Source organism: Streptomyces sp. NPDC002896, assembly GCF_040295225.1.
Lineage (GTDB): Bacteria > Actinomycetota > Actinomycetes > Streptomycetales > Streptomycetaceae > Streptomyces.
The window spans coordinates 400,529-453,371 of sequence record NZ_JBEOVA010000007.1; the positions used below are offsets into that span (position 1 = coordinate 400,529).

Sequence of the window (52,843 nt, forward strand, 5' to 3'; positions counted from 1 at the left end):
CGAGCCGGCGCCGTTCGGCAGCGTCATGGTCTCGCCGGGCAGCAGCCGCTTCTTCAGCAGGTTGCCGTCGGAGTCCTTGAACTCCTTCATCTTGGAGGTGTCCAGCTGGTACACGTTCTGCGGGATGCCCGAGTCGACGCCGAGGCTGCCGTGGTACGCGGACAGCGCGAGCACCGGGAAGTCGAGCCCCGGGAACTGCGAGAACATCTGGCCCTTGCCGGCGCCCGCGAAGGTCGGCACGAAGAAGGCGTTGAAGCCGAGCTGCTCCTTCTTGCCGTTCTTGTCGGCGTAGCCGTCGAGGACCTTGATGGCGCCGGTCGAGGTGATGTTGGAGTCGATCGGCAGGAGCGGCACGGCTTGCTGGAAGACGACCTTGCCGCGGCCGTCGCGGACGGTGACGACGGGCGCGTAGCCGTGGCCGATGAGGTAGACCTTCGAACCATCGATCTCGAGGGGCTTGTTCACCTCGATCGAGGACTTCTTCCCCTTGCCGTCGGCGCCCTCGCTGTAGGTGATGTCCGCGCGGAACGTGCGGGCGGTGCCCTTGTTCGGCCCGGTGCGCTCGTACGTCCCGACGAACTTGTCCAGCTGGAAGCTGAACGGCGCGAGGCCGTCGGTGTCGAAGAGGCTGCCGGACTTGAAGTCGTCGTACTGGGTGAGCGTGTTGGAGAAGCCGTCGCCCTCGAGGATCAGCTTGCCGCCCTCGGACTTGAACAGCTGCCCGGAGGCGAAGGCGATCAGCATCACGATCAGCGCGATGTGGAAGATCAGGTTGCCGGCCTCGCGCAGATAGCCCTTCTCGGCGGCGACCGCGTCGCCCGCGGTGTGGGCGCGGAAGCGGCGCTGCTTGAGCAGGGCGAGCGCGTTCGCACGGACCTGCTCGGGTTCGGCCTGCGTACGCCAGGTCGTGTAGGCGGGCAGCCGGGTCAGGCGCCGGGGCGCGCCCGGCGGGCGGCTGCGCAGCTGGCCGACGAACTGCCAGGTGCGGGGCACGATGCAGCCGATGAGCGAGACGAACAGCAGGATGTAGATCGCGGAGAACCACACCGAGCTGTAGACGTGGAAGAGCCCGAGCTTGTCGTAGATCGGCGCGAGCGTGGTGTGCGCGGTCTTGAAGTCCTGGACCTTGAGCTCGTCGCTGCTGGTCTGCGGGATCAGCGAGCCCGGGATCGCGCCGAGCGACAGCAGGAAGAGCAGGATCAGCGCGACCCGCATGGAGGTCAGCTGCCGCCAGAACCAGCGGGCCCAGCCGACGACCTCGCGGCCGGTCCAGGCGAGCCATCCGGCGGCACCCGGGGCCCGCGCCCCGCCGAACGAGCCGGGCATCGCGGTCTCCACCGGCGCGGTGGACAACTGCGATCCGGCTGCGCCGAGATCGCCGTCGTTCTGCCCCGCGCCTTCTGCGGTGTCCGTTTCCTCGTGGGTCTGCACGTCAGCGCTCAGTGTCTCGCTAGTCTCGCTCATGGACTCAGATCCCCACCGTGAAGCCGTCGGACCAGACCTGCATCTCCTGCACGAGGCTGTCCCACGCACCCGTCAGCAGGAGCAGGCCGGTCGCAATCATCATGCCGCCGCCGATCCGCATCACCCACGCGTAGTGCCGCTTGACCCAGCCGAACGCCCCGAGCGCCTTGCGGAAGGCGACGGCGGCGAGCACGAAGGGCACGCCGAGGCCGAGGCAGTACGCGACCGTCAGGACGGCACCGCGGCCCGCGTTCGCCTGGTCGAGGGCGAGGGCGTTCACCGAAGCGAGGGTCGGGCCGATGCAGGGCGTCCAGCCGATCCCGAAGAGCGCGCCGAGGAACGGCGCGCCGACGAGCCCGGTGCTCGGCCTCGTGTGGAAGCGGAACTCGCGCTGGGTGAGCCAGGGCATCAGCCCCATGAAGAAGATCCCCATGAGGATCATGAGCACACCGAGCACCTTGGACAGGACGTCCTTGTGCTCCTGGAGCGTCGAGCCGAAGAACCCGAAGAGGGCACCGCTGGAGACGAACACCGCGGTGAACCCGAGGACGAAGAGGCTCGCCCCCGCGACCATCCGACCTCGCCGGGCCTCCGCCAGATCCGTACCGCTCACCCCGGTGACGTACGACAGATAGCCGGGCACCAGCGGCAGCACGCACGGGGAGAAGAAGGAGACGAGTCCGCCGAGGACGGCGACCGGCAGGGCCACCAGCAAGGCGCCGTTGAGGACCGTCTGGTTCGGTTCGGTTACCGCCGCGAGAGTCGTGACGCCCATCACTTCTCCGCGATCAGCGGCTTGAGCATCTTGCGGAGTTTCTCCTCGCTGAGCGGCGACAGCGAGCGGGCCGCGATGTTCCCCTCCCGGTCGATGACGACCGTGGAGGGAATGGCCTGCGGGTTGAGCGCGCCCTTCGGGAAGCGCAGCATCAGCTTGCCGGTCGGGTCGTACAGGCTCGGGTACGTGACGCCGTAGCTCTTCTCGAACTCCTTCGCAGGACTCGTGCTGGTGTCACGCGTATTGATGCCGACGAACTGCACGCCCTGCGCCGCGGTGTCCTTGGCGACCTTGACGAAGCCGGGCGCCTCGGCACGGCACGGCGGGCACCAGGAGCCCCAGACGTTGAGGACGACGATCTTGCCCTTGTAGTCGGCGACGTCGAGCTCGGCGCCTTCGAGGGTCTTGCCGTCGAGCTTGGGCGCGGGGGTGCGCTCGCCCTTCTTGACGGTGGCGATGCCGTCCGTGCCGGTGACGAAGTTGGTGTTGCCGGAGCCGCCCTGGGTGCCGCCCGACCCGCCGCACGCAGACAGGGTCAGCGCAGCGACCGCCGCCACGGCGGTCAGCAGGACGGCGCGGCTGCGGCTACGGGTGCGGTTCGAGCGCTGTGGGGCTCGGCTGGCGGCACTCATGTGAAAAGTTTCGCATGCCCGATTCGAGGATCTTCCGCACCCCCCTCGAGGGCGAAGAACCCCATTTCAGGCAGCGCTTCCGGTGCCCCGGCCCAGCTTTTTCCAGCCACCGGCGGGCACTTCCCCCACGTTCAGGCTCTGCAGCTCGGCGAGGATCGCCGGATCCTGGACGTCGAGCCAGTCCACGAACTGCCGGAAAGAGACGCAGCGCACATCCTTCTGCCCCGCGATGTGCTTGAGCGCCTCCTCGACGGCGTCCATGTAGATGCCGCCGTTCCACTCCTCGAAGTGGTTGCCGATGAAGAATGGTGCCCGATTTGTCTCGTATGCCCGCTTGAAGCCCGCGAGATAGGACTCGGTCGCCTGAGTCCGCCAGCCCGGGTAGTTGTAGGCGGGCGCCCTGGTCGAGTTCAGCGACTGGTTGGCGAGCATGTTGTAGTCCATCGACAGCACCTCGAAGGAGTGCCCCGGGAACGGCACGCCCTGCAGGGGCAGATCCCACACCCCCTGCCGCTTGCGCGGCCACTGCTGGAGGCCGCCGGGCGAGGACGCGTCGTAGCGCCAGCCGAGCTCGCGGGCTGCGGGCAGCAGGTTGCCCTGGCCGAGCAGGCAGGGCGTACGGCCGCCGATGAGCTCCTTGTCGTAGTCGAAGGGCAGCGGGGGCAGATCGGCCCAGCCCGTGTTCGTACGCCACTTCTTGACGAAGGACTTGGCCTGGTCGATCTCGCTGCGCCACTGTGCGGGCGTCCAGTTGGCGACGCTGCCCCATCCGTCGCAGAAGTGCCCGTTGAAGTGCGTGCCGATCTCGTGGCCGTCCAGCCAGGCCCGGCGGACGTTCTTCAGCGTCTCCTTGACGTGCTCGTCGGTGAGGTAGCCGATGGCGGAGGCGCCGACCGGGTTGTTCGGTGGGCGGTAGAGGCGCTTCTTGGACTCGGGCAGCAGATACAGCCCGGACAGGAAGAAGGTCATGTGCACGCCGTGGTCCTCGGCGGCCTTCAGGAAGCGCGGGAACAGGCCGTTGCCGACCTCGCCCGCGCCGTCCCAGGAGAAGATCACGAACTGCGGCGGCTTCTGCCCGGGTTCGAGCGGCACCGGCTCGGCGGGCTGGTTCGGCTGCTTTCCGGTGTACGCGGTGGAGCCGTCGCCGATGGGGGGCACCGGGTTCTTCGGGCGCCCCGGCCTGCCGTCACCGCCCCGGCCGCCTGGCGCTCCCGGTGCGCCTGCGCCGTGGTCGCCCCCGGTGCCGTCGTGGGCGCCTTCGGCCCCGCAGGCCGCCAGTCCGAGCGAGGCAGCCGTACCGACTCCCAGTCCGATCAATCCCCTTCGGGTGATATGGCGCATTCCATCCCCGTCCGTCGCACTGGCTGTCCATAAAAGATGGACAGCCCGTTAGAGGTCGCAACGAACACGGTGGTTCCGGTCAATCACCTGCTTTCCGGGGCTTTTTACGGCCGAGTGGCTCAAGACGGCCGTGCGAAGGCGTCGATATGGCCGTACAGCGGCGACTACCCCGCCGCCGTACGGCCATGCCGGACACCCGGTCCGCAGTGCGCTACACCCGAGGGACCGCGCCCCGTAAGGGGCGCGGGGAACTGCGCGACCAGCCCCCACCGGCCCGCGGGTTCATCACCGCGCTACCAGCGGAGCGCTTAGGCCCCGAAGGCCTTGCCCTTGCCCTTCACCGGCTTGGCACCGGCGAGCAGATGGGCCGGCACGAGGTCGCGGGCCGGCTCCGTGTAACCGACGGAAACGATCTTGTCGCCCTTGAACGTGAAGCTCGTCAGCGACGCGAGCGTGCACTGCCGCCTGCGCGGGTCGTGCCACAGCCGACGCCGCTCCACGAAGCTGCGCACGATCCAGATCGGCAACTGGTGGCTGACGCACACCGCTTCATGGCCGCGGGCCGCGTCGCGCGCCGCCTCCAGCGCGCTCATCATCCGCACGACCTGCTCGATGTACGGCTCGCCCCAGGAGGGCTTGAAGGGGTTGACCAGGTGCTTCCAGTTCTCCGGCCGGCGCAGCGCACCGTCGCCGACGCCGAATGCCTTGCCCTGGAAGACGTTGTCCGCCTCGATCAGCCGGCCGTCCGTGGCCAGGTCCAGGCCGTGCGCCTTGGCGATCGGCGTCGCCGTCTCCTGCGCCCGCTCCAGCGGCGAGGAGACGACGTACGTGATGTCGCGCGCCGACAGGTGCTCGGCGACCCGCTCGGCCATCTGCCGCCCCAGTTCGGAGAGGTGGTACCCGGGCAGCCGCCCGTAGAGCAGCCCGTCCGGGTTGTGCACCTCGCCGTGGCGCATCAGGTGGACGACGGTGATGTCGTCGCGCCCCGCGGGAGACTTCGGCGTCTCGGCGGTCCCGGCGGTCTCGGCGGTCTCGCGGTCGTCAGGGAAGGCGCTCATGCGGTGGCCTCCGCGGCGGCACGGGCGGCGGCGGGCAGGGCGGCGGCGATGCGCTCGATCGCCCGCTCGTCGTGGGCGGTCGACACGAACCAGGCCTCGAAGGCCGACGGCGGCAGATAGACGCCCTGCGCCAGCATCGAGTGGAAGAAGGCGTTGAAGCGGAACGCCTCCTGCGCCTTCGCGTCGTCGTAAGTGCGTACGTCTCCATCGGTGAAGAAGACGGAGAACATGCTGGAAGCGTTCTGCACCCGGTGGGAAACGCCTTCCTTGCTGAGCGCGTCGGTCACCAGACCGCGGATCTCGCGCGACACCGCATCGAGCTTCTCGTACGCGGCGTCGTCGAGGAGCCGCAGCTGGGCGAGGCCGGCGGCGGTCGCGATCGGGTTCCCGGAGAGCGTGCCCGCCTGGTAGACCGGGCCGGCCGGGGCGAGATGGGCCATCACGTCCGCGCGGCCGCCGAACGCCGCCGCCGGGAAGCCACCGCCCATGACCTTGCCGAAGGTCATGAGGTCGGGCCGCACGCCGTCGACGCCGTACCAGCCGGCCTTCGACGTACGGAAGCCCGTCATGACTTCGTCGGAGATGTAGAGGGCGCCGTTCGCAGCGCAAGCCTCCTTGAGGCCGGCGTTGAAACCGGGCAGCGGCGGCACGACGCCCATGTTGCCGGGGGACGCCTCGGTGATCACACAGGCGATCTCGCCGGGGTGCGCGGCGAAGGCCGCGTGCACCGCGTCCAGGTCGTTGTACGGCAGGACGATCGTGTCGCCGGCCTGCGCGCCGGTGACGCCCGGGGTATCGGGCAGCGCGAAGGTCGCGACCCCGGAGCCGGCGGCGGCCAGCAGGGCGTCGACGTGACCGTGGTAACACCCGGCGAACTTGATCACCTTGGCGCGCCCGGTGAATCCGCGCGCGAGACGGATCGCGGACATCGTGGCCTCGGTGCCGGAGGAGACGAGCCGCACCTGCTCGACGGGCTCGATCCGCGCGACGATCTCCTCGGCCAGCGCGACCTCGCCCTCACCCGGCGTACCGAAGGACGTGCCGCGGGCGACGGCCTCCTGCACCGCGGCGATGACCTCGGGGTGCGAGTGGCCCAGGATCATCGGCCCCCACGAGCACACGAGATCGACGTATTCGCGGCCGTCGGCATCCGTCAGATACGGGCCCGTGCCGGACACCATGAACCGGGGCGTACCGCCCACGGCGCGGAACGCGCGCACGGGAGAGTTCACGCCGCCGGGCGTCACACGGCCCGCACGGTCGAAGAGCCCCTGCGAGACAGGCGCCTCGTAGGGGTACGGCGTGGTCGCCGCCGGGGACGACGCGCTGCCGGGGATGTTGTTCGCCTCTGCCATACCCCTCAGCGTACGGCCCGGTTCCAGGCGGGTACGGCCCGGTTCCAGGCGGACCGTGCCCCTCTCCCGCCTCCCTACCGCGCCCGTCCCCCTCTCTCCGCACCGTGCCGCAAGGGGCGCGCGACCAGCCTGCGCATCGCCCCGCAGGTGGCGCGCGACCAGCCTCCGCACCGCTCATCACGGCGCTGGATGCTGCCGGTCACGACTGATCCCCTACTGATCCCTTACTGATCCCCTTTTGCAGTGGTCATGGCGGGAAGGCGCTGCCTAGACTCCCGGCAGGATCCGCACTCAGGGAGAGTCACCGCCCTAGCGGCCGGCCGTCGGCATCTCCCGGGTGCCCGAAGCCGGCCCGCGGCACAGGACAGGTGTTTCACCGCACGTTTCGGCGAGCGGCCGTGGGGGAGGTCACTGTCACGATGATCGGGTTGCGCCGCGGGGGATGTGCGGCCTAGAAAAGCAGTCGGGTGGAGATATGCATCGCGGTGGCGGTCTGGGCGAGGGCACCGGTGACCTCGGTCCTCGGCGTGCTGAGATCCCCCCTGCCGCAGGTCAGGGGAGGGGACGACACCGCCGGGACGCACAGCGCCGCCCGGAGGCCGGGCCGACGGAGACGGCCGGGGCTGCCGGGACACCCGGAACACAGGCATCCCGGGCAGGGGCCCGGGGCAAGACGGAGCGAGCGCTGGGGGGAAGCAGGAGTGGCCGGGTGGGGGTGACCTACAAGTACTTCGGCGCGCCGGACGGCGCGACGGCCGCCCGCGTGCCGATCTCGATGCGCCCCGAGGAACTCGGCGGCGACGAGCTCGGCATGGGCGGCATGTTCACCAAGATCAAGCCGGAGACGATGGCCGCGATGGTCCTCACCGGCATCGAGGGCATACCCCTGCACAAGGTCCCCCCGCTCGAACTGGTCGTCCTCCACCCCGACTACGCGGTCGTGAAACTCCCCATGACGGTCGTCGACCCGATCCGCGGCATCGGCGAGGAAGCGGTCGGCGCGGCCGCGTTCATCTGGTCGACGGTCCCGGACCGCGGCGGCCCGCGCGACGCGTTCAACGTGTACCAACTGCTGCACGAGTGGCAGGACTTCAGCCATCGGTTGCATGAGGCGGGGCATCAGCCGTACTGCCTTGTGTGGCCCTGAGCTGGGGTTTCTTGGGGATCGGGCGGGGCCTTCGGTAGTCGGCCCCGCAACTGGCCATGATATGTGGGGTTCGTCCGATCCAGTCAGGGCGCGGTGGCTCAGGCCCTCTACGGCTATTCGGGGGCGAAGAGGTCTGACGCTTCGTTGGCATGCACTGCCCGCTCCGACCAGACCTTGAGCTGCTCCCAGTCGGAGCAGGAGCTCACCCGCTTGCGGACAGAATCCGGCACGGGGATGCCGCGCCACTCGAGGATTTGCAGGACCACCTCCGCGCGGTCCTGGACCCGTCCTTCATCCCGCACCCTCTCGGCAACGGGGTGCCGGAAGAAGTAGTTCACTGGCGCCATCAGGTCCCTCCAGATCTTCCTGGCCTGGGGATCCACCAGGCCTGACAGGGTGAGCTGTGCGAACACCGCCGCGCTCTCGGAGTCGATGGTGTCCAAGGCGGCCGCCAACGACTTCAGTATGCCGGTGACACCCGGCCCCCTACCATGCGTAATCGCTGAAAACAGCGCGAGGGAGACATCCCGCACGGCCTCCTTTTCGTCGGCGATCACCGGCACGTTGTCCGGGCCCAGGACGATCGGCCGCACCGTGAGCGAGGGCCAGCCCGGCAGGCCGAACCGGATGGGTTGTGCTGCCCAGCGGGCGGTGGCACTGCTCTGGGAGAGGACGATCAGGATCGGCTCGCAGCGGTACTTCTCGTACAGATACGAGAGGTAGTAGGCCCAACTTCCGCGTTTCGTCTCGGCCTTCTTGCCCTGCGACTCGATCACAAGCAGATAGTTGCCGTCGTCGGTGTCCACTCGCAGCAGAGTGTCCACGCGGCGCTCGACCGGCTCGATCTCGGTGAGGTCCGCGTTGAGGATCGCGATCTCGCGCGGCTTAGGGAACGGGATGTGCAGCAGGCGCTGTAAAGCGCGGATCAGTAGCGTCGTGTCCTTCTGGAAGATCCGGTGCAGGGCCTCGTGTGACGAGCTGACCATCGACTCTCCTTACTGTCCGACGCGATCAACGGGCCGCGCCACACTGAGGTCACACCACACGTACTTGCCGCAGTCGCCTCCCTGAGCCAGCGGATGCCAACCCCAGTCGTCGGCGCAGGCCCGGACGAGGTCAAGGCCACGGCCCGCCTCGGCGTCAGCGCCGGGCGCCGACTCCGGTGCGGGCGGTGGGGGTTTGGGGTCGGCATCCCAGGCACCGACGCGCAGGACTCCGCCCTGCCAGCACAGGCGCAGAGCCGCGGGGCCCTTCGTATGCCGTACGGCGTTGGAGACCAGCTCCGTCGCGAGCAGCTCCGCGACGTCGCCGAGGCAGATCAGCCCGTGGGCGGTGAGGATCAGCCGCAGGGTGCGCCGGCAGACGGGGACGGCTCGAAGGTCGTGGGGAATGTGGAGCGTGCACTCCCAGGGTTCGTCTTTGGGCATGCGTGCCCTCCAGGTGGTGTCGGGAAGTTGGAGAAGCGCGGCGGGTGGCGGGCGGTGGCAATGCCGCAGCCGTCATGGCATGACGGTGTGGTGCGCTTCCGGGGTCCCGGCGTTCCGCAGCGTGTGCGACGCGTCACCGACGGTATTTCCTAACTTTAGGAAGATGCAACCCGCTGGCGTATTCTGCCCCTCGAACGGGGCACGCCCGATGGGCAGCTGAAGCAAGGAGGGGCTCATGCCGCCGAAGAGGCACCTCACGGCCCGCAGAGTGCGGCTGGGTGCTGAACTGCGGAAACTACGCGAGGCAACGGGCATGAAGGCCCGGGAAGCGGCTTCGCTGCTCGGGGCCGACTCGGTCCAGATCAGCCAGATCGAGTCCGGGGTCGCAGGCGTGAGCGCTGAACGCGTACGCCGTCTCGCAGCCCATTACGCCTGCGTCGACGAGGCGTTGGTCGAAGCCCTGGCGGCGATGGCAACCGATCGGACTCGGGGCTGGTGGGAGGAGTACCGGGGAGTGCTTCCACCGGTGTTCCTAGACGTCGCCGAACTGGAGTACCACGCGACGTTCCTGCGGGAAGTGGTCATCACGCATGTCCCCGGGCTTCTACAGACCGCCGACTACGCCCGGGCGGTCTACTCGTACATGGTTCCCGGGCTGCCCGAGAGCGAGCTGCAGCCCCGGGTGGAACACCGGATGAGGCGACGAGCCGTCATCGAAGGCGACAATCCCACGCCGTACGAGACGATCATCCATGAGCTCGCCTTGAGGATCCGCGTGTCGGATCGAGGCGTCGCCCGTGCTCAACTCCGGCAAATTCTGGAAAAGATCGAGCACGGCCACGCCACTGTGCGCGTCATCCCCACCGACCAGGACGGCTTCGCCGGTGCCGGAGCTTCGATGATGTGCACGGGCGGTCTGGTGCCCCAGCTGGACACCGGCCTCCGCGACGCTCCCACGGGCACAGCGTTCATCGACGCCGAACCCCAACTGAAGAGGCTTCGAACACTGTTCCATAAAGTGGAGAAGGCGTCGCTGGACCCCATGGCGTCGCGGGACTTCATCCACCAGTTGTCGAAGGAACTGTGAGGCGCCCCATGGATCAGGCATTGCACTGGCAGAAGTCGACCTTCTCCGATGGCGGCGACGGGAATACCTGCGTGGAACTGGCTGCCACCGAAAGCTGGTTGATCTGCATCCGCGAAAGCGACACCCCCACCACCCGCCTCACCACCACCCTCACACCCCTCGCCAACCTCATCCTCGGCATAAAATCCGGCAGGCTCACCACATCTCCGGTGTAATCAACGCGGAGAAACGGTGCTCGGCGACGGCACGTCGTGTGACTGGGGCATTGCCGCGACGGTCTGAGGCTTGGGGTCACTGCGGTGAGTCCACAGGAGAGCTCCTCCGAGCAGCACGGTAGCTCCCACCAGCCAGGGCACCGGGCCCGGCGACAGGGCGCCGGCGACCACTCCGGTGACTGCGCCCGTCAGTTGGAGGGCGAGGGACTGAACAGACAGCGCGGTGGCCCGGCCTGAACGTGCGACCCGGCGGTGCAGGAGATCATTCTCGCTCGGCCCCGCCGCACCGAGCCCGAGATAGACCAGGCCGTAGCCGCTCGCCGCGACGGCCATGGAGACTCCGCCCGCGAACGCTACGGTGATGCCGAGCAGAAGCAGGCCGCCCGCGCTGACGCCAAGGCTCAACAGGACAGCACGCTCGCCGCTGCCTGCGAGCGGCGGGCCACACCTCAGTGGCTCGCGAGGGCGTCCGTTTCGCGCGGCGGAACCGGCCCACTACCGGGCGGATGCTCAGGACATCATCGACGAGGCTCGACGCCCGCCGTAACGCGATCTACCGGGCCGTGGAGAAGGGCGGCCCCGCCGCCTACGCGGTACGTCATGACCGTATCGAGCGCACCTGGCCCTGACAGTCAGCCGGGGTCAACGCGAACCGTCTCCCAGAACCTCCGCCAACGCCCGCGACGCCTGGTGGATCATCCCCGGGTTCGTGTCCCAGTAGTACGGCAGTGCCACCACTGCCTGGAAGAGGGCCCAGCCGCGGCCGCGTAGCCAAGAGGCGTCGTCGACAGCGAGTTCGGCTTGGTAGCGGGTGCGACTGTCGTCTGTGAAGACGTTCCAGGCAGGCAGCAGGTCGCACGCGGGGTCGCCCACGTTGAGGGTTCCGAAGTCGATCACCGCGGACAGGCGGCCGTCGACGACGATGAGGTTGCCAGGCAGCAGGTCGCCGTGTAGCCAGACCTCTTCGCCGTCCCATGTCGGGGCGGCCAGCGACTCCTCCCAGGAGCGGAGGGCGGCCGCGCCGTCGATTCGGTTGCCGAGCTGTTCGATCGCCTGGCGGACCCCATCGTCGTGTTCCGCGAGTGGTCCGCCTCGGCCGCGGGGAGGGCGCGGAGGGGCTCCTGTCGTGTCGATCTCGCGCAGCGCCTTCACGAAGGCCGCCAGATCGACCGCCGCCCGGTCCAGGTCGTCGATGGTGCCGTTGGCGTTCTCGCCGGGCAGCCACTCGTACACCGACCAGTCGAAGGGATAGCCCTCCGCCGGGTGTCCCATCGCCAGCTGCACCGGCAGGGCGAGCGGCAGGTGCGGCGCCAGCCTGGGCAGCCACTCCGCCTCCCTCGCCGCCTGCTCGGTGGCCCACCCGATGCGGGGCAGCCGAACCGCCAGGTCGTCGCCGAGCCGGTAGATGTCGTGGTCCGTCCCGTACGACGCGACCGGCTTGATCGGCAGATCGGCCCACTGGGGGAACTGCCCTGCGAGCAGGCCGCGTACGAGCTCGACGTCGGTCTCGATTTCGTCGGCGTGCATTTTGTTAGCGCCCATCGCGGGCAGCATCGGCCAACTGCCCTGCCATCGCAAGCGAGTTTTGCGTCCGCCGCCCCTGGACCTGCGTGTGATGATGGACGAAGCGGCAGCCGTACAGCGTGGGGGTGGGCGCGTGACCAGTCGCTTGCTTATGCCATGTCGGCGCGCGCATGTGCGTACGGAAGAAGCGGACCTACGGGATTCCGTGCGCGTGGGCGGTTCCGTGCAGCCCACCGCGATCCTTGACTGGGAACATCCGGTCGTCGCAGCGCTTGCGGCCCGCGTGCGGCGGGAGGCGGACGCGCGTGGCTCGGCCGGTCCGCGCGAGTTGTTGCAGGTCGCGCACGGGATCATCGCGCGCGGCGTGCGTCCCGTGTACTCGGTCGAGGAACGGCGTCGGACCTCGCGAACGCTCCGGATCGGACGCGGCTCGTGCAGCCAGCGGATGGCGGTGCTGGAGTCGGTCGCGCGGGCGCAGGGTGTGCCGACGCGCGTACGAGGACTGCTCGTTGACGGTGCGTTCTGGTATCCGCGCTTTCCTCGGTTCAAGCCGCTTGTGCCGGAGCAGGTGCTGCTGGCCTGGCCCGAGTTCCTGCTGGAGGGGGAATGGGAGCCGATCGGCGAGCTGTTCGGGAGCCTGGCGGAGCTCAGCTGCTCCGGGGGCGGTGAGTTCACGAACCGGGGCGGTGAGACCCTCTTCGACGCCGTGGCCCGTACTGCGGTGGACTGGGGCGGGGCGGAGGGCTGCGGTATGTCGGGCGGCGGCGGGTGCGACCTGTCGGCGCAAGTAGTGGTGGATCTCGGGTACTTCGACTCCCGCGACGAACTCTTCGCGCGCCACGGCCAGACGCTGTGCTTGCCGGCGCGCAGGCTCAGCGAACCGGTGCTCGGCCGCTGGGGCGCGGGCGCGAGCAGCACCACGGCCTGAGCGCACCCTGATCAGGGGCGGGCGCGACCAGTCCCACGCATCGCGAGCAGGTCCAGCACCCGCTCCCAGCCGAACCCGTCCGTGCCGCCCTCGTGACGGTCACCGAACAGAACACCCATCCCGCTCAGCCTTGCCACGCTCTCCTCATACGCGGGATGCGCGGCCAGCCCGTCGCTCACGCGCGGCAGAACCGCGATCGGGACGCCGAGGCCGGACGCCTCGCAGAGGGTGCCCAGCGCGAGCGTGTCGGCTATCCCGGCAGCCCACTTGTTGATCGTGTTGAAGGTGGCCGGCGCGACCGCGATGGCGTCCGGGTCGGGGAACGGCCGCGGATCACCCGGCGAGCGCCAGGCCGACCGGATCGGGTAGCCGGTCTGCGCCTCGATGGCCACCGCGTCGATGAAGCCCAGTCCGAGCGGCGTGGCGATGACACCGACAGCCCAGTTCCGTTCCTGGGCCGCGGTGATCAGTTTGCTGACGTCCTCGGCGATACCGGCGGCGCAGACGACGACGTAGAGGAAGGGCTTGTCGGGCTGCTGGGCCGACTGCTGATCCGGCTGCTGGGTCACGTGCGGGCTCCCGGTCGAACGGACGAGACGGTTCACACCACCCTGCCGCACCGAGACGTCGCACGGATGCCCTGTTCACACAGCGGCCTGACCATCACTACTCACACAGCGGCCTGACCCCGTTTCCCCACCGTGAACCCGATCACCGCCCCGCCCCCCGCCCGTCGACGCGCGAACGGGATGCCGCCGTGGGACGCGGCCACCTCACGGACGATCGACAGGCCGAGGCCGGAGCCGGGGAGGCCCCGGGCGTCGGGGGCGCGGTAGAAGCGGTCGAAGACGCGCGGCAGGTGCTCCTCGGCGATTCCGGGGCCGCGGTCGCGTACCTCGACGCGAGCGGTGCCCCCCGCGTCCGCCGCTCCGGTGACGACGATCTCGATGGGAGCCGAGCCTCCGGGGTCGAACTTGGCGGCGTTCTCCACGAGGTTGGAGACCGCGCGCTGGAGGGCGGCAGGCCGGCCCTCGACGACCGTGCCCGCCATGTCGCCGGCGGCCACCTGCACGGTGACGACCCGGCCCGTACGGCGTCGGGCCGCCCCCGCGACGTCTTCCGCGACCTCGCCGAGCGCCACCTCCACCACCGGTTCGTCGTCCTGCTGGCCGGCGGCGAGGTCCACCAGCTCGTTGACCAGGTCCGTCAGTTCGCGGGACTCCTCCGCCAGGTCCGCGACGAGTTCCTCGCGCGCCGCGGGCGGCAGCTCGTCGATACGGCGCAGCAGCGAGATGTTCGTACGCAGGGATGTGAGCGGCGTACGGAGTTCGTGGCCCGCGTCCTGGACGAGGCGCCGCTGGTCGTCGACGGACTGGGCGAGCCGCCCCAGCATGCGGTCGAAGGCGCGGCCGAGCCGGCCCACCTCGTCCCGTCCGGCGACCGGCACCTGGGTGTCGAGGCGCCCGGTGCGCGCCACGCCCTCGGCGACGTCGGTCAGCCGTACGAGGCGGCCGGTGATCCGCCGGGCCAGCCACCAGCCGAACAGCCCGGCGGCCACGACGATCGCGGCGACCAGGACGACCGTGCGTTTCTGCAGCTCCGTGAGCAGGTCTTCCGTGTCGCTGAACTCCTGGGCGACCTGCACGGCGCCCCGGCCGCCGCCGAGCGCCACGGTCGCGACCCGGTACTGGTCCTCGCCGACCTCCACCTCGTCGTGCACCGCCTTCGTACCGGCCTTCCGGGCGTCGGCGGTGCTCCGGTCGTCCGCGCCGACGGGCAGGGGCGGGCTGCCCTTGTCCACGACGTGCCCGCCCGGCCCGAGCACCTGGACGTCGGTGCGCGTGGACCTGATCAGGTCGTCGCGCGGGCCGTCGTGGTCCGGGTCCGCCGACGTGAAGTCCTCGGGTGTGAGGGCGCGGTGCCTCACCTCCTCCTGCAGACCGCGGACGACCTCGTCGAACACCGCCCGCTGGTCGACGCGGACCAGCCGGGCCGCCGCGTCGTAGCTGAGGAAGCCGATGAGCACGGTGACGGCCGCGGCCACGGCCGCGAACGACACCGCGAAGGTGGTGCGCAGGGAGGACGGCGGCCGGCTCCCGGGGAGCATCTCAGTCCTCTCTGAGGACGTAGCCGACTCCCCGCACCGTATGGATCAGCAGGGGCCGCCCCGGTTCGTCCATCTTGCGCCGCAGGTATCCGACGTACACGGCGAGGTTCTTGGAACCGGGGCCGAAGTCGTAGCCCCAGATGCGGTCGTAGATCGTCGAGTGGTCGAGGACGATGCCCGTGTTGCGGGCGAGCAGTTCCAGCAGGTCGAACTCGGTCCTCGTCAGTTCGAGCTCACGCGCGCCGCGCCAGGCGCGCCTGGCCAGCGGGTCGATGCGCAGGTCTGCCACCGTCACGACCTGGCCGTCCTGGGCGGCGCGGGCGAGAACCTCGGGTACCGGCCGGCCGTCGGGTGCGAGGGGCTGGGACCGCTCCCCGGGCGGAACCGTGCCGCCTCCCCCGGCCGCGAGCGTGCCGGTCCCGGTGCGTCGCAGCAGGGCCCGCAGCCGGGCGAAGACCTCGTCCACGTCGAAGGGCTTGACCACGTAGTCGTCGGCGCCCGCGTCCAGGCCCGCGATACGGTCCGCCGTCTCCACGCGCGCGGTGAGCATCAGGATCGGCGTACGGTCGCCCTCCGCGCGCAGCACGCGGCACACCTGCAGGCCGTCGATGCCCGGCATCATCACGTCGAGTACGAGGACGTCCGGCTTGCCGCGATGCGCCTGGGCGAGCGCCTCGACGCCGTCGGCGACCGCTGTGACCTCGTATCCCTCCAGCGTGAGCGCCCGCTCGAGGGCATGCCGGATGGCGCGGTCGTCCTCGGCCAGCAACACGGTGTGGCGCGCGGACTCGCGAGCCGGCTCGGTAGCGGGTTCGGGCGCCGACTCGGATGCGGGTTCGGTCGCGGTGTGGGGCACGGGCCCAGTGTGCCAAGACCACCGGCCGATACGTCCTGACGAGCGCCCCTGCGTTCCCCTTCTTACCGGGCTCTCACCCCGGACGGTGGGCCGGCTTACCTCCGGCGGCCAGGGTGTGCCGTGGCGAAGAGCGGCCGACGCTTGCGGGGAGGGGCGGTATGAAAACGCGGCACGTCAGGACGAGGTACAGGGCGGGAGTCAGGACGGGGTTCGCGGCCGGGACCGGCGGCGACGCGAGCGCAGGCCCGACCACGAGCGTGCGCGTCGACCACGTACACCTCACCCCCCTCACCGGTCGGACCGCAACCGTCACGGCACCCGCAGGCCAGGACAGGACAGCCGCCGACCCGACCGGCCGGGCGGGCGGGAGGCGCCGTCTACGGTTCCCCTTCGCGCTCCGGCGTCGGCCCGCACCCTGGCTCGCTCTCGTCGCCCTCACATACGCCACCGTCCAGCTCACCGCCGTCGTCCCGCACATCGGGCACGTTCTCGGCTGGGACGAGACCGTCTACGTCTCGCAGGTGGACCCGCGCAACCCCGCCGCGTACTTCAGCGCCCCGCGCTCCCGCGGTATGAGCATGCTGGTGGCGCCCGTGCTCGCCGTGACGTCGGACCCCTTCGTCCTGCGGATCGTGCTCGCGCTGCTGTCGGCGGCCGCGCTGTACGGCGCGTTCCGGATCTGGCGGCCCCTGGTCGGGCGGGGCACGACGGCGCTCGCCGCGCTGCTGTTCGCGGGCCTGTGGACCACCGAGCTGTACGGTCCGGAGGCCATGCCCAACCTGTGGGTGGCCCTGGGCGCGGTGGCCACGACGGGCTGGTTCCTGCGGACAGCGCCGCGGGTGCGGACACGGACGCCCGGGCAGCGGTATGCGCCCCGGTGGATGGCCCTCTGCCTGGCCGCCACCGCCCTCGTACGCCTGCCGGACGCGGGCTGGCTCGCGCTACCCCTCCTCGGCACGGCGCTCCTCGTACGCGAACGGCGCCGCGCGCTGCCCTGGCTGCTCGGCGGGCTCGCCGCGGGCGGGGTGCAGTGGGTGGTCGAGGCGTACCTCCGGTTCGGCGGTATCCCGCAGCGGCTGCGCGTCTCCGGCGCCACCGAGGGCGGGATGAGCCCGCACCTCAACCTCGGCAACGCATGGCGCGCCCTCAACGGACCCGAGTTGTGCCGACCCTGCACGGTCCCGCTGCGCCACCCGGAACTGACCGTCTGGTGGCTGGCGTTGCCCCTGCTCACGGCGGCGGCCCTCGTACTCGCGTTCGCGGACCGCCGCCGCGGCAGGAGCGACACCGACGCGCGAAATCCGTGGCCCGCCAGGGGCGCCCGTCCGTTCGCGGTCACCGCCGTCCCCGTGGCCTGCGCTGCGTCGCTCGCCGTGCCCTATCTCTTGCTGCTGGGCTACTTCGCCCCGCGCTTCCTGCTGCCGACGTACGCGCTGCTCGCCCTGCCCGTCGCGGCACTGCTCATCCGGGGTGCGCGCACCGGGACCCTTCTCACGGCCGTCGTCGCGCTGGCCGTCGCGGGGCAACTCGGCTCCCAGTACGCGGTGCTCGAGCGGCTGGCAGCGGAGACGGCCGCCGTCGACCACCGCTACCAGGCGGCCGCCGACGACCTGCACACCCTCGGGTTGCACGCCCCGTGCCTGGTCACAGGCCCGCGAGCGCTCCCGGTGGCGTACGACGCGGGCTGCGCCTCCGCCGAGACGAGCGGCAACAACCGGTCCGTCACCACCCGGGAGCTACTGCACATGGCAGATCGGCAGCCGACCGTCGTACTCACCGCGGGCGGCCACCGTCCGGCGCGATACGCGCTCGGCTGGACCGCCCACGTGTTGCCGGGCACCGGTGGCCGGACGGCTTGGCTGGCCCCGTCGGCATCGAGTCGTTGACGGACACACGCGGGCGGGACGCCCTCCACACCCTCTTACATCGCCCGCAGGGCCGCCAACTGCTGCTCGAAGGGGATCACTTCGAGCGGCCCGTCGGCCGCCGATCCGCCGACCGGCCCACGGGCGGACGTACTCGTCCCTGCGGCGCTCTCCCCCTCCGCCCGCCTTCGGGCGGACGGCACAGAGGCGGTGGCGGCAGGCGCGGTGGCGGCAGACACGGGCCCGACCGCCGACGCCGTCGCCCCGGCCAGCGCCGCCAGCTCCGCACCCGCCCGTTCGATACGGGCCGCGAGACCGTCCGCGCCCCAGTCCTCGGACGCGGCGTACACCGCCGTCGGCACGACGACCGCCCGCAGATACGCGAACAGCGGACGCAGCGCGTGCTCCAGGACGAGCGAGTGGCGGGGCGTGCCGCCGGTCGCCGCGATCAGGACCGGCTTCCCGGCGAGTGCGTCCTTGTCGATCACGTCGAAGAACGACTTGAACAGGCCGCTGTAGGAAGCGGTGAAAACGGGCGTGACGACGATCAGGCCGTCCGCCTGCGTCACCGCGTCGATGGCGCGGCTCAGCGCCGGGCCGGGGAAGCCGGTGACGAAGTTGTTCGCGATCTCCACGGCCAGGTCGCGCAGTTCGACGACCTGGGTTTCGGTGTCCGCCGGGAGCCGTTCCGCGGTCGCGGCCGCGAGCCGGTCGGCCAGCAGCCGGGTGGATGACGGGACGCTCAGTCCGGCCGATACGACGACGAGCTTCATGCCTTCGTCACCTCCTCCTCGTTCTTCCGGTTCTCCTGGGCGGTGGCAAGCAGGGACTGGTGCGTCGGCGCGTCCGGCACATCGGCCGGGCGGCCCTTGGCGAACTCCTTCCGCAGCACCGGCACGACCTCCTCGCCGAGCATGTCGAGCTGCTCGAGGACGGTCTTGAGCGGCAGACCCGCGTGGTCCATCAGGAACAGCTGGCGCTGGTAGTCGCCGACGTAGTCGCGGAAGGACAGGGTCCGCTCGATGACCTGCTGCGGGGAGCCGACGGTCAACGGGGTCTGCTCGCTGAAGTCCTCGAGCGAGGGCCCGTGCCCGTACACGGGCGCGTTGTCGAAGTACGGCCGGAACTCGCGCACCGCGTCCTGCGAGTTCTTACGCATGAACACCTGGCCGCCGAGGCCGACGATGGCCTGCTCGGGGGTGCCGTGGCCGTAGTGCGCGTACCGCGTGCGGTAGAGCTCGATCATCTTCTGGGTGTGCTCCTTCGGCCAGAAGATGTTGTTGTGGAAGAAGCCGTCGCCGTAGTACGCGGCCTGCTCCGCGATCTCCGGGGAGCGGATGGAGCCGTGCCAGACGAACGGCGGGACCCCGTCGAGCGGCCGAGGCGTCGAGGTGAACGACTGCAGCGGCGTACGGAACCGGCCTTCCCACGTCACGACGTCCTCGCGCCACAGGCGGTGCAGCAGCGCGTAGTTCTCGATGGCGAGCGGTATGCCCTGGCGGATGTCCTGTCCGAACCACGGGTAGACCGGGCCGGTGTTGCCGCGGCCCATCATCACGTCGACCCGGCCCTCCGCCAGATGCTGGAGCATCGCGAAGTCCTCGGCGATCTTCACCGGGTCGTTGGTGGTGATCAGGGTCGTGGAGGTGGAGAGGATCAGCCTTTCCGTCCGGGCGGCGATGTAGCCGAGCATGGTCGTCGGGGACGACGGGACGAACGGCGGGTTGTGGTGCTCGCCGGTCGCGAAGACGTCGAGTCCGACCTCTTCCGCCTTGAGCGCGATCGCGACCATCGCCTTGATGCGCTCGTGCTCGGTCGGTGTCCGGCCGGTGGTCGGGTCGGGGGTGACGTCGCCGACGCTGAAGATGCCGAACTGCATGACTGATCATCCTTCGCAGGTTGTTGACGATTCAACTACACCTGCGAAACGGTACGCGGCCCGGGGGTATTCCCGGGCCGGTGCCCGGACCTCGGCGCGCGGCCTACGGACGGTTCCAGCCCGGATCGCGCCCCGTCTCCGCCAGCAGCCGTTCGAAGTCGGAGGCGCCGTCCGGCACCGGGACCGGATCGGCGAAGAAACCCATCTTCCGGGCCGTGGGGGCCATGTCGGCGACGGCCTGGCCGAGCGTGTGCAGGACGCCGGTGGCCGCCGGGTCCGGGCGGTACTCCTGGCCGGTGGCGCGCGCCAGGTCCCAGACGTGCACCGTCAGGTCCAGCAGCACCATGCAGCCGACGGTGCGTGCCGGAAGGCCCATCGCTCCCGTGGTGCCCTCCTCGGCGCCGGGCGCGGACCACGCGGCCACCAGCTGCTTCGTCTCCTCGGCGAACCGCTCGCGCCAGTCGGCACCGGCGCCCACGTGGTCGGGGGTGTGGCTGAAGTCCGCGGACTTCTTGGCCGCCAGCGCCTGGAACTGCACGACCACATGGAAGAGGTGGTCGACCAGCTCCCGGACGTCGTAGTCGGCGCAGGGGGTACGGGCCGTGAGCTGGTCGTCGGTGATGGCCCGGACGACCGGGACGGCTCGTTCGGCGGCGACGCCGAGGAGCTCGCCGACGGGGTCGCTGTCTGCAGGCTTCGTGTCCATGTCGCTCTTGTCCATGTCGCTCATGAAGGGACCGTACGAGCGGGCGGACGGGCGTGGCTTGAAGAAACGCGACAGCAGCCCGCCGGGGCCGGGGCGCCACGTACGATCCGGCCATGGCCGCCACGCCACGCCGCGACACCCGGGGCATCGTCGACGCCTCGGGGCTGATGTCCCGCGTACGTTTCCGACGCCACCTGCCCGCCGAGCCGCTGCGCCCCTTCCTGGAGCACTACTGGCTGATCGACTGGGACCTGCCCGAGCCGTACGCCACGCACGTGGTGCCGCACCCGTCCGTGAACGTCGTCTTCCAGCGGTACGCGGGCCGCCCGCCGTTCGGCGAGGTCGCGGGCATCGGGCTCGACTTGTTCAGCCAGAAGCTCGAGGGGCGGGGGCGGGTCTGCGGGGTGCAGTTCCGGCCCGGCGGCTTCCGGCCCTTCGCACCGCAGCGGGCGGTGGCGGACTTGACCGGGCTGCGGCTGCCCCTCGAAGACGTGTTCGCGGACGACGGCGACCCCGGGGCTTTGAACGGGGCCCTGGAGGCCGTCCTCGGGCCGGACGACGAGCACGCGCGCGTGGCCGCTCTCGACGCGTTTCTCCTGCGGCTCGGTCCGCGGCCCGACCCGCAGGCGGACCTCGCCATGGCCCTGGTCGACCGCATCCGCAGCGACCGCACGATCCGGCGCGTCTCCGCCTTCGCCCGGGCGGAGGGCCTGTCGGTACGGGCGCTGCAGCGGCTCTTCGCGGCGTACGTCGGTGTGGGACCGAAGTGGATCATCCTTCGGTACCGGATCCACGAGGCCCTGGAACGGGCCGAGTCGGAGCAGGCCGGGCGGGCCGGGCAGGCCGTGGACTGGGCCGCCCTCGCTTCGGACCTCGGCTACGCCGACCAGGCCCACCTCGTCCGCGACTTCACGGCGACGGTGGGGGTGCCGCCCACGGCGTACGGGCGGGGCTGACGGCTGCTTCCGGCCCCGCGGTCCGCGGTGGGGCTGACCGCTGCCTCTTCTGACCGCGCAAGCCGCGGTCAGAAGTAGTAGGAGTCCCCGGTGTCCAGCGCCAGCACCTTGTGCCGGTCGTTCTGCGGGTTCTTGTCCCGTGCTCCGCCGTTCCAGACCGTGTCGATCTGGAGGGTCACCTCGGAGGGCGCGCCCGCGAGACGCACCGCGATCACCATCCGCCGGCCCCAGCTTCCGGCCGCGAGCGCGCCGGTGCGGCACAGCACCGTGCTCGCCCCGGCCCGTGCGCACTGGTCCGGCAGCTGCTGAACGTTCGCGAGGGGCGACGACCAGCGCAGCCGGACGGTGGCGTCGGTCACGCCCGACGGGCCGTGGTTCTGCGGGGTCAGCCAGAGGCCGATCTGGCCGTGCACCATGGCGACGTAGCCGTGGTAGGCCATGTCGGCCTCGGGGGCGCCGGTCGCCGTGGGGGCGGCCGTCGCGGGGGCGGCCGCCCCCATGACCATCAGCGCGCCGGCGCCGGCCGCGCCCAGTGCCCGCAAGATCCGCATTGCAGCTCCTCCGCCTCGCGCCCCAGCCCCTAGGTCATCCCGATATATGCCACGTACGGCCCGGCCAGGTGCCGCCCAAACAGGTGACGGCCGCCGTCCCAGTGCCGGTGGCGCCCCAAGCCGCGACGCACCCGCCGTCGTGGGTTGTGCCCACCCTCCCCCATCGCCCTGCGGAACGCCTGCCCACAACGGGGAAGGGAGCGGCCCACGGATTGGACGCCCGCACGAGCCCTCCAGCAGCCCGCCTATCCTGTCTGCCGGACCGATGTCCCAGGTATCCGAGGCCGAGGAGCAGCCCCATGACCGCCGTGAACGCCGCCGCCCGCACCGCCGTCGTCACAGGTGCCAGCAGCGGAATCGGCGCCGCGACCGCACGGCAACTGGCCGCGGCCGGCTTTCACGTCGTCCTCACCGCACGCCGCAAGGACCGTATCGAGGCGCTGGCGGCCGAGCTCATCGAGGCCGGTCACCAGGCGACGGCGTACGCGCTGGACATCACGGACCGCGCGGCCGTGGACGCCTTCGCCGCGTCGCTCGACCACGTCGAGGTGCTGATCAACAACGCGGGCGGCGCACTCGGCGCCGACCCCGTCGCCACCGGCGACCCGGACGAATGGCGCCAGATGTACGAGACGAACGTCATCGGCACCCTCCACATCACCCAGGCCCTGCTGCCCGCCCTCATCGGCAGCGGGGACGGCACAGTCGTCGTCCTCTCCTCCACCGCGGGCCACGGCACGTACGAGGGCGGTGCCGGCTACGTGGCCGCGAAGCACGCCGAACACGTGCTCGCCGAGACGCTCCGGCTGGAGATCGTCGGCCAGCCCGTCCGCGTCATCGAGATCGCGCCCGGCATGGTCAAGACCGACGAGTTCGCGGTGACCCGCTACCGCGGCGACGCCGACAAGGCCGCCAAGGTCTACGAGGGCGTGGCCGAGCCCCTCACCGCCGACGACGTGGCCGACACCATCACATGGGCGGTCACCCGCCCCAGCCACGTCAACGTCGACCTCCTGGTCCTCCGCCCCCGCGCCCAGGCCTCCAGCACGAAGGTCCACCGGGAGCTGTGAGCCGGTAGGGCAGGGGACCGGACCGGTCCGGCCCCGTCCGGCTACTCCCACCGGGTCAATCAGGGCGCCCGGAGGTGTCCGGGGGCAGGCCAGCGCGTACAAGGCATATGCGGGGAAACGGCGAAGGCGGCTGTCTTCCGCCCGTCCATATGCGCGTCAGCCGCGCTCGTCGTCCTGGAACGGGAGTAGTACGCGATGACCGAAACCGGCAAAGCAATCAAATGTCCGTTCGACTTCAGCGAGGGCATGGAGTTCGATCCCTCCCTCGCCGCGTTCATGGAGCGCGATTCCATCGCCCGTATCCGGCTGCCGTATGGCGAAGGCGATGCGTGGCTGGTCACCGGGTTCGACGACGTGCGGCAGGTGACCACCGACAACCGGTTCAGCCGGGCGGGGATCATGGGGTACGACTATCCGCGGCTGACGCCGGAGCCGATCGTCTCCCCGGAGTCGATCAACGTGATCGACCCGCCGCGCAGCAGTCGGCTGCGGCACCTGGCGTCGCAGGCCTTCACCAACCGGCACGTGGAACGGATGCGCCAGTCGATCCTGGGGCTCACGGACGACCTGCTCGACGAGATGGCCGAGCAGGGGCCGCCGGCGGACCTGGTACGGCATCTGTCGGACCGGCTCCCCCAGCACACCATCTGCGAGGTGCTCGGGATCGCGCCGGAGGACCGGCCCCGGATGCAGGAGTACGCGCACCAGCTGCTCTCCACCGGCCCGGACAGCCGTGAGACCGCTGCGACCGCCAAGGCGGAGCTGCGGGAGTACTTCGGCGGGCTGGTCAGCGAGCGGCGGAAGGCCCCGGGCGAGGACCTGATCAGCGCGCTGGCCGCGGCCAAGGACGGCGAGGACGCACTCGACGACCAGGAACTGGCCGTCATGTGCCTCACGCTGATGCTCAGCGGCCACGACACCGCCACCTGCCAGATCAGCGACATCTCCTATCTCCTCCTGACCCGCCCGGAACTGATGGAGCAGCTCAGGACACGGCCGGAGACCCTGACCGCCGTCCTCGACGAGCTGCTCCGCTACATCCCGTTCCGCAAGGGCGTCGGCATCCCCCGGGTGGCGCTGGAGGACGTGGAGATGGGCGGCGTGAAGATCCGCAAGGGCGACTTCGTCCATGTGTCGTATCTGACGGCCAACCGCGATCCCAAGCGGTTCCCGGACCCCGACACCATCGACCCGAACCGGCCCCCCACACCGCATATGACCTTCGGCTGGGGCGGCCACCGGTGCATCGCCGCGCCGCTGGCGATGGCGGAACTGGAGGTGGCCATCGGGCGGCTCGTGGAGCGGTTCCCGGGGCTGCGGCTCGCGGTGCCCGCGGAGGAGGTGCGCTGGGACACGGAGACCATCCGGCGCTTCCCGATCGAGCTGCCCGTGGCCTGGTAGGGCCTTCGTAGAACCCCGCAGGGCCCCGGAACGGCACACGTTCCGGGGCCCGTCGACGGTCGGACGCCAAGCGCCCCGGGCCCTCAACCCTTGACGCAGACGACCTGCTTCAGCTTCGCCACCACCTGCACCAGATCCCGCTGCTGGTCGATGACCTGCTCGATCGGCTTGTACGCACCCGGGATCTCGTCCACCACACCGGAGTCCTTACGGCACTCCACGCCCCGAGTCTGCTCCTCCAGGTCCTTCGTCGAGAAGCGCCGCTTCGCCGCGTTGCGGCTCATCCGCCGCCCTGCGCCGTGCGAGGCCGAGTTGAACGCCTTCTCGTTGCCGAGGCCCTTCACGATGTACGAACCGGTGCCCATCGAGCCCGGGATGATGCCGTAGTCGCCGGAGCCCGCGCGGATCGCGCCCTTACGGGTCACCAGCAGGTCCATGCCGTCGTACCGCTCCTCCGCCACGTAGTTGTGGTGGCAGGAGATCTCCGGCTCGAAGGTGACCTTCGCCTTCCTGAACTCCTTGCGGACGACGTCCTTCAGCAGCGCCATCATGATCGTGCGGTTGTACTTCGCGTACTCCTGCGCCCAGAACAGGTCGTTGCGGTACGCCGCCATCTGCGGGGTGTCCGCGACGAAGACGGCGAGGTCGCGGTCGACCAGGCCCTGGTTGTGCGGCAGCTTCTGGGCCACGCCGATGTGGTGCTCGGCGAGTTCCTTGCCGATGTTCCGGGAGCCGGAGTGCAGCATCAGCCAGACGGCACCGTCCGTGTCCGTGCAGACCTCGACGAAGTGGTTGCCCGATCCGAGCGATCCCATCTGCTTGGTCGCCCGGTCCTGACGGAACCTCACCGCTTCGGCGACCCCGCCGAACCGCTCCCAGAAGTCCTCCCACCCCGCGGTGGCGAACCCGTGCAGCCGTCCCGGATCCACCGGGTCGTCATGCATGCCCCGCCCGACCGGAATCGCCTGCTCGATCTTCGACCGCAGCCGCGACAGGTCGCCCGGCAGGTCGTTGGCCGTCAGCGAGGTGCGGACCGCCGACATCCCGCAGCCGATGTCCACGCCGACCGCCGCCGGGCACACCGCGTCGCGCATCGCGATGACCGAGCCGACCGTCGCGCCCTTGCCGTAGTGGACGTCCGGCATGACGGCGAGACCCTTGATCCACGGGAGCGTGGCGACGTTCTGGAGCTGCTGCAGTGCGACGCCCTCCACCGAGGCCGGGTCCGTCCACATCCGGATGGGCACCTTCGCCCCCGGAACCTCCACATACGACATGACGTCCCCATTCCCCCGTAGTTGAAAAAAGCGAAAAAAGCCCGTAATCGCAAATACCGGAGCCAAGGTCGACAAAAGGGATACCGGACCGGCGTCCACGGCAGTGCGTGCGATACACATTGTGTTCACCGGCCGCCCAGGGGCGGCAACCGAATATCACTTCACAGTCGCCTCGAGAGGAGCCATCACGTGCAGCGGAAGGCGTACGTACCAGGCGTTGCCGCGCTCCTCGCGGCACTGCTCGCCGGCTGCACCGGCAGCTCCGGCCTCGACGAGGAGGCAGCCGACGCCAAGTCGGGGGCGACGGGCACCTCGGCCTCGGCCGCCCAGCCCGGCAAGTACCGCACGCTTCCCGAGGCGTGCGGTGCCATCGACCACAACACGCTGGACTCGCTGCTGCCCGGCATAAAGGAGACGGCGGACAAGGAGCAGCAGGAGAAGGCGTACGACGGCACGGCCACCGTGACGTACGACACGGACCGGCGCGTGGGCTGCGGCTGGAAGGTGGAGTCGGCGGACGCCACCCACCATCTCCACGTCGACTTCGAGCGTGTGGTGTCGTACGACACGACGGTCAGCGACGACACCCGTGCCGAGGAGGTCTTCGCCACGAAGGAGGAGGCGGCTGACCTTCCGGAGATCGCAGATCCCCGCGACGAGAAGGCGAGTTCATCGCCCTCGGCATCGGCATCGGCCTCCGCATCGGACGCCGGAGCCTCCTCGTCCGACGCGGCATCCGACTCGGCATCCGGCTCGGTGTCCGACTCCGCCTCGGGCTCCGCGTCCGCGTCCTCGTCCGCCGAACTCGAGCCGCGCCTCCTCGACGGTCTGGGGGACCAGGCGTTCATCGACGACGTCCTCAGCACGTCCACCTCGACCGCCCGGCACCGCACCGTGACTGTGGCGTTCCGCACGTCGAACGTGATCGTGACCATCGAGTACGACGAGCAGTCGGCCGTCGCGACGGAGGTCCCGGACAGCGCGGAAATGCAGGACAGGGCGCAGAAACTGGCGCAGAAGCTCGCCGAGCGGCTCGCCGGCTGACGGCCGCTCGGGGGCTGTCGGGCAGGTGCCGGGGCTCGGGCGAAGAGGAGCCGCCCCCGCCGCGTTCGGCGTAGCGTGGCCCACCGGGCCGGCCTGCCTCCGGGACAGGTCTGCCCACCGGACCGGCCTGCCGAAGGGGCCGGAACCGGTACGCCCACCGGACCGACTGCCCGATCTGCACGATTCATGAGCTCCCTCCGGCTCACGCCGGGAGGTATCTCCAGAGTGAAGGAACCATGCACCGACCAGCACAGCGACTCATCCGCATACTTGCCTGCGCAGCCGCCGCACCGGTGATCCTTGCCGCCTCCGGCTGCTCCTCCGACTCCGGCTCCGGGGACGACGGGGCGAAGGAGTCGGGTGCGAAGGCCTCGGCTTCGGCGTCGGCGGGCGACGCGGGCGCGAGCGTGAAGGCGGCGGCGTACGACTCGCTTCCGGAGCCCTGCAAGGTGCTGACGAAGAAGACGCTCGACGAGCTCGTGCCCAAGCGAGAGGACAAGTCGGGCAAGGAGGGGAAGTCGGACGACACATCCCTCCGCTCCACCTGCTCCTGGACCAGCCTCGACAACAACGGCGTCAAGGGCTCGCAGTTCCGCTGGCTCAATGTGGCGCTGCTGCGCTTCGAGTCGGACGCGACCCGCGGCAGCGGCGACAAGCTCGCGCAGCAGTACTTCGACAAGCAGGTGAAGGACGCGCAGGGCACGCAGGACGCGAAGAACGTCAAGTCGGAGCCGGTGCAGGGCGTGGGCGACGAGGCGACGGCCGTGCGCTACGACCTGAAGAAGAAGGAGGGCTCCTTCAAGCAGCAGACCGTGGTGACCCGCGTCGAGAACGTCGTCGTGACGCTGGACTACAACGGTGCGGGCCTCGCGGGCGAGAAGACGCCGAGCGCCACGGAGCTGCTGAAGGACGCTCAGAACGCCGCCAAGCAGGCTGTGGAGGCGGTCGTCGAGGCCAACAGCACATCCTCGGACGGGAACGGCACCTCGTCGGCGAAGCCCAGTGACGGGTCGTCCGGCAAGACCACGTCCAAGGAGTCGGCGTCGCCCAAGGCGTCCAAGAGCAGCAGCTGACGCCACCCGAAAACACTTGCTCGTGCAGAGCCTTCGGCGGAGCCCGGTACGGTGCGTTGACCGGGCTCCTGCCGTACCGGAAACCCGCCGTTCGCATCCATGTGCCAGGCTGTTCCGCGCAACAGGCCGAACAATCTTCCGCGTAACAGGCCGAAGAGTGGAGCAGGGAGGGGAGTGCGGGTGGCCGCGCCCATTCAGCTGACGCGTTTGCACCGGATTCTGATCGCAGTCGTGGTCACCGGTGCCGTCATCATCGCCGGTATCGGTTTCGCCGGCTCGTACGCGGCCGTGCGCGAGCTCGCGATCCAGAAGGGCTTCGGGAAGTTCAGCTACGTCTTCCCGATCGGCATCGACGCGGGCATCTGCGTCCTGCTGGCCCTGGACCTGCTGCTCACCTGGATCCGTATCCCGTTCCCCATGCTGCGCCAGACGGCGTGGCTGCTGACGGCCGCGACGATCGCGTTCAACGGCGCGGCGGCCTGGCCCGACCCGCTCGGTGTCGGCATGCACGGCGTCATCCCGATCCTCTTCGTCGTCGCGGTCGAGGCGGCCCGGCATGCGATCGGCCGGATAGCGGACATCACCGCCGACAAGCACATGGAGGGCGTCCGCCTCACCCGCTGGCTGCTCTCCCCCCTCCCCACCTTCCTGCTCTGGCGCCGCATGAAGCTGTGGGAGCTGCGCTCCTACGAGCAGGTGATCAAGCTGGAGCAGGAGCGGCTGGTCTACCAGGCCCGGCTCCGCTCACGCTTCGGCCGCGCCTGGCGCCGCAAGGCACCGGTGGAATCCCTGATGCCACTGCGCCTGGCCCGCTACGGCATCCCACTCGCCGAGACGGCCCCAGCAGGCCTGGCAGCGGCGGGAATCGAGCCGGCCCTACTGCCGCCGGCTCCGGCGCAGGAGTACCGGGAGCTGGAGCCGGGTGGCGCCGCGAGCGGCCGCGCTGCAGCCGCGGCACCGGCCCCCGCTCCCCCTGTGGGCAATCGGGCCGCTGGGGCGGCACCGGTGGGCACAGCAGCACCCGACGACGGCAATCTCGTCGAACTCCCGGGCAACCACGACGCACAGCACCTCGAAGAGCTGGCGGCCCAGGAAGAGGCCAGCCCCTGGTTCGCACCCCCACAGCACCCCGCCGCATACCAGGGCGGCTACGACGCGTCGTACGCCCCCTCCTACGACCCGGCCTACGTCCCGGAGGAGCAGTACGAGGACTGGTACGAGGACCAGCAGCAGCCCGCCGCCGAGGCGCCCCCGCAGGAGTCCGGCATCCGCATCCCCGCAGGCCCGAACCGCACCCGCCCCCTGGGCGGCGCGGCCCCGGGCCCGGTCGGCGGCCACGAGGTGGCGATCCCGGCCCCCCGCGCGGAGCAGCAGCCGCTGCAGACGGAGGAGGACATTCCGAACCCGGATCCGGACGCGGACGCCGACGCGGCCGCCCAGGGCCCGGGCCTGCCGGACGACGTGTCCCGCGAGGAGGCCTACTTCGCCGCGTTCCGGAAGTACGTCAACGAGCACATGGACTTCCCCAACGCCCGCCAGTTCGGCCTCTACCTGATGGACCTGTACGGCGTGACGGGCCAGTCGGGCGGCCCGCTCACGGAGAACACCCTGCGCCCGTACATCCGCGACTTCCGCACCCGCTACCAGCAGGAACTGGACGCGGAGCACATCGCGTAAGAACCGCGAAAGGGGGTGCCCCGGTTATCCGGGGCACCCCCTTTCGCATGAGCCAAGCAGCCCTCAGCCGCCGAGCAGCTTCCGAACCCGGTCCGCCCCGACCGCAAGCAGCAGCGTCGGCAGCCGCGGCCCCGTGTCACGGCTGACCAGAAGCTGGTACAGCAGCGCGAAGAACGACCGCTGCGCCGTCTTCAGCTCCGGCGTCGGCTTGGCGTCCGGCTCCAGACCGGCCAGCACCTTCGGCACGCCGTAGACGAGCGAGGTCAGGCCGTCCAGCGACCAGTGCGAGTCGAGGCCCTCAACGAGCAGCCGCAGCGACTCCCGGCCCTGCTCGTCCAGCGAGGAGAGCAGCTCCTTGTCGGGCTCGTCGCGTACGACCGTGCGCTGCTCGGCCGGGACCTGGGTGTTGATCCACGTCTCGGCCTTGTCGTAGCGCGGGCGCGCCTCGTCGAGCGACGTCAGCGGGTTCTCCGGGTCCAGGTCGGACAGGATGCGCAGCGCCTGGTCCTGGTGGCCCGCGGTGATGTCCGCGACGGAGGCGAGCGTCCGGTACGGCAGCGGACGCGGCGTACGCGGCAGCTCACCCGCGGCCGTGCCGACCGCGCGCGCGTACGCGGCCGCGTCGGCCGGCAGCACGGAGCCGTCGGCCACCTTGGCGCCGAGCTTGTCCCACTCGTCGTACAGCCGCTGGATCTCCTGGTCGAAGGCGATCTTGAACGACTGGTTGGGGCGGCGGCGCGCGTACAGCCAGCGCAGCAGCTGGGGCTCCATGATCTGCAGCGCGTCGGCCGGGGTAGGCACGCCGCCCTTGCTGGACGACATCTTCGCCATGCCGCTGATGCCCACGAACGCGTACATGGGGCCGATCGGCTGCTTTCCGCCGAAGATCCCGACGATCTGCCCGCCGACCTGGAACGACGAGCCCGGGGACGAGTGGTCGACACCGGACGGCTCGAAGATCACGCCTTCGTACGCCCAGCGCATCGGCCAGTCGACCTTCCAGACCAGCTTGCCGCGGTTGTACTCGGAGAGCCGGACCGTCTCAGAGTGACCGCACTGGCACACGTAGGCCAGTTCGGTCGTGTCGTCGTCGTACGCCGTGACCGTCGTGAGGTCCTTCTCGCACGCGCCGCAGTACGGCTTGTACGGGAAGTAGCCGGCGGAGCTGCTGCCGTCGTCCTCGGCCGCGGCGCCCGACCCTTCGGCGGCCTCGAGCTCGGCCTCGTCGACCGGCTTCTGGGACTTCTTCGCGGGGGCCTTCTTGGTCCGGTACTGGGCGAGCACGGCGTCGATGTCGGCGCGGTGCTTCATCGCGAACAGGATCTGCTCACGGTAGACACCCGACGTGTACTGCTCCGTCTGGCTGATCCCGTCGTACTCCACACCCAGCTCGGCGAGCGACGCGATCATCGCGGCCTTGAAGTGCTCGGCCCAGTTCGCGTACGCGGAGCCCTTCGGCGCCGGGACCGAGGTCAGCGGCTTGCCGATGTGCTCGGCCCACGACTCGTCGACGCCGGGGACGCCGAACGGCACCTTGCGGTAGCGGTCGTAGTCGTCCCAGGAGAGCAGGTGGCGCACGGTGTACCCGCGGCGGCGGATCTCGTCGGCGACCAGGTGCGGGGTCATGACCTCGCGGAGGTTGCCGAGGTGGATCGGGCCGGAGGGGGAGAGTCCGGACGCGACGACGACCGGTTTGCCAGGCGCGCGACTCTCCGACTCGGCGACGACCTCATCCGCGTAACGGGAGACCCAGTCGGTGGTCTCGGTGCTCTGAGCCACGATCGGCACGTCCTTCTTTCTGATACGCCAGTACAGCTGACCGATACATTCTCCCAGCTCCGGCCGCAACCACGAAAACCGCTTTTCAACCGCATTTCCTCGCGTGGGATACTGGCCGGGTCTATCTGAACCTCGAGGAGAACGGCTCCCACTCCATGGCCTCGGTCACGTCCCTCACCGCTTCCGTCCACCAGCGCCTCGCGGACGCCCTCTCGGCAGCCCTGCCGGAGGCGGGCACCGCGGACCCGCTGCTGCGACGCAGCGACCGGGCCGACTTCCAGGCCAACGGCATCCTGGCGCTCGCGAAGAAGGCCAAGGCCAACCCGCGGGAGCTGGCGACGCAGGTCGTCTCCCAGGTCACCACGGGTGACGTGATCAAGGACATCGAGGTCTCCGGACCCGGCTTCCTCAACATCACGATCACGGACAAGGCGATCACCGAGAACCTGGCGGCGCGGGCCGCGGACGCCGAGGGCCGCCTCGGCGTGCCGTCCGCGGACGAGCCGGGCACGACGGTGATCGACTACGCCCAGCCGAACGTGGCCAAGGAGATGCACGTCGGCCACCTGCGGTCCGCGGTGATCGGTGACGCGGTCGGCCAGATCCTGGAGTTCACCGGCGAGACGGTGATCCGGCGCCACCACATCGGCGACTGGGGCACCCAGTTCGGCATGCTCATCCAGTACCTGATCGAGCACCCGCACGAGCTGGACCACAAGGCCGCCGCCGAGGACTCCGCCAAGTCCGGCGAAGAGGCGATGTCGAACCTCAACCGGCTGTACAAGGCCTCCCGCACGCTCTTCGACTCCGACGAGGAGTTCAAGACGCGGGCGCGGCGCCGGGTGGTCGACCTCCAGGCGGGCGACCCTGAGACCCTCGCCCTGTGGCAGCGGTTCGTCGACGAGTCGAAGATCTACTTCTACTCGGTCTTCGAGAAGCTGGACATGGACATCCGGGACCCCGACATCGTCGGCGAGTCGGGCTACAACGACATGCTGGACGAGACGTGCCGCCTGCTCGAGGAGTCGGGCGTCGCGGTCCGCTCCGAAGGCGCCCTCTGCGTCTTCTTCGACGACATCAAGGGCCCGGACGGCAAGCCGGTGCCGCTGATCGTGCGGAAGTCCGACGGCGGGTACGGCTACGCGGCCACGGACCTCTCCGCGATCCGCGACCGCGTCTTCAACCTCAAGGCGAACTCCCTGGTGTACGTGGTGGACGCCCGGCAGTCGCTGCACTTCAAGATGGTCTTCGAGACGGCGCGGCGGGCCGGCTGGCTGAACGGCGATGTGAAGGCGTTCCAGCTGGCGTTCGGCACGGTGCTCGGCAAGGACGGCAAGCCGTTCAAGACCCGTGAGGGCGAGACGGTGCGCCTTGTGGACCTGCTGGACGAGGCGATCGACCGCGCCTCGGCCGTGGTCCGCGAGAAGGCGCAGGACCTGTCCGAGCAGGAGATCGCCGAGCGGGGTGCGCAGGTCGGCATCGGCGCGGTGAAGTACGCGGACCTGTCGACGTCCGCGAACCGCGACTACAAGTTCGACCTGGACCAGATGGTGTCGCTGAACGGCGACACGAGCGTCTACCTGCAGTACGCGTACGCCCGTATCCGGTCGATCATCCGCAAGGCCGGCGAGGCCCGCCCGGCCGCCCACCCGGAGCTCGAACTGACCGAAGCGGAGCGGGCCCTCGGCCTGCACGTGGACCAGTTCGCGGAGACGGTCGCGGAGACCGCCGCGGAGTACGCCCCGCACAAGCTGGCCGCGTACCTGTACCAGCTGGCATCGCTGTACACGTCGTTCTACGACAAGTGCCCGGTCCTCAAGGCGGACACCCCGGAGCAGGTCGAGAACCGCCTGTTCCTGTGCGACGTCACGGCCCGCACGCTGCACCAGGGCATGGCACTGCTGGGCATCAGGACGCCTGAGCGCCTCTGACACGACACGAGGGCAGGTGGGCCGATCAGCCGGAGAGCTGACGGCCCCCTGCTCCGGCGACCGCTGTCGTCAGGCCTTGCGCCCGGTCGCCGCATACACGTTGATGTCCGCGTCCGTGACGTCGTTGATGTCGCGGTAGCGGACCTTCTCGATGTCGTCGAGGGACTCGAGGTAGGCGGCGTCCGGCTGCTCGGGGACGGGGGCCGCGTTGTCCGGGTGCCAGTGGTGGGCCGGGACGACCCCCGGGTCGGTGACTTCCAGGCCGTTGTCGGTGAAGAAGCGCTCGACCTCCGCCCTGGTGCGCAGGACGAAGGTGAATCCCCGCTCCGTGTAGGTCCGCTGGACCGCGCGGACGTTCTCCGGGTTGAGGTCCTCGGTGAGGTGGCTCAGCACGAGCCGGCTGCCGGACGGCAGCGCCTCCACCAGCCCGCGCACGATCGGGTACGCATCCTCGTCCTCGACGAAGTGCAGGACCGCCACCAGGCAGAGGGCTATCGGCTGGTCGATGTCGAGGGTCTTGGCGGCCTGTTCGAGGATCTGCGCCGGGTTCTGCAGGTCGGCGTCGATGTAGTCCGTCCTGCCCTCGGGACCGGACGTGAGCAGGGCGCGCGCGTGCGCGAGCACCACCGGGTCGTTGTCGACGTACACCACCCGCGAGTCCGGGATGATCCGCTGGGCGATCTGGTGGACGTTCTCGGCGGTCGGCAGGCCGGTGCCGATGTCGAGGAACTGGCGGATGCCGTCCTCCTTCGCCAGCGTCGTCACGGCGCGGCGCATGAAGTCGCGGTTGTGCCGCACGTCGAGGTAGCCGCGCGGATTGGCGGCGAGCGCGGCGGCTGCCGCCGCCCGGTCCACGGGGTAGTTGTCCTTGCCGCCGAGGAAGACGTCGTAGACGCGAGCCGGGTGCGCCTTGGTGGTGTCGATCCTTCTACTCAGCTCGGCGGGGTCGTGGCTGAGGGCGTCACCGGACATGGGGGTCTCCAGTCATTCAACGGACAACCAGCGGTCAACAACCTAACTCCCGGCGGGAGTTGATGGTGCCCGCAGCCCGGCTTCCCCTGTGGAGAAGGCCAGACCCGGCGTCCTCGCCGCACTCCACACGTTGACCTCACGCGCCCCACAGGACCTGCCCAGAGGTGTGCGATGCTGCCCGCGCCAGCCCTCGCACCCCACGAAAGCCCCCTGATGACGCCCACGCACGAACACGAGGCGGCCTTCCGCCACCGCTCCCGGCTCTTGCGCGGCTGGGGCCTGGCCCTGCTGTCGATCGCGGGAATCCTGTGGGTGTGGAGCGCGGTCCTGCTCGTCATGCCGTACCACGTCACGATGCCCGTCACGGGCGAGGACAGAACGTGCGAGGCCCCGCTGTACACCAGCCCCGACGACGCGGCTGAGAAGGGCACGTCCCTGGTCGAGGCGTGCGCGGCCGAGCGCGGCTGGCCCAGGATCGTCACGGTGCTCGGCACGTCCGTGCCGGTCTCGGCCGTCGGCGCAATCCTGTTCACGACGGGCGCCGTGAGCCTCCGGGTGGCGGGCCACGCGGAGGAACTCACGCGCCCGAAGGAACCGGACGTGGCCCCCGGACTGCCCTAGCGCAGCTTCTGCGCCACCTCGGTGGCCCAGTACGTGAGGATGTTCTGCGCCCCGGCGCGCTTGATGCCGGTGAGGGTCTCCAGAATCGCCTTGTCCCGGTCGATCCAGCCCTTCTCCGCCGCGGCCTCGATCATCGAGTACTCGCCGGAGATCTGGTATGCGGCCACCGGCACGTCCGCGGCGTCGGCGACGCGCGCCAGGATGTCCAGGTACGGTCCCGCCGGCTTCACCATCACCATGTCGGCCCCCTCCTCCAGATCGAGGGCCAGCTCCCGCAGGGACTCCCGTGCGTTGGCGGGGTCCTGCTGGTACGTCTTGCGGTCGCCCTTCAGGGACGAGGCGACGGCCTCGCGGAAGGGGCCGTAGAAGGCGGAGGAGTACTTGGCGGTGTAGGCGAGGATGGCGACGTCCTCGCGGCCGATCTGGTCGAGCGCGTCGCGGATGACCCCGATCTGACCGTCCATCATGCCGCTGGGGCCGACCACGTGGGCGCCCGCGTCGGCCTGGACCTGGGCCATCTCGGCGTACCGCTCCAGGGTGGCGTCGTTGTCGACCCGGCCCTCGGCGTCCAGTACGCCGCAGTGGCCGTGGTCGGTGACCTCGTCCAGGCACAGGTCGGACATCACGAGCAGGTCGTCCCCGACCTCGGCCCGCACGTCGCGGATGGCGACCTGCAGGATCCCGTCGGGGTCCGTGCCCGGCGTTCCGGCGGCGTCCTTCTTCGCCTCCTCCGGCACCCCGAAGAGCATGATCCCGGAGATCCCGGCTTCCACCGCCTCCGCGGCCGCCTTCTTCAGGCTGTCGCGGGTGTGCTGCACGACCCCGGGCATCGCCGCGATCGGCACCGGCTCGCTCACGCCCTCCCGCACGAACGCGGGCAGGATGAAGTCGGCCGGGTGCAGCCGGGTCTCGGCGACCATGCGCCGCATGGCAGGCGTGGTACGCAGCCGGCGGGGACGCGTACCGGGAAAGGAACCGTACTTCGTCATGGCGTCTACGCTACGCCCGGCTCGGGGGCGCCTTTGCCGACGTGGTGTCGACGCTCACGCCGGCCCACAGCCCGTCCGGCGTGTGGCCGTTCAGGCCGAAGCGGGGGGCTGGGGGCGGCAGCCCAAAGACGGCCACCCCCACCGCGCTCAGGTCGTACGACGGCGCCGAGCCCCCGGCCTCCGCTCGCTCGGCCGCGTCACCGGGTCGCCCGCGTCGAGCGCCGCCGCCCGGCGCGCCGCGCCGAAGTCGGCCAGCGCCTCGGCCAGCTTGTGCACGGACGGCTCCGGAGCCATCACGTCGACGCGCAGCCCGTGCTCCTCCGCCGTCTTGGCGGTGGCGGGACCGATACACGCGATCACGGTGACGTTGTGCGGCTTGCCGGCGATACCGACCAGGTTCCGCACGGTCGACGACGACGTGAACAGCACCGCGTCGAAGCCGCCGCCCTTGATCGCCTCACGGGTCTCGGCCGGCGGCGGCGAGGCGCGCACGGTCCGGTAGGCCGTGACGTCGTCGACCTCCCAGCCCAGCTCGATCAGGCCCGCGACCAGCGTCTCCGTGGCGATGTCGGCCCGCGGCAGGAACACTCTGTCGATCGGGTCGAAGACCGGGTCGTACGGCGGCCAGTCCTCGAGAAGACCGGCGGCCGACTGCTCGCCGCTCGGCACCAGGTCCGGCTTCACGCCGAAGGCGATGAGCGCCTTCGCCGTCTGCTCGCCCACCGCCGCGACCTTGATCCCGGCGAACGCGCGCGCGTCGAGCCCGTACTCCTCGAACTTCTCCCGGACGGCCTTGACCGCGTTCACCGAGGTGAAGGCGATCCACTCGTACCGGCCTGTGACGAGGCCCTTGACCGCGCGCTCCATCTGCTGGGGCGTACGCGGCGGCTCGACCGCGATGGTCGGCACCTCTGACGGCACGGCGCCGTACGAACGCAGCTGGTCGGAGAGCGAGGCCGCCTGCTCCTTCGTACGCGGCACGAGCACCTTCCAGCCGAACAGCGGCTTGGACTCGAACCACGACAGCTGGTCGCGCTGGGCGGCGGCGGACCGTTCACCGACCACGGCTATGACTGGGCGGTGGCCCTCCGGCGACGGCAGCACCTTCGCCTGCTTCAGGGTCTGCGCGATGCTGCCGAGCGTCGCCGACCAGGTGCGCTGCCGCGTCGTCGTACCGGCGACGGTCACCGTCAGCGGGGTGTCCGGCTTACGTCCGGCGGACACCAGTTCAGCCGCGGCCGCGGCCACCGAGTCGAGCGTCGTGGAGACGACGACGGTGCCGTCGGACGTGCCGACCTCGGTCCAGCAGCGGTCCGACGCCGTGCGGGCGTCGACGAACCGTACGTCCGTGCCCTGCGCGTCCCGCAGCGGGACACCCGCGTACGCGGGCACGCCCACGCCCGCGGCGATGCCCGGCACCACCTCGAAGGTGATGCCTTCCGAGGCGCACTTCAGCATCTCCCCGGCGGCGTACGCATCGAGCCCCGGATCGCCCGAGACGGCACGGACGACCCGCTTGCCGCCCCGCGCAGCCTCCATGACAAGATTGGCCGCATCCCTCGGTTCCGGGGGTACGACGGTTGTTGACGCCTCGTCAACTAGCGTCAGCTGGGGCGTGCCTGTGTCCACGACGGCCACGCCCGCGGGGGCGTGGGTGCGGACCACGTCGAGCACTTCCGGCTCGGCGATCAGGACGTCCGCTCCTGCCAGCGCTTCGACGGCGCGGAGTGTCAGCAGCCCGGGATCCCCGGGTCCGGCACCGAGGAAGGTGACCTGCCCGTGTGCGGGAACGGCTGGGTGGTTCGAGGTGGTGGGGCTCAAAGTGCTCGCTCCCCCATCAGACCGGCCGCGCCCTTGGCAAGCATCTCGGTAGCGAGTTCGCGACCGAGCGCCACTGCCTGGTCGGCTGTCTCGGGCACGGGACCGGTGGTGGACAGCTGCACCAGCGTCGAGCCGTCGGTGGTCCCGACGACGCCGCGCAGGCGCATTTCCTTGACAATCTGCCCGTCGGCCAGAAGGTCGGCGAGTGCACCCACGGGTGCACTGCAGCCGGCCTCCAGGGCGGCGAGCAGGGACCGCTCGGCGGTCACGGCGGCCCGGGTGAACGGGTCGTCGAGCTCGGCGAGCGCGGCAGCGAGCGTCACGTTGTCCGCGGCGCATTCGACTGCCAATGCCCCCTGGCCGGGGGCGGGCAAAACGGTGTCGACCGACAGGAAGTCGGTCACCTCATCGATCCTGCCGATGCGGTTGAGTCCGGCGGCGGCCAGCACGACGGCGTCGAGTTCCCCGCTGCGCACGTACCCGATGCGGGTGTCGACGTTGCCGCGGATCGCGACGGTCTCGATCTCCATGCCGTGCGCGCGGGCGGCCGCGTTGAGCTGCGCCATGCGGCGCGGCGAACCGGTGCCGATGCGGGCGCCCTTCGGCAGCTGCGTGAAGGTGAGCCCGTCCCGGGCGACCAGCACGTCGCGCGGGTCCTCGCGCTGCGGTACGGCCGCGAGGACGAGGTCGTCCGGCTGCGCCGTCGGCAGGTCCTTGAGGGAGTGCACGGCGAAGTCGATCTCTCCGCGCAGCAGCGCGTCGCGCAGCGCGGTGACGAACACGCCGGTGCCGCCGATCTGCGCCAGGTGCTCGCGCGAGGTGTCGCCGTACGTGGTGATCTCGACGAGCTCGACGTCCCGTCCGGTCACCCGGCGCACGTCCTCCGCCACATGCCCGGACTGGGCCATGGCGAGCTTGCTGCGCCTGGTCCCGAGTCGTAGTGCATTCTCGGTCATGACAGCCCTCGGTTCTTGACGTTCTGGACGCTCGTGACATCGGCGTCGTTCAGGTCGGCCCGGGAGACGGAGGCGACCGTCTCGGGGTCGAGGTCGAAGAGGGTCCGCAGCGCGTCCGCGTACCCGGCGCCGCCGGGCTCGGCCGCGAGCTGCTTGACCCGCACGGTCGGCGCGTGCAGCAGTTTGTCGACGACACGCCGCACGGCCTGGGTGATCTCACCGCGCTGCTTGTCGTCGAGGCCGGGCAGGCGCCCTTCGAGGCGCGCGATCTCGCTCGCCACCACATCGGCGGCCATGGTGCGCAGGGCGACCACGGTCGGCGTGATGTGGGCGGCCCGCTGGGCGGCGCCGAACGCGGCCACCTCGGCGGAGACGATCCCGCGCACCATGTCCACATCGGCCGCCATCGGCGCGTCGGCCGAGGCCTCGGCGAGCGACTCGATGTCGACGAGCCGCACCCCGGCGATCCGGTGCACGGCGGCATCGATGTCGCGGGGCATGGCGAGGTCGAGAAGCGACAGGACGACGGGGTGTGCGGGCGCGGTGACGGCGGCGGGCCCCCGGCGCTCGGGCACCCGGCCCGTGGCGGCCGCGGCGGCGGCCAGCGCGGCGATCGCCTCGGCGTCGGCCACCGGGTCCGGTACCGCGGTGCGGCTCTCGCGCCGGTCGGAGGTGGCGTTGTCGACCCAGGCGGCGTGCTGCTCCAGCGTGGCCGCGTCCATCCCGGCCACGGCTGCCTCACCCATGACCGAGAAGCCCGTGGCGCCCTGCATGGCGGACAGGTCGACCGGGCATACGTCGTCCCCGGCGCCCCCGCGGCGCGCCGCCGCCGAGCGGTCGGCACGGTCCGCGAGCGGCCAGGAAGCGTCAGTTCCGTGGCCGACGCCCGGACCTGCCGGGGCCGTACGGCCCGAGACGGCCTCCGCAACCGCTTCCGCGGTCAGGACCAGGCCGGTCGCGCCGGTACAGGACACCACCACGTCGGCACGTGTCAGCTCGTCGGCCATCGCGTCGACCGGGACAGCACGGGCGGTCACCGCCGTGTCGCCCTGCTCGTCAAGGATCTCGGCGAGGCGCTCGGCGCGCTCCAGCGTCCGGTTGGCGATGACCACCTCGGCAACCCCGGCCCGCGCGAGCGTCGCCGCGGCCAGCGAGGACATCGAACCGGCGCCGATGACGAGGGCGCGCTTGCCCCGGGCCCACTCCCCGACCGGCGTACCGACCGCGAGCTGCTCCAGGCCGAACGTGACCAGGGACTGCCCGGCCCGGTCGATGCCCGTCTCCGAGTGCGCGCGCTTGCCCACCCGCAGCGCCTGCTGGAACAGGTCGTTCGTCAGCCGGCCCGCGGTGTGCAGCTCCTGCGCCCTGGCGAGCGAGTCCTTGATCTGGCCGAGGATCTGGCCCTCGCCGACCACCATGGACTCCAGGCCGCAGGCCACGGAGAACAGGTGGTGGACGGCCCGGTCCTCGTAGTGCACGTAGAGGTACGGGGTGAGCTCCTCGAGTCCGACCCCGCTGTGCTGTGCGAGCAGCGTGGAGAGCTCGGCGACGCCCGCGTGGAACTTGTCCACGTCGGCGTAGAGCTCGATCCGGTTACACGTCGCGAGCACCGCGGCCTCGGCGGCCGGCTCCGCTGCCAGCGTGTCCTGGAGCAGCTTGGCCTGCGCGTCCACGGACAGCGCGGCGCGCTCCAGCACGCTCACGGGAGCGGTGCGGTGGCTCAGCCCGACGACGAGAAGACTCATGCCGGCATCACGACGGGTACGTCCCCGTCGGGTCCCTTCGGCGTGCCCTTCGGTACGGAGGCGGTGACGGCCTCTTCGCCCGCGGTCTCCTCGCCGGCCTTCCGCTGCTCGTGGAAGGCGAGGATCTGCAGCTCGATGGAGAGGTCCACCTTGCGTACGTCGACGCCGTCCGGCACGGACAGCACCGTCGGCGCGAAGTTCAGAATGGAGGTGACACCGGCGCCGACGAGCCGGTCGCAGACCTGCTGGGCCGCTCCGGCCGGGGTCGCGATGACGCCGATCGACACGCCGTTGTCCTTGATGATCTTCTCGAGATCATCGGTGTGCTGCACCGGGATCCCCGCGACCGGCTTGCCGGCCATCGACGGGTCCGCGTCGATGAGCGCCGCGACACGGAAGCCACGCGAGGCGAACCCGCCGTAGTTGGCGAGGGCGGCGCCGAGGTTACCGATACCGACGATGACGACCGGCCAGTCCTGGGTGAGGCCGAGTTCGCGGGAGATCTGGTAGACGAGGTACTCGACGTCGTAGCCGACGCCACGCGTCCCATAGGAACCGAGGTACGAGAAGTCCTTGCGGAGCTTCGCGGAATTGACCCCCGCCGCCGCGGCGAGCTCCTCCGAGGAGACCGTGGGTACCGAGCGCTCCGACAGTGCGGTGAGTGCTCGGAGGTACAGCGGAAGACGGGCGACGGTGGCCTCGGGAATCCCTCGGCTGCGGGTCGCCGGTCGGTGAGTTCGGCCAGTTGCCACGGTGCTCCTGCGGGTAGAGCGGGGCTGCGGGCGGTCATACGTCCCAGGACCGCCCCGTCGGAAGCAGGCTATGTCTTTGTGAACGCGTGCACAAAGATGGTGTCCGATTTGCCCGGCCAAAGTGACCGGGGTCACGCGGCCCCGGCGAGTGTTCCGGGAACTGACCCCGCAGCGCATTCGTCCCTGGCCGGAGGGTGTCGTTGTAGTGATCATGGAGTTTCGCCCGGCCGCCGGAGTCAGTCGGTGAGGGCCCGGCGGAGACGGTCTTCGGCCACACGCCAGAAGTCGTGCTGGGCGCCGTCCACGAGCACCACCGGGATCTGCTCCCAGTACTTGCGGTGCAGCTCCTCGTCCTGCGTGATGTCCTGCTCTTCCCACGCTGCCCCCAGCTCACCGCAGACCTTCTCGATCACCGCACGGGCGTCGTCGCACAGATGACAGCCCGGCTTGCCGATCAGCGTGACGAGGCGGTCCTGCGGCGCCTTCTTCTCCGTACGGCGGTCGGTGCGCCGAAACATGGGACTCATACGGGCCATTCTCGCCCGGCCGCCGGACATCGGAACCCAACTGCACCAGACCTCCGCAGCGCCCACAGGCCGCCGCGACGCGCGGAGGGCATCCCGGACCGGATCACTCCTTTAACTGCGCGGTCGCAGAGAGTTCACAGCGCCGAATCCTCCCGACTCCGGAACGGCCGGACGAACTGGCTATGCTCGCGACATGGCCGCTCTCGGATGGCTCACCCCTCGTAGGCGCTCCGCCACGGCCCGCAGCGTGCTGGCGGGCGAGGCCTCGGCGGAGGCAGCGCGCAAGACCTCCCAGCAGTTGGAGGAGCTCGCCCCGGCCCCCGCGCCCGGGAAGGCGGCGGAGGAACCGGTGTTCCCGGTCGCCGGTGACCACAAGGCCGCCGCGTTCTTCGACCTCGACAACACCGTGATGCAGGGCGCCGCGATCTTCCACTTCGGCCGGGGCCTGTACAAGCGGAAGTTCTTCCAGCGCCGCGAGCTGGCGAAGTTCGCCTGGCAGCAGACGTGGTTCAGGATCGCCGGCGTCGAGGACCCCGACCACATGCAGGACGTACGCGAGTCCGCCCTGTCCATCGTCAAGGGCCACCGCGTCGCCGAGCTCATGTCCATCGGCGAGGAGATCTACGACGAGTACATGGCCGAGCGCATCTGGCCCGGCACGCGCGCGCTGGCGCAGGCCCACCTGGACGCCGGCCAGAAGGTGTGGCTGGTCACGGCCGCACCCGTGGAGACCGCGACGATCATCGCCCGCCGCCTCGGCCTGACCGGCGCGCTCGGCACGGTCGCCGAGTCCGTCGACGGCGTCTACACCGGCAAGCTCGTCGGCGAACCGCTGCACGGCCCCGCGAAGGCCGAGGCGGTACGCGCGCTCGCGGCGGCCGAGGGCCTGGACCTCTCCCGCTGCGCGGCGTACAGCGACTCGCACAACGACATCCCGATGCTGTCGCTGGTCGGCCATCCGTACGCGATCAACCCCGACACCAAGCTCCGCAAGCACGCCCGCGAGCGGGACTGGCGCCTGCGCGACTACCGCACGGGACGCAAGGCCGCGAAGGTCGGCCTCCCGGCCGCGGCGGGCGTCGGCGCCGTCGCAGGCGGCACGGCAGCCGCAATCGCCATCCACCGCCGCCGCCGCTGACACACCACGGTGCCGCCGCACGGCAGCGGCACCCCGGGCGTGCCGCCCGCCGCTGTGGGCAAGCGTGCCGCTGAGGGCGGCACAGATGGGCACAGCGACGCCCGCCCCCGCCGCTGTTGGCACCCCTCTGCGTGGGCTACGCACCCGTACCCCCGCGCGACCACTACGTCGGGCAACCCTCTGCAGTACAGACCACCCTCACGAGCACCGCACCGCAGCCCACCCGTTCCGCCCATGCGGAACGGGTGGGCACAACGGTCGGCCCCCGCACAACGGTGCGGTCACCGCCCGCGAGCGCCACGACCCACGCGCACAACACGCCCCCCTCCCGGACGGAACACGAACTAATCCGATCAACAACCGTTCATCTCCTGGCACTTGATCGGCCGCCGATCAGTAACAGAAGCGACGGAATCGGTGATTTGAGCAACTGGGTGTAGCGCTGCCTGTACGAAGCGTTATTCTCCTCAAACGCAAATCGGTACCCACGCGTCGCCACGACGAGTGAACGGTCCCGTACTGCACGTGATGGAAGCTCTGCCTCTGGGAGTCCCGTGTACCCATACGTCGGGGTTGACGCCTCGGGCCTGGCTATGCTGCGCGCAGCGGTCGTCGACCACTTGCGCGGCTTCGTCCCCACCGCGTATCCCGTCCCCGCTCTCGCCGCGCCGCGCATCGCCACCAGCGGCCCAGCGGGCCCCTGCTATGCCCTCACGGACGGCATCGACAGGGGTCCGGCGCGGCGCTCCGTCGTCGAGGGGCGGCGGTCGGGTGACGGCCGGGAGACCCCCAGACGGGGTCGCGCGGGGACGGCCACCCCCACCGCACGGCGCCCGGCGGCGGACAGCGACAGCGCCCGCATGATGGACCTGGTCGAGCGCGCCCAGGCCGGCGAGGCCGAGGCGTTCGGCCGGCTCTACGACCAGTACAGCGACACCGTGTACCGGTACATCTACTACCGCGTGGGCGGCAAGGCGACCGCAGAGGACCTCACGAGCGAGACCTTTCTGCGCGCCCTGCGCCGCATCGGCACGTTCACCTGGCAGGGCCGCGACTTCGGCGCCTGGCTGGTCACGATCGCCCGCAACCTGGTCGCCGACCACTTCAAGTCGAGCCGCTTCCGCCTCGAAGTGACCACAGGCGAAATGCTCGACGCCAACGAGGTCGAGCGCAGCCCCGAGGACTCCGTCCTGGAGTCCCTCTCGAACGCCGCACTCCTGGACGCCGTGCGCCGCCTCAACCCCCAACAGCAGGAGTGCGTGACCCTGCGCTTCCTCCAGGGCCTCTCGGTCGCCGAGACCGCCCGTGTGATGGACAAGAACGAAGGCGCGATCAAGACCCTCCAGTACCGGGCCGTGCGCACCCTGGCCCGCCTCCTCCCGGACGACGCCCGCTGAGCGGACCCGAATCCGACAGCACACAGAGCGACCTTCAACTCACGTTTGGTGAAAGCGCGTTGGCTTCAAGGTCCGCTCATGTTCCGTCCGTAACCCAAGTGCCGAGCCGCTCGTTGTGCGGGATACAGGCTCCCTGTGGTCACACCCTGACCGCCTCCGCTCACTCGATCGTGTGGATGTGCTCAAGGTGTGCAACCCTCAGGACCCCCTGGGGAGTCGACCGTCATGACGAGAGGAGGTGCCGCCAGTGATCGCGAATGTATCGGCGCACCGGCGGGCGAACGCCTTCGCCCAGGCCCTGGAGGATCAGTCCGACGGGGGCACGGCGGCCGAGCAGCCCGGCGATTCGACCGAACAGGCCGAGAAGCAGAGGATGTTGGCCCTGGCGACCGGTTTCGGCAGGATGCCGAAACCGGAGCTGGACGCCGGAGTCAAGGTCGTCCAGCGGGCGCGGCTCGTGGCAGCCATGGAAGCCATGCTGCTCGAAGGCACGGAGGCAGGCGGCGAGGGCCCAGGTCCCTCGGTGCCCGAACAGCGGTCCCGCCGGGGCGCACACCGGGCGAGCCCGCTGCGCAAGCTGCGGGCTCGTTCCCGATTGTCCAAGAGCATTGCCGCGGGCGGGCTGACCGTCGGCGTGGCCGCCGGGGCCTTCGGTGGCGTCGCGGCTGCCAGCTCCGACGCCCTGCCCGGCGATTCGCTGTACGGGCTCAAGCGCGGCATGGAGGATCTCAAGCTCGGCATGGCCGACGGCGAGTCCGACCGCGGCCGGATCTACCTGGACCAGGCGGCGACGAGGCTGAACGAGGCCCGTCGGCTCATGGAGCGGGGCCGCTCCGGCGATCTCGACCACGAGTCCGTCTCCGAGGTGAGGCGCGCACTCTCCGGTATGCAGCACGACGCCAGCGAAGGCCACCGCCTGCTCCACTCGGCATACGAGCGGGACGGTTCCCTCGGGCCCATCCAGGCGCTGTCGTCCTTCTCCCAGTCGCACCGCAACTCCTGGACGACGCTGCGCGATCGGCTGCCCGTCCAGCTCGGCGACGTGAGCCAGCAGGTCAGCTCCGTCTTCGACGCCATAGACCAAGAGGTCGCTCCGCTGCAGTCGCTGCTGCCGGGATCACCTTCCCCGGGAGCCGGCACCAACCAGCCGGGCACCGGGCAGGACCCCACCGGCTCCTCCGGTGCCGACCGCCCGTCGCCCACGACCTCCGGCTCGTCGGCGGGCAGCACGAGCGACACCGGCAAGCCCGAGCCCTCCACCTCCGGCGCCAGCGAGGAAGAGGGCCTGCTCGGCGGCAACACGGGCGGCCTGTTCGACCCGCCCCCCGAGACCAGCCCGAGCCCGTCCGGCGAGGTCAGCACGCCCCCGGAGCCGGACATCACGCTCCCGCCGCTGCTGCCGTTCCTGCCCGGCCTGGGCATCGACGGCGAGGACGCCCAGTAATCGTCCCGTCCTCCCGCTTACGTTGATGGGGCGCCCTCCGATCGGGGGGCGCCCCATCAACGTATGCGCGGCAGCCGCGCGTTCGACGTCAGAAGAACACAGAGCGCCGCTGCACCAGCAGTTTGTACAGCGTGTGCTGGATCTGTTCGCGCACCTGGTCCGTCAGGTTGAACATGAGCATCGGGTCCTCCGCCGCCTCCGGCGGATAGCTGTCCGTCGCGATCGGCTCGCCGAACTGGATCGTCCACTTCGTGGGCAGGGGCACCGCACCCAGCGGGCCGAGCCACGGGAACGTCGGCGTGATCGGAAAGTACGGGAACCCCAACAGCCGCGCGAGCGTCTTGGCGTTGCCGATCATCGGGTAGATCTCCTCGGCCCCGACGATCGAGCACGGCACGATGGGGGTCCCGGCCCGCAGTGCGGTCGAGACGAAACCGCCGCGCCCGAAGCGCTGCAGCTTGTAGCGCTCGCTGAACGGCTTGCCGATGCCCTTGAACCCCTCCGGCATCACCCCGACCAGCTCGCCGCGCTGCAGGAGCCGCTCGGCGTCCTCAGCGCACGCGAGGGTGTGCCCGGCCTTGCGCGCCAGCTCGTTGACGACTGGCAGCACGAATACCAGATCCGCGGCGAGCAGCCGGAGATGCCGGCCCGCGGGATGGTTGTCGTGCACGGCGACCTGCATCATCAGGCCGTCGAGCGGCAGAGTCCCCGAGTGGTTGGCGACGATCAGCGCCCCGCCGTCCGACGGGATGTTCTCGATGCCCTTCACCTCGACCCGGAAGTACTTCTCGTACACGGGACGCAGCAGCGACATCAGGACCTGGTCGGTGAGCTCCTGGTCGTACCCGAAGTCGTCGACGTCGTAGTCGCCGGTCAGGCGCCGCCGCAGGAAGGCGAGGCCGCCCGCGATCCGCCTGTCCCAGCCGGTTGACGGTGCCTCTCGTCGGGGCACCTGCGGTTCCTTCGGCTCACGGGTCACCTGCGCACCGCCCTGCTCCTGTTCCTGCGCTCCCGGCAGGACCTGGACCTCGCGGACGCCCACGGGCTCCGGTTTGCGCCGGACCTGGGCCCGGCGGCGCGGCGGGCGCTGCGCACCCCCGCGCGAGCGATCGTCGTCGAACGGAATGACCTTGGCGTCCGCCATCGTTGATGCGCTCCTCATGTGGCGCTCTGCGTCGGGGGGTGGCCGCTGCCCAGGACGGGCAGCGCGGCGATCCGGTCGACGGCCCCGGCAAGGGCCTCCGGCGGCAGCAGTCCCGGTCCGCGGCTGCGTACGAAGTCCGTGAACGTTTCGGCAGTCGTGTACTTCGCCCGGAACCCCAGTGTCTCGCGCATCTGATGGGTCGACACGACCCGGCCGTGCGTGAGCAGCCGGAGCTGTTCGGGCGAGAAGTCGGTCATGCCGAGCGTGCGCAGCGCCGTGCCGACCCAGCTGACGGCGGGCAGCAGAACGGGCACGGTCGGGCGCCCCAGGCGGCGCGCGCACTGCGAGAGGAGCAGCACTCCGTCACCGGCGATGTTGAACGTGCCGCTGTTGAGCGTGCCGCGCTCCGGCTCGTGCGAGGCGATCCGCAGCACGTCGATCACGTCGTCCTCGTGCACGAACTGCAGCCGCGGGTCGTAGCCGAACACGGTCGGCAGTATGGGCAGCGAGAAGTAGTCGGCGAGCGGCGAGTCGGCGGTGGGGCCGAGGATGTTGGCGAACCGCAGCACGCACACGGCCACATCGGGCCGGCGCCGCGCGAAGCCGCGCACATACCCCTCGACCTCGACGGTGTCCTTGGCGAAGCCACCGCTGGGCAGCGACTTGGGCGGCGTCGTCTCGGTGAAGACGGCGGGGTCGCGCGGCGCCGACCCGTACACGTTCGTGCTGGACTTCACGACCAGGCGCTTGACGCTGGGCGACTTCTGGCAGGCACCGAGCAGCTGCATGGTGCCGATGACGTTGGTCTCCTTGACCGAGGTCCGGCTGCCTCCGCCCAGCGGGTAGCCCGTGACATCCAAGTGGACGACCGTGTCGACGGAGTGCTCGGCGAGCACTCGGGCGATCGCCGGCTGCCGGATGTCGGCCCGTACGAAGTCGGCGCCCCCGAGATGGTGCTCGGGCGGCACGGCGTCCACGGCCACCACCCGGTCCACTTCGGGATCGCGCTGGATCCGTCGTACGAACCGGCCCCCCAGCTGCCGGGCCACCCCGGTGACGAGCACGACCTTGCCCAAGATCAGCGCCTACCTTCCCAGCCCTTGTCGCGCCCTGTCCTGCCGCTCCTGCGCGCAACGTTAGCCGCTGGATGTTGCGCTGTGATGACCACTCGATGCAGGAAGTGACGACAGCCACAGACGTACGTACAGACGATGTGCACAGCTTGCGCAGACCTGCGTACGGATCCGCGCAGGGGCCGAGCTCTCCGGGGCCCAGCGTACGACCACGCATGCGACAGAAGAAAAGACCTGCGCCCTGCATGCCCTGAAAAGGCGACTGATTTCCGGTGAACGGGCTGTGGCCCTCCCACCGTGCGGTGAAAGGGCCACAGAGCGCGCTTGGTGCAGCGGTCGCTTACTTCTTGTTGCGACGCTGAACGCGGGTGCGCTTGAGCAGCTTGCGGTGCTTCTTCTTCGCCATCCGCTTACGCCGCTTCTTGATAACAGAGCCCACGACTACCCTCGCTCACTTCTCGGACAACCCCCGCGGGGGCGGGGACAATCACTCGGTGCGGGGCTGACTTGGGCCCACACGACCTACGAGGGGCTAGCCTACCCCGCCCGAGCTCCGCATCTGTAATCGAGGGTCCCGGAGGACGCCGTCAGGCCGATTCCACCCCCACATACGACTCGCGAAGGTACTCGTGAACCGCTTGTTCCGGGACTCGGAAGGACCTCCCCACCCGGATAGCGGGCAGATGACCGCTGTGCACCAGCCGGTACACGGTCATCTTGGACACTCGCATCACCGAGGCGACTTCCGCCACGGTCAGGAACTGAACCTCGTTCAGAGGCCTCTCGCCAGCAGCAGCCATGACACACCTGAACCTTCCACACATGACGGGCACCGGCTTCCCCTCCGGTGACTCCTCGTCGCTGTGCGCTCACTCCCCAGACTAGGGGCGGGTGATGCGAGTGGGGAAGAGGAGCAGCCATCGGCTGCTTACTGTGACAGACACGCTCGATTGAGTACATAGCGAGTAAGCGGTCGGTAGTAATCAGACCGCACAGCGTCATCAAGCGGAACGACGACGGACACCCGCCCCTCCGCCTCCCCCACGAACAGCGCAGGATCGTCCGTGTCAGCAACGCCGATGGTGTCAATACCGAGCTGACCTGCCCCGCAGGCCCACCCGTGGTCTCCGACAACGAGCGCCGGCAGGGGCCCGCCGGCATCGGCCGCGACCGCCAGCGCGGTACGAACCGGGAGCGGCGAGTGGGTGTGTGCGCCGGTGTCACAACCGGCGCCCAGGACGCCTGCTTCCCGCACCAACGCGACGCCTCGTACGTAGTCGAGGTTGTACGTACGTAGACCGAACCGGGTCGTTATGTCGACACGACGACCCTGCGCCGGGGTGAGAACGGGACAGCCTGCCGCCGACAGCCCACCGGCCAAAGCGGCGTAGAACTCAAGGAGCCGATGCGGGTGGCCCGTCCCGAGGAGGACGGGCTCGCACCGCCGAGCCGCCTCGCCCAGCCGCTCCGCGAAGGCGTCGAGCCCCGCCAGAGTCCGCTCGGGATCGATCACGTCGTGCCCTGTCGTGTGCAGGGGATCGGCCGATACACCGCACTTGTCGGCCATGAGCGCGATCACGTCCCGCGGCCCCCAGGCCCACTCGGGATCGAGTCCGAGCAGCACTCGCGGATCTCGGGCCGCGAAGAGCCGGTAACTCCGCAGGCTCTCCTCGCGCGAGGTGGCCACGGGCCCGGCCAGTCTGGCCGCCAGGAGATGCGCACGCAACGCTCCGGTGCTCAACACGCCCCGATGCTGGCGCACCGGCGCCTGGCGAACCCCGAAAACCGGGAAACACCGCACAGTTGGCGTAACGCCACTTGTCCGAGGCCATCCTCGCCACTAATCCGAGCCTGGTGACGCCACTGGTCGGATGCTGGTGACGCCACTCTGTCCGAGCGCTAGCGCTACGCCAGGAGGCCGCGCAGCGGGAACACGGCCCGGCGCGTGGCGAGGATCGCCTGGTCCAGGCGGTCGGCCGGGTCGTACCCGTCCTCCCATCCCTTCCAGGAGGCCGGCCACCGCCCGTCCGTCATGCGCACCGGCCCCAACTGCCGCGTCCGGGCATACACTTCCTGCCGCCACTCCTCGGGGATGAGGGTCTCCGGCTCGATGGGCCGCCCCGCCGCGATCGCCACCAGATGCGTCCACGACCGGGGCACCACGTCCACCACCGCGTATCCGCCGCCGCCGAGCGCGACCCACCGCCCGTCGGCGTACTCATGGGCCAGGTCATGGCACGCGACCTGTAGCGCCCGCTGTGCGTCCAGCGACACTGCGAGATGCGCCAGCGGGTCCTCGAAGTGCGTGTCCGCGCCGTGCTGGGTCACCAGGACCTGCGGCCGGAAGTCCGCGAGCAGCTCCGGTACGACCGAGTGGAACGCCCGCAGCCAGCCCGCGTCCCCGGTTCCGGGGGGCAGCGCCACATTGGCCGCCGATCCCTCCGCCGAGTCCGCGCCCGTCTCCTCCGGCCACCCCGTCCCCGGAAACAGCATCCGGGGATGCTCATGCAGCGAGATCGTGAGGACCCGCGGGTCCTCCCAGAACGCCGCCTGGACGCCGTCGCCGTGGTGCACGTCCACATCGATGTACGCGACCCGCTCCGCGCCCAGCTCCAGCAGGCGCGCGATGGCCAGCGACGCGTCGTTGTAGATACAGAATCCCGAGGCGCCGGCGGGCATGGCGTGGTGCAGTCCGCCCGCGAAGTTCACCGCGTGCAGCGCGTCCCCGCGCCACACCGCCTCGGCCGCGCCCACCGACTGCCCGGCGATCAGCGCCGACACCTCGTGCATGCCTGCGAACGCCGGGTCGTCCATCGTCCCGAGCCCGTACGCGCCGTCCGCGGACGCAGGATCGGCGGAGGCGGCCTTGACCGCCTCGATGTAGTCCTCACGGTGGACGAGCCGAAGCGTCGAGTCACCCGCCCGCTTGGCCGCCACCACGTCCACCGCACCGTCCAGCCCGAACGCGGCGACAAGTCCCCTGGTCAGCGCCAGTCGGACCGGATCCATGGGGTGCTCCGGACCGAAGTCATAGCCCGTTACTGCTTCGTCCCACATCAGCTGTGCGCGGCCGCTCATGCCCGTCACCGTATCGGGCTGGTCCAGCGATGAACGACCGGGCATAGAACAAGGTCACGAGCACCAGCGTCATGGGGACGAGCATCGCCCCCCGGTAGTTCCAGGCGTCGCCGAGAGCGCCCACCAGCGGGGAGCCGATCAGGAAGCCCACGTAGTTGAATACGTTGAGCCGCGCGACCGCCGTGTCGGAGGCCCCGGGGAAGAGCCGCCCCGCCGCCGCGAAGGTCTGCGGCACGATCACGCACAGCCCGAGCCCGAGCAGCGTGAAGCCGAGCATGCCGATCCACGCCCCGGGCGCCGCCGCCACGACCGCGAACCCGAGCGCGGCCACCATCGCCCCACCGCGCACGACGGCCACCGCGCCGAAGCGCCGTACCCCGAGATCCCCCAGCGACCGCCCGATCAGGGTGGTCACCATGTAGACGTTGTACGGAACGGTCGCCAGCTGCTCCGAACTGCCCAGCACGTCCTGCAGGTACTTCGCGCTCCAGTTGGAGACGGTCGAGTCCCCGATGTACGCGAAGGTCATCACCAGGCAGAGCGGAAGCAGCAGGCGGAAGACGACGGGGCCGGCTTCCGTGGTCGCTTCCTTCGCCTCCACCGTGCCTTCGGAGGCGGGGCTTTGGGACGCGTCCGCGTCGACGTACCACCTGCTGCCGACAAGCGCCGCCGGCAACAGCACCACGACCACCGGCAGATACGACACGAAGAGCGCCAGCTCCCAGTGCGCCCCCGCCCAGGCCAGCGACGCTCCGACGATCCCACCGAGGCTGTACGCCGCATGGAACCCGAGCATGATGCTGCGTCCGTAGGACCGCTGCAGGCTCACACCCAGCATGTTCATGGTCGCGTCCAGCGCCCCCACCGCAAGGCCGAACGCCCCCAGCGCCAGCGCCAGTTCCCATACGCTGCCGCCCGCCCCGACCCCGAGCAGCGCGAGCAGCACGACAGGCTGCGACCAGCGCAGTACGCGGCTCGGCCGCACCCGCTTCACCAGACGTTCGGTGGCCACACTGCCGACCCCGGCGAGGATCGGCACGGCGGCCAGAAAGACGGGCAGCAGCCCGTCGGATATCCCGTAGCGGTCCTGGATGGCGGGTATGCGCGTCACCAGCAGGGCGAAGGCGACACCCTGAGCAAAGAAGCTGAACGCCAGAGAGGCCCTACCGCGCCGCAGCACTTCTGTCATGGCGGGAGCGTAGGGCCCCGGGATACCCGTGGGTAGCGGATCAGAACATGAATTTGTCTCAGCTCTTGAGGAGGTCGGCCAAGACGCCCATGTCAGGGAAGAGTTGTGTGGCGCCTGCGAGCCGGGTGGCGGGCGTCATGGCTGTGTAGCCGTAGACGTCCATGCCGGCCGCCAGAGCTGCCTGTACGCCGAGCGGACTGTCCTCGATCACGACGCAGCGCTCGGGGGCGACCCCCATCGAGTCGGCGGCGTGCAGGAAGAGGTCGGGTGCGGGCTTGCCCCGTCCGACGTCCTCGGCGCTGAAGAGCCTCGTCTCGTCGAACCAGTGGTCAAGTCCGGTCGTACGGTGGGAGAACCGGATCCGTGCATGCCGCCCGGACGAGGCGACGCAGTACGGCACACCATCGGCCTGGAGCCATTCGAGTACGTCGATGACGCCGATCACGGGCTTCAGATCCCTCTCAAAGGCGGCGAGAGTCCGAGCGAGAACCTCCTCATCGAATTCGCCGGGCAGTTCCTTGCCGTACCGCTCACGGATGGTGTCGTGGACGCGATGGATCGAGCCGCCCATGTAGTCGCGTATGGAATCCTCGTACGTCGTGGGGTGCCCCAACTCGGTGAGATAGGCGGCGAGAACGGTGTTGGACAGGGGCTCGCTGTCGACGAGAACGCCGTCGTTGTCGAAAATGACGAGGTCGTAGCGCATGACTCCGAGCCTAAACGAGCCGAACGCAGAAAAGCCCCACACCGTTAGGTGTGGGGCTTTTCTCAATATTTGTTCGGCGGCGTCCTACTCTCCCACAGGGTCCCCCCTGCAGTACCATCGGCGCTGTGAGGCTTAGCTTCCGGGTTCGGAATGTAACCGGGCGTTT

51 protein-coding genes and 1 rRNA gene (1 of these 52 only partly in view) are annotated in these 52,843 nt (G+C 70.2%); 17 read left to right on the top strand and 35 right to left on the bottom strand.

What is annotated here, in order from left to right:
* The 6 genes from resB to hemL form a co-directional block, all read right to left on the bottom strand.
* Positions 1–1,326: the 5' portion of a cytochrome c biogenesis protein ResB gene (gene resB / locus ABT009_RS15660; RefSeq protein WP_351294010.1), read on the bottom strand. It extends 339 nt beyond the left edge of the window; the window shows 1,326 of its 1,665 coding nt (coding positions 1–1,326); the start codon lies at positions 1,324–1,326; the stop codon falls past the left edge of the window.
* A gap of 142 nt (positions 1,327–1,468) precedes the next feature.
* A complete protein-coding gene (locus ABT009_RS15665; RefSeq protein ID WP_351293819.1) occupies positions 1,469–2,239 on the bottom strand; it encodes a cytochrome c biogenesis CcdA family protein in 771 nt (256 codons plus the stop codon).
* Positions 2,239–2,871: a TlpA family protein disulfide reductase gene (locus ABT009_RS15670; protein WP_351293822.1), complete on the bottom strand. Its 633-nt coding sequence runs from the start codon at positions 2,869–2,871 to the stop codon at positions 2,239–2,241. Before ABT009_RS15670 ends, ABT009_RS15665 begins: the two co-directional genes overlap by 1 nt.
* 66 nt (positions 2,872–2,937) lie before the next feature.
* Entirely contained in the window at positions 2,938–4,212 is a 1,275-nt protein-coding gene (locus tag ABT009_RS15675) for a polysaccharide deacetylase family protein (RefSeq protein WP_351293825.1), read from the bottom strand.
* 308 nt (positions 4,213–4,520) lie between these two features.
* Positions 4,521–5,168, bottom strand: coding sequence for a histidine phosphatase family protein (locus ABT009_RS15680; protein WP_351294013.1), 648 nt, complete (start codon positions 5,166–5,168; stop codon positions 4,521–4,523).
* A gap of 98 nt (positions 5,169–5,266) precedes the next feature.
* Complete coding sequence (gene hemL / locus ABT009_RS15685; protein WP_351293828.1) at positions 5,267–6,625, bottom strand: glutamate-1-semialdehyde 2,1-aminomutase; 1,359 nt, start codon at positions 6,623–6,625, stop codon at positions 5,267–5,269.
* A 475-nt stretch (positions 6,626–7,100) separates the two neighbouring features.
* On the opposite strand from hemL, the gene ABT009_RS15690 reads away from it, so the two are divergent.
* Entirely contained in the window at positions 7,101–7,772 is a 672-nt protein-coding gene (locus ABT009_RS15690; protein WP_351293831.1) for a hypothetical protein, read from the top strand.
* 113 nt (positions 7,773–7,885) lie between these two features.
* On the opposite strand, the gene ABT009_RS15695 is transcribed toward ABT009_RS15690, so the two are convergent.
* Together ABT009_RS15695 and ABT009_RS15700 are read right to left on the bottom strand one after the other, a co-directional pair.
* Positions 7,886–8,758: a hypothetical protein gene (locus ABT009_RS15695; RefSeq protein ID WP_351293834.1), complete on the bottom strand. Its 873-nt coding sequence runs from the start codon at positions 8,756–8,758 to the stop codon at positions 7,886–7,888.
* 9 nt (positions 8,759–8,767) lie between these two features.
* On the bottom strand, positions 8,768–9,199 hold the full coding sequence (locus ABT009_RS15700) for an ATP-binding protein (RefSeq protein ID WP_351293837.1): 432 nt from the start codon (positions 9,197–9,199) through the stop codon (positions 8,768–8,770).
* Between the two features lie 235 nt (positions 9,200–9,434).
* On the opposite strand from ABT009_RS15700, the gene ABT009_RS15705 reads away from it, so the two are divergent.
* The gene (locus ABT009_RS15705) at positions 9,435–10,286 is read left to right on the top strand and encodes a helix-turn-helix domain-containing protein (RefSeq protein WP_351293840.1); all 852 of its coding nucleotides are present in this window, start codon (positions 9,435–9,437) and stop codon (positions 10,284–10,286) included.
* 8 nt (positions 10,287–10,294) lie between these two features.
* On the top strand, positions 10,295–10,501 hold the full coding sequence (locus tag ABT009_RS15710; protein WP_351293843.1) for a DUF397 domain-containing protein: 207 nt from the start codon (positions 10,295–10,297) through the stop codon (positions 10,499–10,501).
* On the opposite strand, the gene ABT009_RS15715 is transcribed toward ABT009_RS15710, so the two are convergent.
* Entirely contained in the window at positions 10,502–10,906 is a 405-nt protein-coding gene (locus ABT009_RS15715) for a hypothetical protein (protein WP_351293846.1), read from the bottom strand.
* Between the two features lie 101 nt (positions 10,907–11,007).
* Here ABT009_RS15715 and ABT009_RS15720 point away from each other — a divergent pair, with 101 nt between their 5' ends.
* Positions 11,008–11,130 (top strand): hypothetical protein, encoded by a 123-nt coding sequence (locus ABT009_RS15720; RefSeq protein WP_351293849.1) that lies wholly within the window; start codon positions 11,008–11,010, stop codon positions 11,128–11,130.
* A 13-nt stretch (positions 11,131–11,143) separates the two neighbouring features.
* Here the strand turns inward: ABT009_RS15720 and ABT009_RS15725 are convergent, their stop codons facing one another.
* Positions 11,144–12,043: an aminoglycoside phosphotransferase family protein gene (locus tag ABT009_RS15725; RefSeq protein ID WP_351293851.1), complete on the bottom strand. Its 900-nt coding sequence runs from the start codon at positions 12,041–12,043 to the stop codon at positions 11,144–11,146.
* A 193-nt stretch (positions 12,044–12,236) separates the two neighbouring features.
* Between ABT009_RS15725 and ABT009_RS15730 the strand changes: the two genes are divergently transcribed.
* The gene (locus ABT009_RS15730; RefSeq protein WP_351293854.1) at positions 12,237–12,953 is read left to right on the top strand and encodes a transglutaminase domain-containing protein; all 717 of its coding nucleotides are present in this window, start codon (positions 12,237–12,239) and stop codon (positions 12,951–12,953) included.
* 11 nt (positions 12,954–12,964) lie between these two features.
* On the opposite strand, the gene ABT009_RS15735 is transcribed toward ABT009_RS15730, so the two are convergent.
* From ABT009_RS15735 to ABT009_RS15745, 3 genes are all read right to left on the bottom strand, one after another.
* On the bottom strand, positions 12,965–13,522 hold the full coding sequence (locus ABT009_RS15735; RefSeq protein WP_351293857.1) for a flavoprotein: 558 nt from the start codon (positions 13,520–13,522) through the stop codon (positions 12,965–12,967).
* A 101-nt stretch (positions 13,523–13,623) separates the two neighbouring features.
* A complete protein-coding gene (locus tag ABT009_RS15740) occupies positions 13,624–15,060 on the bottom strand; it encodes a HAMP domain-containing sensor histidine kinase (RefSeq protein WP_351293860.1) in 1,437 nt (478 codons plus the stop codon).
* Between the two features lies 1 nt (position 15,061).
* Positions 15,062–15,832, bottom strand: coding sequence for a response regulator transcription factor (locus ABT009_RS15745; RefSeq protein ID WP_351294016.1), 771 nt, complete (start codon positions 15,830–15,832; stop codon positions 15,062–15,064).
* Between the two features lie 242 nt (positions 15,833–16,074).
* Between ABT009_RS15745 and ABT009_RS15750 the strand changes: the two genes are divergently transcribed.
* Positions 16,075–17,802 carry a hypothetical protein gene (locus tag ABT009_RS15750; protein WP_351293863.1) on the top strand — a complete coding sequence of 576 codons (1,728 nt, stop codon included), beginning with the start codon at positions 16,075–16,077 and terminating at the stop codon, positions 17,800–17,802.
* Between the two features lie 35 nt (positions 17,803–17,837).
* Here the strand turns inward: ABT009_RS15750 and ABT009_RS15755 are convergent, their stop codons facing one another.
* From ABT009_RS15755 to ABT009_RS15765, 3 genes are all read right to left on the bottom strand, one after another.
* Positions 17,838–18,554: an FMN reductase gene (locus ABT009_RS15755; protein WP_351293865.1), complete on the bottom strand. Its 717-nt coding sequence runs from the start codon at positions 18,552–18,554 to the stop codon at positions 17,838–17,840.
* Positions 18,551–19,660, bottom strand: a complete 1,110-nt coding sequence (locus tag ABT009_RS15760) for an LLM class flavin-dependent oxidoreductase (protein ID WP_351293868.1) — start codon at positions 19,658–19,660, stop codon at positions 18,551–18,553. The genes ABT009_RS15755 and ABT009_RS15760 overlap by 4 nt, the downstream gene beginning before the upstream one ends.
* A 103-nt stretch (positions 19,661–19,763) precedes the next feature.
* A complete protein-coding gene (locus tag ABT009_RS15765; RefSeq protein WP_502989880.1) occupies positions 19,764–20,390 on the bottom strand; it encodes a TIGR03086 family metal-binding protein in 627 nt (208 codons plus the stop codon).
* 89 nt (positions 20,391–20,479) lie between these two features.
* Here ABT009_RS15765 and ABT009_RS15770 point away from each other — a divergent pair, with 89 nt between their 5' ends.
* Positions 20,480–21,322 (top strand): DUF6597 domain-containing transcriptional factor, encoded by an 843-nt coding sequence (locus ABT009_RS15770; RefSeq protein WP_351293870.1) that lies wholly within the window; start codon positions 20,480–20,482, stop codon positions 21,320–21,322.
* Positions 21,323–21,390: 68 nt separating this feature from the next.
* On the opposite strand, the gene ABT009_RS15775 is transcribed toward ABT009_RS15770, so the two are convergent.
* Entirely contained in the window at positions 21,391–21,873 is a 483-nt protein-coding gene (locus tag ABT009_RS15775) for a hypothetical protein (RefSeq protein WP_351293873.1), read from the bottom strand.
* A gap of 299 nt (positions 21,874–22,172) precedes the next feature.
* On the opposite strand from ABT009_RS15775, the gene ABT009_RS15780 reads away from it, so the two are divergent.
* Together ABT009_RS15780 and ABT009_RS15785 are read left to right on the top strand one after the other, a co-directional pair.
* Complete coding sequence (locus ABT009_RS15780) at positions 22,173–22,943, top strand: SDR family NAD(P)-dependent oxidoreductase (RefSeq protein WP_351293876.1); 771 nt, start codon at positions 22,173–22,175, stop codon at positions 22,941–22,943.
* 195 nt (positions 22,944–23,138) lie between these two features.
* Positions 23,139–24,344: a cytochrome P450 gene (locus ABT009_RS15785; RefSeq protein ID WP_351293879.1), complete on the top strand. Its 1,206-nt coding sequence runs from the start codon at positions 23,139–23,141 to the stop codon at positions 24,342–24,344.
* Positions 24,345–24,427: 83 nt separating this feature from the next.
* Here ABT009_RS15785 and ABT009_RS15790 read toward each other — a convergent pair whose 3' ends face one another.
* Positions 24,428–25,621, bottom strand: coding sequence for an RtcB family protein (locus ABT009_RS15790; RefSeq protein ID WP_351293882.1), 1,194 nt, complete (start codon positions 25,619–25,621; stop codon positions 24,428–24,430).
* Positions 25,622–25,810: 189 nt separating this feature from the next.
* Here ABT009_RS15790 and ABT009_RS15795 point away from each other — a divergent pair, with 189 nt between their 5' ends.
* From ABT009_RS15795 to ABT009_RS15805, 3 genes are all read left to right on the top strand, one after another.
* Positions 25,811–26,665, top strand: a complete 855-nt coding sequence (locus tag ABT009_RS15795; RefSeq protein WP_351293885.1) for a DUF3558 domain-containing protein — start codon at positions 25,811–25,813, stop codon at positions 26,663–26,665.
* Positions 26,666–26,901: 236 nt separating this feature from the next.
* Positions 26,902–27,738, top strand: a complete 837-nt coding sequence (locus ABT009_RS15800; RefSeq protein WP_351293888.1) for a DUF3558 family protein — start codon at positions 26,902–26,904, stop codon at positions 27,736–27,738.
* A 180-nt stretch (positions 27,739–27,918) separates the two neighbouring features.
* Positions 27,919–29,415 carry a DUF2637 domain-containing protein gene (locus ABT009_RS15805; protein ID WP_351293890.1) on the top strand — a complete coding sequence of 499 codons (1,497 nt, stop codon included), beginning with the start codon at positions 27,919–27,921 and terminating at the stop codon, positions 29,413–29,415.
* Positions 29,416–29,478: 63 nt separating this feature from the next.
* On the opposite strand, the gene lysS is transcribed toward ABT009_RS15805, so the two are convergent.
* The gene (lysS, locus tag ABT009_RS15810; protein ID WP_351293893.1) at positions 29,479–31,203 is read right to left on the bottom strand and encodes a lysine--tRNA ligase; all 1,725 of its coding nucleotides are present in this window, start codon (positions 31,201–31,203) and stop codon (positions 29,479–29,481) included.
* Positions 31,204–31,349: 146 nt separating this feature from the next.
* Between lysS and argS the strand changes: the two genes are divergently transcribed.
* Complete coding sequence (gene argS, locus ABT009_RS15815) at positions 31,350–33,125, top strand: arginine--tRNA ligase (protein ID WP_351293896.1); 1,776 nt, start codon at positions 31,350–31,352, stop codon at positions 33,123–33,125.
* A 69-nt stretch (positions 33,126–33,194) separates the two neighbouring features.
* On the opposite strand, the gene ABT009_RS15820 is transcribed toward argS, so the two are convergent.
* On the bottom strand, positions 33,195–34,097 hold the full coding sequence (locus ABT009_RS15820) for an SAM-dependent methyltransferase (protein WP_351293899.1): 903 nt from the start codon (positions 34,095–34,097) through the stop codon (positions 33,195–33,197).
* Positions 34,098–34,310: 213 nt separating this feature from the next.
* Here ABT009_RS15820 and ABT009_RS15825 point away from each other — a divergent pair, with 213 nt between their 5' ends.
* Positions 34,311–34,718, top strand: a complete 408-nt coding sequence (locus ABT009_RS15825) for a hypothetical protein (RefSeq protein ID WP_351293902.1) — start codon at positions 34,311–34,313, stop codon at positions 34,716–34,718.
* On the opposite strand, the gene hemB is transcribed toward ABT009_RS15825, so the two are convergent.
* From hemB to ABT009_RS15855, 6 genes are all read right to left on the bottom strand, one after another.
* Entirely contained in the window at positions 34,715–35,707 is a 993-nt protein-coding gene (gene hemB / locus ABT009_RS15830; RefSeq protein ID WP_351293905.1) for a porphobilinogen synthase, read from the bottom strand. The genes ABT009_RS15825 and hemB overlap by 4 nt on opposite strands.
* Positions 35,708–35,854: 147 nt before the next feature.
* Entirely contained in the window at positions 35,855–37,528 is a 1,674-nt protein-coding gene (locus tag ABT009_RS15835; RefSeq protein WP_351293908.1) for a bifunctional uroporphyrinogen-III C-methyltransferase/uroporphyrinogen-III synthase, read from the bottom strand.
* Positions 37,525–38,484 (bottom strand): hydroxymethylbilane synthase, encoded by a 960-nt coding sequence (hemC, locus tag ABT009_RS15840; protein ID WP_351293911.1) that lies wholly within the window; start codon positions 38,482–38,484, stop codon positions 37,525–37,527. Before hemC ends, ABT009_RS15835 begins: the two co-directional genes overlap by 4 nt.
* Complete coding sequence (locus ABT009_RS15845; protein ID WP_351293914.1) at positions 38,481–40,229, bottom strand: glutamyl-tRNA reductase; 1,749 nt, start codon at positions 40,227–40,229, stop codon at positions 38,481–38,483. Before ABT009_RS15845 ends, hemC begins: the two co-directional genes overlap by 4 nt.
* On the bottom strand, positions 40,226–40,981 hold the full coding sequence (locus tag ABT009_RS15850) for a redox-sensing transcriptional repressor Rex (RefSeq protein ID WP_351293917.1): 756 nt from the start codon (positions 40,979–40,981) through the stop codon (positions 40,226–40,228). The genes ABT009_RS15845 and ABT009_RS15850 overlap by 4 nt, the downstream gene beginning before the upstream one ends.
* Before the next feature lie 236 nt (positions 40,982–41,217).
* Entirely contained in the window at positions 41,218–41,517 is a 300-nt protein-coding gene (locus ABT009_RS15855; protein ID WP_351293919.1) for a glutaredoxin family protein, read from the bottom strand.
* A 184-nt stretch (positions 41,518–41,701) separates the two neighbouring features.
* Here ABT009_RS15855 and ABT009_RS15860 point away from each other — a divergent pair, with 184 nt between their 5' ends.
* The 3 genes from ABT009_RS15860 (at position 41,702) to ABT009_RS15870 (ending at position 45,487) form a co-directional block, all read left to right on the top strand.
* Positions 41,702–42,646 (top strand): HAD family hydrolase, encoded by a 945-nt coding sequence (locus ABT009_RS15860; RefSeq protein ID WP_351293922.1) that lies wholly within the window; start codon positions 41,702–41,704, stop codon positions 42,644–42,646.
* Positions 42,647–43,200: 554 nt separating this feature from the next.
* A complete protein-coding gene (locus ABT009_RS15865) occupies positions 43,201–44,043 on the top strand; it encodes an ECF subfamily RNA polymerase sigma factor, BldN family (protein ID WP_351293925.1) in 843 nt (280 codons plus the stop codon).
* Positions 44,044–44,290: 247 nt separating this feature from the next.
* The gene (locus ABT009_RS15870) at positions 44,291–45,487 is read left to right on the top strand and encodes a DUF5667 domain-containing protein (protein WP_351293928.1); all 1,197 of its coding nucleotides are present in this window, start codon (positions 44,291–44,293) and stop codon (positions 45,485–45,487) included.
* 88 nt (positions 45,488–45,575) lie between these two features.
* Here ABT009_RS15870 and ABT009_RS15875 read toward each other — a convergent pair whose 3' ends face one another.
* The 9 genes from ABT009_RS15875 to rrf form a co-directional block, all read right to left on the bottom strand.
* Positions 45,576–46,631 carry a lysophospholipid acyltransferase family protein gene (locus ABT009_RS15875; protein ID WP_351293931.1) on the bottom strand — a complete coding sequence of 352 codons (1,056 nt, stop codon included), beginning with the start codon at positions 46,629–46,631 and terminating at the stop codon, positions 45,576–45,578.
* A 14-nt stretch (positions 46,632–46,645) separates the two neighbouring features.
* Positions 46,646–47,707, bottom strand: coding sequence for an NAD-dependent epimerase/dehydratase family protein (locus ABT009_RS15880; protein WP_351293934.1), 1,062 nt, complete (start codon positions 47,705–47,707; stop codon positions 46,646–46,648).
* A gap of 337 nt (positions 47,708–48,044) precedes the next feature.
* On the bottom strand, positions 48,045–48,143 hold the full coding sequence (locus tag ABT009_RS15885; protein WP_003948845.1) for a 30S ribosomal protein bS22: 99 nt from the start codon (positions 48,141–48,143) through the stop codon (positions 48,045–48,047).
* A 148-nt stretch (positions 48,144–48,291) separates the two neighbouring features.
* Entirely contained in the window at positions 48,292–48,504 is a 213-nt protein-coding gene (locus ABT009_RS15890) for a helix-turn-helix domain-containing protein (protein WP_067285578.1), read from the bottom strand.
* A gap of 128 nt (positions 48,505–48,632) precedes the next feature.
* On the bottom strand, positions 48,633–49,448 hold the full coding sequence (locus tag ABT009_RS15895; protein ID WP_351293938.1) for a phosphatase: 816 nt from the start codon (positions 49,446–49,448) through the stop codon (positions 48,633–48,635).
* Between the two features lie 161 nt (positions 49,449–49,609).
* The gene (locus ABT009_RS15900; RefSeq protein ID WP_351293940.1) at positions 49,610–50,782 is read right to left on the bottom strand and encodes an acetoin utilization protein AcuC; all 1,173 of its coding nucleotides are present in this window, start codon (positions 50,780–50,782) and stop codon (positions 49,610–49,612) included.
* On the bottom strand, positions 50,733–51,971 hold the full coding sequence (locus ABT009_RS15905) for an MFS transporter (protein WP_351293943.1): 1,239 nt from the start codon (positions 51,969–51,971) through the stop codon (positions 50,733–50,735). The genes ABT009_RS15900 and ABT009_RS15905 overlap by 50 nt, the downstream gene beginning before the upstream one ends.
* Before the next feature lie 58 nt (positions 51,972–52,029).
* Positions 52,030–52,677 carry an HAD family hydrolase gene (locus tag ABT009_RS15910; RefSeq protein WP_351293946.1) on the bottom strand — a complete coding sequence of 216 codons (648 nt, stop codon included), beginning with the start codon at positions 52,675–52,677 and terminating at the stop codon, positions 52,030–52,032.
* A gap of 71 nt (positions 52,678–52,748) precedes the next feature.
* Positions 52,749–52,843, bottom strand: a 5S ribosomal RNA gene (gene rrf, locus ABT009_RS15915); the annotation flags it as partial.

Coding starts and splice junctions, on each gene's coding strand:
- ABT009_RS15665 (WP_351293819.1), bottom strand. CDS start 2,239: ATGGGCGTCACGACTCTCGCGGCGGTAACCGAACCGAACCAGACGGTC.
- ABT009_RS15670 (WP_351293822.1), bottom strand. CDS start 2,871: ATGAGTGCCGCCAGCCGAGCCCCACAGCGCTCGAACCGCACCCGTAGC.
- ABT009_RS15675 (WP_351293825.1), bottom strand. CDS start 4,212: ATGCGCCATATCACCCGAAGGGGATTGATCGGACTGGGAGTCGGTACG.
- ABT009_RS15680 (WP_351294013.1), bottom strand. CDS start 5,168: ATGCGCCACGGCGAGGTGCACAACCCGGACGGGCTGCTCTACGGGCGG.
- hemL (WP_351293828.1), bottom strand. CDS start 6,625: ATGGCAGAGGCGAACAACATCCCCGGCAGCGCGTCGTCCCCGGCGGCG.
- ABT009_RS15690 (WP_351293831.1), top strand. CDS start 7,101: ATGCATCGCGGTGGCGGTCTGGGCGAGGGCACCGGTGACCTCGGTCCT.
- ABT009_RS15695 (WP_351293834.1), bottom strand. CDS start 8,758: ATGGTCAGCTCGTCACACGAGGCCCTGCACCGGATCTTCCAGAAGGAC.
- ABT009_RS15700 (WP_351293837.1), bottom strand. CDS start 9,199: ATGCCCAAAGACGAACCCTGGGAGTGCACGCTCCACATTCCCCACGAC.
- ABT009_RS15705 (WP_351293840.1), top strand. CDS start 9,435: ATGCCGCCGAAGAGGCACCTCACGGCCCGCAGAGTGCGGCTGGGTGCT.
- ABT009_RS15710 (WP_351293843.1), top strand. CDS start 10,295: ATGGATCAGGCATTGCACTGGCAGAAGTCGACCTTCTCCGATGGCGGC.
- ABT009_RS15720 (WP_351293849.1), top strand. CDS start 11,008: ATGCTCAGGACATCATCGACGAGGCTCGACGCCCGCCGTAACGCGATC.
- ABT009_RS15725 (WP_351293851.1), bottom strand. CDS start 12,043: ATGGGCGCTAACAAAATGCACGCCGACGAAATCGAGACCGACGTCGAG.
- ABT009_RS15740 (WP_351293860.1), bottom strand. CDS start 15,060: ATGCTCCCCGGGAGCCGGCCGCCGTCCTCCCTGCGCACCACCTTCGCG.
- ABT009_RS15750 (WP_351293863.1), top strand. CDS start 16,075: ATGAAAACGCGGCACGTCAGGACGAGGTACAGGGCGGGAGTCAGGACG.
- ABT009_RS15755 (WP_351293865.1), bottom strand. CDS start 18,554: ATGAAGCTCGTCGTCGTATCGGCCGGACTGAGCGTCCCGTCATCCACC.
- ABT009_RS15760 (WP_351293868.1), bottom strand. CDS start 19,660: ATGCAGTTCGGCATCTTCAGCGTCGGCGACGTCACCCCCGACCCGACC.
- ABT009_RS15765 (WP_502989880.1), bottom strand. CDS start 20,390: ATGAGCGACATGGACAAGAGCGACATGGACACGAAGCCTGCAGACAGC.
- ABT009_RS15770 (WP_351293870.1), top strand. CDS start 20,480: ATGGCCGCCACGCCACGCCGCGACACCCGGGGCATCGTCGACGCCTCG.
- ABT009_RS15775 (WP_351293873.1), bottom strand. CDS start 21,873: ATGCGGATCTTGCGGGCACTGGGCGCGGCCGGCGCCGGCGCGCTGATG.
- ABT009_RS15780 (WP_351293876.1), top strand. CDS start 22,173: ATGACCGCCGTGAACGCCGCCGCCCGCACCGCCGTCGTCACAGGTGCC.
- ABT009_RS15785 (WP_351293879.1), top strand. CDS start 23,139: ATGACCGAAACCGGCAAAGCAATCAAATGTCCGTTCGACTTCAGCGAG.
- ABT009_RS15790 (WP_351293882.1), bottom strand. CDS start 25,621: ATGTCGTATGTGGAGGTTCCGGGGGCGAAGGTGCCCATCCGGATGTGG.
- ABT009_RS15800 (WP_351293888.1), top strand. CDS start 26,902: ATGCACCGACCAGCACAGCGACTCATCCGCATACTTGCCTGCGCAGCC.
- argS (WP_351293896.1), top strand. CDS start 31,350: ATGGCCTCGGTCACGTCCCTCACCGCTTCCGTCCACCAGCGCCTCGCG.
- ABT009_RS15820 (WP_351293899.1), bottom strand. CDS start 34,097: ATGTCCGGTGACGCCCTCAGCCACGACCCCGCCGAGCTGAGTAGAAGG.
- ABT009_RS15825 (WP_351293902.1), top strand. CDS start 34,311: ATGACGCCCACGCACGAACACGAGGCGGCCTTCCGCCACCGCTCCCGG.
- hemB (WP_351293905.1), bottom strand. CDS start 35,707: ATGACGAAGTACGGTTCCTTTCCCGGTACGCGTCCCCGCCGGCTGCGT.
- hemC (WP_351293911.1), bottom strand. CDS start 38,484: ATGACCGAGAATGCACTACGACTCGGGACCAGGCGCAGCAAGCTCGCC.
- ABT009_RS15845 (WP_351293914.1), bottom strand. CDS start 40,229: ATGAGTCTTCTCGTCGTCGGGCTGAGCCACCGCACCGCTCCCGTGAGC.
- ABT009_RS15855 (WP_351293919.1), bottom strand. CDS start 41,517: ATGGCCCGTATGAGTCCCATGTTTCGGCGCACCGACCGCCGTACGGAG.
- ABT009_RS15860 (WP_351293922.1), top strand. CDS start 41,702: ATGGCCGCTCTCGGATGGCTCACCCCTCGTAGGCGCTCCGCCACGGCC.
- ABT009_RS15875 (WP_351293931.1), bottom strand. CDS start 46,631: ATGGCGGACGCCAAGGTCATTCCGTTCGACGACGATCGCTCGCGCGGG.
- ABT009_RS15890 (WP_067285578.1), bottom strand. CDS start 48,504: ATGGCTGCTGCTGGCGAGAGGCCTCTGAACGAGGTTCAGTTCCTGACC.
- ABT009_RS15900 (WP_351293940.1), bottom strand. CDS start 50,782: ATGAGCGGCCGCGCACAGCTGATGTGGGACGAAGCAGTAACGGGCTAT.
- ABT009_RS15905 (WP_351293943.1), bottom strand. CDS start 51,971: ATGACAGAAGTGCTGCGGCGCGGTAGGGCCTCTCTGGCGTTCAGCTTC.
- ABT009_RS15910 (WP_351293946.1), bottom strand. CDS start 52,677: ATGCGCTACGACCTCGTCATTTTCGACAACGACGGCGTTCTCGTCGAC.